The sequence below is a fragment of the Vibrio sp. R12-SG2-ISO1 genome (genome assembly GCF_059834045.1).
Genome location: NZ_JCBDGO010000024.1, coordinates 1 through 49160, shown reverse-complemented (window position 1 = coordinate 49160; position 49160 = coordinate 1). Strand labels below are relative to the sequence as shown.

The window sequence follows — 49160 nt, the reverse complement described above, 5'->3', positions numbered from 1 at the left end:
TGCCGGTAATCGTAATCGTCAGCGTAGTCGTATCCGTTGCACCTTGATCATCAGTTACAGTAATCGGAACTTCGATAGTCTCAACTTCGCCTTGGGCTAAACGGTCATAAGAACTGGCGTCGAAGGTATAACTACCATCAGGATTAAGCGTTAGCCCCTCGACTTCGGCCGTAGTTGTGAACACCAAAGATTCACCTTCTGGCAGATCAACGTCTGTCGCACTTAACGTTCCTGTAATGATTTGGTCTTCAAGTAGGCTGCGTGCTTCTGGTTCTGCCACCGGTGCGTCATTCACCGGAGTCACATCAATATTTACAACGAGTGTATCTGTACCGCCATTGCCATCATCAACAATAACAGTGAAGCTATCTGGGCCGTTGTAGTTTTCATTGGGCGTGTATGTCCAAGTGCCGTCTGGGTTGACGACAGCTGTACCATTAGTAGGCACAGTAGATTGAGAATAAGTTAGGGTATCTTGAGTATTCTGATCGGTAGCGGTTAGCGTGCCACTGATCGGTGTATCTTCGTCAGTAACAATCGTCGTACTTTCACCCAACGGGTCGTTGTTGATGTCAACGAAAATAGGAGAGAATTGAGGATTTAATAAAGCGAGACTCTGAGTAGTCGATAATCCAATTGACTCCAAACCTGATGTATCAAAGTTCGTACTCGCTAAGGCTTCTACCCCATCACGCTCAATCGTCCCCGTTGGGGTTAGCGATGAGCCGGAGGTTCCACCGGCGGCGGTGGCGAATTCATCGCCTAATTGGGTTGGGTCTACGCCTTCTTCTAACGCAGCGAAAATGGCATCGATTTCACCTGTGATGTCAGTGAGGTCACCACTGTCTTGAACCAGGTTTACGCTGACTTCTGGATTTGGTGCGGATTCAACGAGGCTGGCATCGCCGGAAATAACGACTTCGCCGGGAAGGAGTTGTTCTCCTTCGTTGACGACTCTAACATTGCCATTTTTATCAATAACAATGATTTGACCACCGGCTAGGTTACCGATCAATGCATGCGTGACAAAACTCATAACGCGCCTCTAATCCTTTCTAATGATCTCTGCTTTGTTGTGATGATGGTAAGCAAAGACTTATTAATCACAGCTATAAATTAACACTACGGGCCAATTCAACAAACCGATTTCTAACCCTGTCACTTTGCAACATTTTAGATACAAGCGGCAGGTCACAACTTTTATAAGTATGAACCAAGATCTCATTTTTATCGCACTTAAACTGAAACGTCGTATCGATAAATTAACAAAATTGACTAGGTCCAGGCTCCGAATTCTGTTGCAACTTTAAAGGTTATATAAATGTTAGCCTACGTTAGTCACAATCACCGTAAAGTGCTAGCTCATTGATGCCATAAATGGTTTAATCTCATTTATGAGACGTGGGTATTCGCTATCATGCCCGCTCGTTGTATCTCATGGAGAATGAAAGTTGAATTGGAACACGTTGAAAGTGGTGGGCTGCTTGGTAGCTCTTAGCTGTCCAGCTCAAAGTCAAACACTCGAACAAGCGGTCGCTTATACCTTAACGACCAATCCTGACATCAAAGCGTCGTTTAACGAATTCATGAGCAAAGTCTATGACGCCGAAGCCGCGTCTGGGGCCTATTTGCCGTCAATCGATCTCGATGCAGGTATTGGTTACGAAGCCGTTGATCTCGCAACTGGGGTTGAAAATGACCTCAACCGTAAAGAAGCGACTCTGTCTCTTACCCAGTTATTGTGGGATGGTTCATCAACCCTGAACGATATGGACCGCACGGCGGCAGACGCAGAGTCAGTGCGTTTTCAACTGTTAGCGGAAGCGCAAGACATGGCACTTGACGTTGCGGACATCTATTTAGATGCGGTCAAGGCGTTCGAAGTACTGCAACTTTCCGAGAGCAACCTCGCCATTCATAAAGAGATCTACCGTGATATTAAAAGGCGCGTCGAGTCCGGTATCGGTTCTACAGCCGATTTGACCCAAGTTGAAGCTCGTATAGCGAAAGCTCACGGAAACTTGCTGGCCGCTCAGAACAATTTATTCGATACCCACACTCAATTTCAGCGCGTGGTGGGCCAATCACCTCAAGGTTTGATTTTCCCTCGTGCCGATCAGACGGCTATTCCTTATACGTTAGACGAAGCGCTCAACAAAGCTTACGAGACTCATCCCGTCATCAAAGTCGCGCAAGCGGATGTCGATTCAGCACGCTTTCAATATGAGCAGACTAAAGGCGTCAACTTCCCTACGCTGTCCATTGAAGCCAATCAGACATGGCGCGACGACGCTGGCGGCTATGAAGGGTCAGCGGAGGAGTTCTCCGCCATGCTGCGTATGCGTTATAACCTATACAATGGCGGATCGGATGCTGATCGCACTGAAAGCGCAGCGTATCAGCTAAATAAAGCCAAAGATTTCCGTGACCGCACATTCCGCTCAGTTGAGGAGAGTTTACGTCTCTCATGGAGCGCGCTGGACCTTACCTTACAGCAGAAAGAGTTTCTGGCTGATCATGTTGACTCCGCCTCACAGACGGTTATTGCGTACAACAAACAATATCGACTGGGCAAACGTACGCTCCTCGACTTGCTCAACACGGAGAATGAGCTGTTTGAAGCCCGCAAAGACTATCTCGATGCGAAATACGATGAGCAGTACGCCAAATATCGAGTGATGAACGCCACTGGCAACTTGCTATCCGCCCTTAGAGTCAACACCCCAGAGCCTTGGAACCAAGCTGTAGAATACTAATATGAAAGTCTCAATTTTTGCCCTTATCCTATCGTGTGCCACTCTTTCAACGTCGGTATTATCTGACGATGAATTTGACTATATTCATACCCCAAAACCCATCCAAATCGCCGATCTCGAAGACGATGACAACGACGGCGTGGTCAACGCGCGCGATCTCTGCCCGGGTACGCCCGAAAAAGCGGACATCGATAATGATGGCTGTGGCACCTTTGTCAAAACCTCGCAGGCGTTAAGTTTGCATATTTTGTTCGATAACAACTCTACTGAAATCGCGACACCGTTTTACCCACAAATTGAATCGATGGCTGCGTTTCTTGACCAATACCCTGAAACCTCGATTGAGTTGCAGGGATTTGCCAGTAAAACTGGCAACTCTGAACACAACCTCGCGCTGTCGAAGCAGCGTGCAGAAGAGGTACGCCAGGCGCTGGTTGGCTATGGGGTAACACCGAGCCGAATTCGCGTTGTGGGTTTTGGTGACAACGTCTCTGACACGGGTGAAGACGAAGTCTCACATGCCATGAACAGAAAAGTCGTTGCCAGTGTGGTTGGGCATAAAGGTCACGTCAAAGAAGAGTGGACTATCTTTACCACGATTCCGAAATAACGCCTTGTGCGTCAGTTTTGCTGCAACTTGATGGCAGAAACCTCGCACAGGAGTTTCGCTTCTTGGTCCAGAGTGCTACCCTACAGCCGAACTACTTTAAGAGAGCTTTACAATGAGCAAATTAACATCAGATATCCAAGCTAACTTGGAACTATTCGTCGCAGAAACGCAACAGAGCAAACTGGTTTGGGGCATGCGTAACGAAGAAGGTTGGCTATCTTGCGACTCTTCAGAATTTGAGAACAGCGAAGTGATGCCGTTTTGGTCCTCAAAAGAGGATGCTCAAGCGCATAACGTTGAAGAGTGGGCAGACTTTGAAGTCCTAGAGATCCCTCTGGATATCTTTGTTGAAGATTGGCTATTGACGCTCGCAGAAGACGGCGTCCTCGTCGGCACCAACTGGAACGCACAATTGGAAGGCAAGGAAGTTGAGCCTTCTGATCTCGCTAAGCTTTACCTCGCGTAAGCGCTTTGCCATCAGGTGATCCTGTAAACACATTAACGCCCTGCACTTGCAGGGCGTTTTGTTTGCCACAAAAATCGGTTAACGCTGCTTCTCTACAAGCTCTGCCATAACCACCTCTTTGTTGTCGAGATAGGCGTCAAGGCCCGCTCTGCGCAAATCACACGAAGGACAGGTACCGCAACCATCCCCGATGATACCGTTGTAACACGTCAGGGTTTTCTCTTTAATCAGAGAGAGTGCTTGATATTGATCCGCCAGTGCCCACGTTTGCGCTTTATTGAGCCACATCAGTGGTGTCACAATCTCTAATGGTCGGTCCATCCCTTTCACCAAGGCGCTGTTCATTGCTTTAACAAACTCATCTCGGCAATCTGGATAACCTGAAAAGTCGGTTTCACAGACACCAGTGATGACCGCCTCTGCACCAATCTGATAGGCGTAAATGCCCGCAAGGGTGAGAAACAAGATATTGCGTCCAGGCACAAAGGAGTTCGGCAAACCGTTCTCTTGCAGTTCATGAGAAACAGGAATGTCATCGCGCGTAAGCGAGCTGATCGCTAGCTCATTGAGAAGACCCACGTCCATGACTTTGTGCGCTGCGACACCAAGCTCTTTCGCTAGGCTTTGTGCCACCTCAATTTCAAGTTTGTGGCGCTGGCCATAATCAAAGGTTATCGCGTGCACTTCATCGTACTCTTGCAGTGCTTGAACCAAACAGGTAGTGGAGTCTTGTCCACCACTAAATACGACGACCGCTTTCTTCATCTTCAATTCCTTTAAGCAATACTCAAATACTTGTGCGTCTGAATAGATAACCGCCAGTTGCGCGAGATGCAAGTATCAATACAGAGTTGTGTCGCACGCGGCTTTTGACTGATCGGTTGCAAAGCAATGGTGGTGCGACTCGGCACCTTCGCACGGCTTAGCAAAGCATCCAGCTGATCGATGTCTTTTTGTGTACCAACCGGATGCTTAATTTCGTTGGCGCGAAGTAGCGCGCTATCCAGCACCGGAAGTTTACCTTTCATGGCGATTTTTGGTGACACTGTCACCCATGTTGATTCTGTCGCAAGCACCTCATAAGTGCCGCTGGTCTCAATTTGGCACTGACAACCGATCGCTTCAAACGCTTGGGTCAAAGGCGTTAAGTCATAAAGACAAGGTTCGCCACCCGTGATCACAACATGTTTGGCTTGATAACCTTGAGCGACATATTGTTCAACGATGGCACTCGCGTCTGCGCGGCACCAAGTGGGTGAATCGCCTTGCTTGACCATGATCTGTTTAAACGAGGTTTCATCTTGTGGCGTCGCATCCCAGGTCTGTTTGGTGTCACACCAAGCGCATCCGACAGGACACTCTTGCAGTCGCACAAACACCGAAGGAACCCCTGTAAAGACCCCTTCACCCTGGATGGTTTCAAACATTTCATTCACTTTGTACAAAGTTAATCAGCCCAATTTGTCATCTAATCATTTTGCAAGGGCGAGACCTTAAAGGAGCTCGGCGTTTAGGTCAACTAAATCATAAATTGATCATTAAGCGATGAAGGATTATTCTGCGAGACTTTGTTGTTGCAAATTTAAGATGCCCGTTATGTACAAATTGATCGCACTGGATATGGATGGCACCCTGCTCACCAGTGATAAAACTATAAGCCCTCGCACCAAACAAGCCATTGCCAAGGCTCGTGAACAGGGCGTTAAGGTCGTGCTTGCCTCTGGCCGCCCAATTGATGGTATGCGTGGTGCGATTGAAGAACTTGGCCTCTATGCTGACGGCGAGTTTGTTGTCTACTTTAACGGCTCTATGGTGAAAGAGCTCGGCAGTGATACGGTCATTCACCAAGCGATCATTGATGGGGCGAGTGCAAAACGTGTTGCTGCGCTGGCAAAGCAGCTTGACCTATATTGTCACGCATTCAGCAGTGAGCTGGGCCTTATCACGCCAGAGATGAATGAGTTCACTGGTATTGAATCCACCATCAACAAAATTCCCGTCACCTTGATGGATTTTGACGAGTTGCATGACGACCATGAAATCATCAAAGCGATGATCGTGGGTGCGCCAGAGAAGCTCACCCAAGCTATCGGTGATATTCCCGCTGATTTTCACGGCGACTTCACCGTAGTGCAAAGTGCCCCCTTCTTCCTGGAATTTTTGAGCCAGCAGAGCAACAAAGGCGTCGGCGTGGGCGCGATTGCCCAGCACCTTGGTATTGAGGCAGACGCCGTGATCTGTATGGGCGATGCGGAGAATGATCACCACATGCTCGAATACGCTGGATTAGGCGTAGCGATGGAAAACGCGATGGAAGGCACCAAAGCCATCGCCAATCACATCACCGCGAGTAATAACGACGATGGCGTTGCCTTAGTGATTGAGCAGTTTGTGCTCAACGCCGATAAGTAAGCGGTAATCGCAATTCAATCAATGAGGCCGTGTGACGGCCTCATTGATTATTGTCATATGGCTACCACGGTTATTTCAGCTTCTTCTTCAACCAATGGATATGAGGCTCAAACCCCAATCGGTCATAGAGAGCTAAGGCACTTTGGTTGAACTGCCACACTTCAACAAACATCTCTTCGACACCGTATTGCTCAAATCGATGCGCCATCTCATCACACAACTGTTGCGCCACACCTTGTTGGCGATAGGTGGGCAACACGTACAGCTCATCGAGCGATCCCATTTGCAGCGGTTGGCTAACGGTAGAAATCAGCTCACAAAAGTGACCAGACACAAAGCCGACAATCTGTTGGCTTGACGCATCCAATGCCACCAAAACCAAGCATTCAGGGTTATCGAGATAACGCGCAATACTCTTCTCTTGCTCTATCTCTTCGGCAGGTTTGAAATAGTCCGGCGACTGTTGGTGATGCTCATCATGGAGCTGAAACATCAATTCGTTGAGGGTATCAAGGTCTTGTGCGATGGCGCTGCGAATCTTCATGCTGAGGCGGTTTTACGGTAAAGCGTTAGTTTGGGTCTCAAACTGTGCGATTGCAAGCGTTGCAAAGGGTTATTGACAATAACCTGCGCGCCGCCCCAATTACGAGAGAATGGCGCACAGAATAACGGGTTAAGAGTTCAGCGCTTTCATGATTTCATCTAGGCTGGTTGGGTCATCGATGGTCGATGGGACTGTATACTTTTCACCATCGGCGATTTGACGAATAGTGCGGCGCAAAATTTTACCAGAGCGCGTCTTGGGCAGGCGCTCCACGACCAGCGCGTGTTTAAAGCACGCCACCGCGCCAATCTCATCACGCACTTTGCCAATCAGTTCACCTTCGAGCTCTAGTGAATCAATCTTCACGCCATCTTTTAGCACCACAAAACCGAGGGGCAGTTGCCCTTTCAAATCATCATGAATTCCGACCACCGCGCACTCTGCAATCGCGGGATGCGCACCGACAATCTCCTCCATCTCTCCCGTGGAAAGGCGATGACCCGCCACGTTAATCACATCATCAATCCGCCCCATGATGAACAAGTAGCCCTCCTCATCAAGATAACCGCCGTCCCCTGAAACGTAGTAGCCTGGAAATTGACTCAAATAGCCGGACTCAAATCGGTCATGATTGCGCCACACCGTCGGTAGACAGCTTGGCGGCAGAGGCCGTTTAAGGGCCACAAAGCCTTGCTGACCAGGCGCTGCGATCTCCCCTAGCTCATCCAAGATGTCGACTTGATAGCCCGGGATGGGCTTGGTTGCCGAACCGGCTTTAACGGGCATCGCTTCAATCCCTATCGGATTACCTGCAATCGCCCAGCCCGTTTCGGTTTGCCACCAGTGATCGATCACAGCCTTGCCCGTTTGCTGTTCAACCCACTCTAGTGTGGGCGGGTCAAGCCGCTCGCCGGCCATAAAAATCGTCTGCAGTTTGGACAAATCGTACTGGCGTACCCACTCCCCTTGCGGATCCTCTTTCTTGATAGCGCGAAATGCCGTCGGCGCAGAAAAAAGCACATCCACTTGATACTCTTCACACACGCGCCAGAAAGCACCGGGATCGGGCGTTCTTACCGGCTTGCCCTCAAATAAAATGGTGGTGCAACCATGAATCAGCGGCGCATAGACAATATAAGAGTGACCGACCACCCAGCCAACATCCGATGCCGCCCAGTACACGCCTTCTTGCGGTACGTTGTAGATGGCGCTCATTGAATACTTCATCGCTACCGCGTGGCCGCCATTATCGCGCACCACCCCTTTGGGTTTGCCTGTCGTACCAGATGTGTACAAGATATAGAGTGGATCGGTTGCCAATACAGGCACACAGGCATGAGGCAGCGCCGCTTCAAACGCTTGGTGCCAATCGACATCTCGCTCATGTGTGAGCGACGCTTGACACTGTTCGCGCTGCAACACAAACACCGCTTCCGGTTTCCAGCGGCTATCCATGATCGCCTTATCGACCATCGGTTTGTACTCAATCACTTTATTGATTTCGATACCGCAGGAAGCCGTCATGACCACCTTCGGCTCGGCATCTTCGATGCGCACCGCGAGCTCGTTAGGAGCAAACCCGCCAAACACCACCGAGTGAATCGCACCCAGCCGAGCACACGCCAGCATCGTCATGGCGGCCTCTGGGATCATCGGCATGTAGATAACAACGCGATCGCCTTTGGTGACGCCTTGCGCGCTGATCATTCCTGCAATTTTAGCCACTTGATCACGCATGCCTTGATAGGTGTAGCGCTTTTTGGTTCCTGTCACAGGGGAGTCATAAATCAGCGCCGTTTTCGCGCCGCGTCCCTGCTCACAATGGTAATCGAGCGCGAGCCAGCAGGTATTCATCACACCGTCAGAAAACCAGCGTTCAATCCCGTTGTCATCCTCCGCTAATACCGTGGTTGGTTTTTCAAACCAATCAATCGCTTCGGCTTGTGCTTGCCAGAACTGCTCTGGCGATTCTTTTGCCCATTGATACTGCTTTTGATACTCAGACATGCTGCTTCCTCCAGACTGTCTTTAGCTATTGGCACTCTGGTTATTGAACAGAGTGAAAGACATCGGAGGGAACACGCACAACGCCCTCCATCAAAATTCTTGCGCTGCGGCCCATACTGACTTGCCGAGCGCACCATTGCCCACCTTGCGCATCGACTTTTGCGCCGACGGTTAAGGTGCCAGACGGATGACCAAAGGTGACTTGGTCACGCTCGCCGCCGCCCGCCGCTTGATTGACCAGCGTGCCCGGTACGCACGCCGCCGCAGCGATAGCCACCGCTGCGGTGCCCATCATGGCGTGGTGCAACTGTCCCATCGACATCGCCCTGACCAAAAGATCAACATCGCCCGCCTCGACCACACTTGCGCTTGACGCCTGATAAGTATTAGGCGGTGCCACAAACGCCAGCTTCGGCGTATGCTGGCGAGTCGCGGCCTCTGAGAGGTCCTCTATCAGACCCATCCTAAGCGCGCCGTGAGCGCGTATGGTCTCAAGCTTATCCAACAGTTCAGGATCGCCGTTAATCGCCGGCTGAAGTTCGCTGCCGGTTAAGCCCAATTCGTGCGCATTGAGAAACACGGTCGGAATCCCCGCACTAATAAAGGTCGCCGTGAGTGCCCCCACTCCGGGCACATCAAACACTTCCGCGACTTGCCCTGTTGGAAACAGCGAACTGTCACTGCCCGAGGGGTCGACAAAATCGACGCGGATTTCTGCGGCAGGAAACGTGACCCCATCGAGCATAAAACTGCCCATTTCTTGCACTTGTCCTTCAACGATCGGCACATGCACTACAATGGTTTTTTTGATATTGGCTTGCCACACCCGCACCTTGGCAACGCCATTGTGGGGAAGGCGCTCAGCAGGCAGATAACCCGCGTGAATGGCAAAAGGGCCGACCGCAGCAGAGAGGTTGCCGCAGTTTCCGCTCCAGTCGACAAACGCTTGCCCTATCGCCACCTGACCAAACAGATAGTCCACGTCGTGATCGTCACGCGTGCTCGGGCTCACTATCACGGTTTTGGAGGTACTGGATGTTGCTCCGCCCATACCATCAATCTGTTTCCCATAAGGATCAGGGCTGCCAATCACGCGCATCAATAGCGCATCACGCGCAGGACCGGGGGTTTGTGCCCGAGTAGGCAAATCTTCCAACCTGAAAAAGACCCCTTTACTGGTGCCGCCGCGCATGTAGGTCGCGGGAACGCGAATCACATCGTTCATTGTCAGCCTCCTACTGCGCTAAAAAGTCTTGAGCAAAGCGCTGCAAAACACCGCCCGCTTGATAAACAGAGACTTCATCGGCGGTATCTAAACGGCACATCACCGCGACATCAAGCGTTTCACCGTTGGCACGGGTAATGATCAGCGCCAAGTCGGCACCAGGCGCAATGTCACCCACTACGTCGTAGGTCTCTGAGCCATCTATCTCTAGCGTATGGCGCGTGACGCCCGTTTTAAATTCCAGCGGCAATACCCCCATCCCAACAAGGTTGGTGCGATGGATACGCTCAAAACCTTCCGCAACAATGGCTTCAACCCCGGCTAATCGAACGCCTTTTGCCGCCCAATCTCGAGAAGAGCCTTGGCCGTAATCGGCGCCTGCAATAATGATGAGGGGCTGTTTGCGCGCCATGTAGGTTTCGATCGCTTCCCACATTCGCACCACTTTACCTTCGGGTTCAATGCGTGCCAGTGAGCCTTGCACCACATCGCCGCCCTGTTTCACCATCTCGTTGAACAATTTGGGGTTCGCGAATGTGGCCCGTTGCGCCGTCAGGTGGTCGCCGCGGTGCGTGGCGTAGGAGTTAAAATCCTCTTCTGGTACGCCCATACTGGCTAAATACTCGCCCGCTGCGCTACTGGCCAAAATCGCATTGGAGGGCGATAAGTGATCGGTGGTAATGTTGTCACCCAATACCGCCAGAGGACGCATCCCTTTCAAGGTACGCTCACCCGCCAACGCCCCTTCCCAATAGGGTGGACGGCGAATATAGGTGCTCATCGGGCGCCAATCATAGAGTGGGTTGGATGCCTGTTGTTCCTCATCCAGTTTGAACATTTGAATGTAAATCTGCTTAAACTGCTCAGGTTTCACGTGCTGAGCCACCACTTGATCGATCTCTTCATCACTTGGCCAGAGATCTTTCAGATAGATAGGTTCACCGTTGGCATTGTGGCCGAGCACATCGCGCTCAATATCAAAGCGGATTGAACCCGCAAGCGCGTAGGCTACCACCAACGGAGGAGACGCAAGAAACGCTTGTTTGGCATACGGGTGGATACGACCGTCAAAGTTGCGATTGCCTGACAGCACCGCGGTCGCATACAGATCGCGTTCGATGATCTCTTGCTCAATAGTGGGATCGAGCGCGCCGCTCATTCCGTTACAGGTGGTACACGCGTAAGCGACAATGCCAAAGCCAAGCTGCTCCAGCTCTGACAATAGTCCCGCTTCTTGCAAATAGAGCTTGGCGACTTTCGAGCCGGGCGCAAATGAGGACTTCACCCAAGGTTTGCGCACCAGCCCTAGCTGATTGGCTTTTTTCGCCAACAACCCCGCCGCTACGACGTTTCTCGGGTTGCTAGTGTTGGTACAAGAGGTGATCGCTGCAATAATCACGGCGCCATCGGGCAACCCTTGCTCGCCGGTGTCTGTACCGCGGGGTTGCGCGATACCGCGATTGGCCAGCTCACTCGTTGGTAAACGGCGATGAGGATTAGACGGGCCTGCGAGGTTTCGTGTGACACTCGAGAGATCAAATTCCAACACACGCTCATACTGCGCCTCGCTGAGCGCATCCGCCCAAAGTCCGGTTTGCTTAGCGTAGGCTTCCACTAAAGCCACTTGCTTGTCATCGCGGCCGGTCAGTTTTAGATACTGAATGGTCTGCTCATCGATGTAGAACATCCCTGCCGTCGCCCCATATTCCGGCGTCATGTTGGAAATGGTGGCGCGATCGCCAATCGTCAAATCGCGCGCCCCTTCACCAAAGAACTCCAAATAGGCCGAGACGACACGCTGCTCGCGTAAAAACTCGGTGATCGCCAGTACGATATCTGTCGCGGTGATGCCACTTTGGCGTTTCCCGCTTAGCTTGACACCGACAATGTTGGGCAAACGCATCATCGACGGCCGTCCTAGCATGACGGTTTCCGCCTCTAGGCCGCCGACACCAATGGCAATCACGCCAAGTGCATCAACGTGCGGCGTGTGACTGTCGGTCCCGACACAAGTATCGGGATAGGCAATGCCTTGCTTGACTTGAACCACTGGCGACATTTTTTCCAAATTGATCTGGTGCATAATGCCGTTGCCCGCTGGGATCACGCTGACGTTTTCAAACGCGGTTTTACACCAATCAATGAAGTGGAAGCGATCTTCATTGCGCCTCTCTTCAATGGCGCGGTTTTTCTCAAACGCCTGTGGATCAAAGCCCGCGTGTTCCACCGCTAATGAGTGGTCGACAATCAGCTGCGTTTCGACCACTGGGTTCACTTTCGCAGGATCGCCACCTTGCAGAGCAATCGCATCACGCAGCCCTGCCAAATCCACCAAGGCGGTTTGTCCTAGAATATCGTGACACACGACGCGCGCCGGATACCAAGGAAAGTCCAAGTCACGCTTGCGCACAATCAATTGCAGCAGCGCTGCATCAAGACTCTCTGGCTCACAGCGGCGCACCAACTGCTCCGCCAGAACCCGTGACGTGTAAGGCAGCCCATCGTAAGCACCGGGCGACAGTGCATTCACCGCCGCGCGAGCATCGAAATAATCGACATCGAATCCGGGCAGTGACTTTCTGTATTTTGAATCGCTATTCATGTTTACATCCACTCTCTTAGGCATTAACGCTGCTCAATCGGAACCCACTGCTGATGCTCGGGACCTGTGTAGTCGGCGCTTGGGCGAATAATGCGATTGTTGGAGCGCTGCTCAAACACGTGCGCTGCCCAACCTGTGAGACGGCTCATCACAAAAATGGGAGTAAACAGTTTGGTGGGAATATCCATAAAGTGATACGCCGATGCGTGGAAGAAATCTGCGTTACAGAACAGCCCTTTTTCTCGCTTCATGACCGCTTCAACCCGTTCGGAAACCGCATAGAGATGGGTATCCCCCACCGCTTGAGAGAGCGCTTTTGACCAGCGCTTGATCAACGCATTGCGCGGGTCGCTTTCACGATAAATGGCGTGGCCAAAACCCATGATTTTGTCTTTGTTCGCCAACATGGTGAGGATGTTGGCTTCCGCTTCATCGGGTGTCATCCAGCCTTCAATCATCTCCATTGCGGCTTCATTAGCGCCGCCGTGCAGCGGTCCGCGTAGTGTACCGATCGCCGCTGTGATGCATGAGTGGATATCAGATAAGGTCGAGGCGCACACTCGGGCCGTAAAGGTAGAGGCATTAAACTCATGCTCTGCATACAAAATGAGCGAGCAGTGCATCACCTGCTTGTGAAGTTCACTCGGCGCTTTATCGGTGAGCAGTTTGAGGAAGTAGCCCCCAATGCAGGCTTCGCTTTGGTCTTGGGTATCAATTCTCACGCCATCATGGCTAAAGCGATACCAATAGCAGATAATGGCGGGAAAGAGCGCCAGCATTCGCTCGGTCGCATCGAGCTGCTGATCAAAACTCATCTCTTGCTCAAGATTTCCCAACATTGAGCAACCGGTGCGCATCACATCCATCGGATGGGCGCTGGCAGGAATCAGCTCTAACGCCGCCTTAAGCTCATTCGGAAGGCCGCGTAGGCCAATCAAACGCGTCTTGTAATTGTCTAGCTCTTGTTGATTGGGTAAATGGCCTCTTAGCAGCAAAAACGCCACCTCTTCAAATTGGGCGTTATTGGCCAAATCGGTGATGTCGTAACCACGGTAGGTTAGCCCTGTTCCTGTTTTACCAACGGTGCACAGTGCGGTGCTGCCGGCACTCTGACCACGCAATCCTGCGCCGCCAATCGGTTTTTTGCTCAGATCATTCTCAGTGTGAGACATGGTAGAACTCCTTTTCTTGCGAGCTTTGCCCAATACCCCTCGCCCTTAAGCGACTGTTGCTTCAGGCGCTTAAGGCAAGAGGTTTGGATCTCTTTAGCCCGCTGATTTCACGTTATTGTTTGCATTACTATTGTTATTCGTTACTCAAAAACTACTGTTATTCGTCACTCAAGATCTGTTGTTATTGGTCACTAAATAGTCTGTCGAGCTTGTCCTCGTAATCGTGATAATTGAGGTGTGCGTAGAGCTCTTTGCGAGTCTGCATCTCGCCAAGTAGCGCTTCTTGACTGCCCACTTCAAGCAGATGGCGATAGACCATTTCCGCCGCTTTGTTCATCGCGCGAAACGCACTCAGTGGATAGAGCACCATGTCGACATTCGATTGGCCGAGCTCTTCACAGCTGTAGAGCGGCGTTTGACCAAATTCGGTGATATTCGCCAGAATCGGCACTTTTTTCCCCGTCGCGCTTTCAAGCGCAGCGGAAAACTGTCGGTACTGCGCCAACTCTGTCATCGCTTCGGGGAAGATCATGTCCGCACCCGCTTCCACACACGCAATCGCCCGCTCAATCGCACGGTCAATGCCTTCGACGGCCAACGCATCGGTGCGTGCCATGATGACAAATTGATCGTCATTGCGCGCATCCACCGCCGCTTTGACTCGGTCGACCATCTCTTCTTGGCTAACGATCGCCTTGTTGGGTCTATGACCACAGCGTTTTTGCGCCACTTGATCTTCCATGTGCACCGCTGCCGCGCCGGCCTTCTCCATCGCTTTGATGGTGCGGCCAATATTAAATGCGCCGCCAAATCCGGTATCGATATCAACCAACAGCGGCAGGTCGCATGCATTAGTGATGCGATCAACATCCACCAACACATCATTCAATGTCGTGATGCCAAGGTCTGGTAACCCATATGAGGCGTTAGCAATGCCCCCACCAGATAGATAGATCGCTTGATGACCTAAGTTCTTCGCCATCATGGCGCAATAAGGGTTGATGGTTCCGACAATCTGGAGCGGATGATTTTGCTGTAGGGCGAGCCGAAACTTGGCTCCGGGCGTGAGACTCATAGTCACTTCCTCTAGTCCGTGAGTATTTGTTGTTCAATCAAAAGGCGACTGCCTGAAATGTGGCGACGCATCAGCATTTCCGCTAACTCTTCGTCACGGTTGGCAATCGCTTGGAGGATATGTCGATGCTCCGCCAGCGCTTCTTTTGGTCGCGATTGCGCGCGCGGAGACTGGTAGCGATACATGCGCAATAAGTGGTACAGCTCATTGCACAGCAAATTGATAAGGTGTCGATTGCGGCTCGCTTTAATGATGCGGTAGTGGAAATCAAAATCGCCGTGTTGGTGGAAGTAGGACGCGCCTTCCACTTCTTCAATATGATGAGAGTGAGCATTCAGCAGTTGCTCAAGACCGGCAATGTCTTGTGGTGTCATGTGGCGCGCGGCTAATCTGGCCGCCATTCCTTCGAGCGCCTCGCGTACTGCGTACAATTCAATCAGCTTTTCCGGTGAGAAGGTGATCACGCGCGCGCCGACGTGCGGGATACGCTCTATCAATCCCAACCCTTCAAGACGCATAATCGCCTCACGCAAAGGCCCGCGGCTGACGTTAAATCGTTTCGCCAGTTCTGGCTCCGATATTTTGCTGCCCGGGGCAATCGCACCACTGACAATGTCCTCGACAAGGCTCTCGGTGAGTGTCAGGGATTTGGTATTTTCAGTAGCTGGCTTCGTTTTGCTTGGGCTGTTGGCGAGTTCAAACTCTCTAGCGATGTTCATCGGTCTCTCAATCATTTCTGGGTGACGCCCTCCGCAGAGTGTTGGAGGTGTTCGTTGATGTTTTCACCATAACGCTCAAATTGTCGACAATCAATCACATTGTCGACAATTTAGACTAAGGTATAAGTAAAAGCCCATTTTTACTGCCACAAAATCACTCAGTGTCGACAATGTTGAATAATAAACACCCCCATCGACATCCGTGAACTTTATGAACTTAATTCGCTTTATGCCCAATATTATTTTTATACGCGCAACGCAGACAGATTTGTAACATCTCATTAACCTTAAGGCATCCAACAAGCAGGTACTGGTATCGCCTAGCAAGACCAGGCTCGATAACAGCGCTCGCTTTGGTGAGATAACCCATAACCATAACGAGACTTCCAAAGAGAAGTTCTGCCTATATAAGGAACGTGAATCATGTTTAAGGTACTCAAACCCACTCTTGCAGCGTCGATCATCGCTGCGTCTTTCTCATTCAGTGCATGGGCGGCGGATGTGGAAAAAATCCACTTTCTGATCCCAGGTGGCGCCGGTGGCGGCTGGGATATGACGGCGCGTGGCACTGGTGACGTGTTGGTCAAATCTGAGATTGTCGACAACGTCTCGTTCCAAAACCTCTCTGGTGGCGGCGGCGGTAAAGCCATTGCGCATTTGATTGAAACCGCTGAGCGTCAAGAAGACACTCTGATGGTCAATTCCACCCCTATCGTGGTGCGCTCTCTGACCGGTATTTTCCCGCAATCATTCCGTGATCTCACGCCCGTCGCGGCGACCATTGCCGATTACGGCGCCATCGTGACATCGGTCGATTCGGGCTACAACACTTGGGAAGATGTGGTTAAAGAGTTTGAGTCTAACCCACGTAAAGTCAAAATCGCTGGCGGCTCTGCACGCGGCAGCATGGACCACTTAGTGGTCGCAGCCGCCTTTAAAGGTGAAGGGTTTGACGCAAAAACCGTTCGCTACATCGCTTATGATGCAGGCGGCAAAGCCATGGCCGCGCTGCTTTCTGGTGAAACACAGCTCTTATCTACCGGCCTTGGCGAAGTGCTGGAGATGTCGAAATCTGGCCAAGTTAAAATCCTCGCGGTGACAGCGCCTAAACGTTTAGACGCAGCGCCGGATATTCCGACGCTCACTGAATATGGCAACGAAACAGTCTTTGCCAACTGGCGTGGCTTCTTCGCAGCCCCTGGCGCAAGCCAAGCGAAGATTGATGAATGGAATGCCGCCCTCAGCAAAATGTATCAAACCGATGAGTGGAAAGTCGTGCGTGACCGTAATGGTTGGATCGACAACTACAAAGCGGACAAAGAGTTCTACGCTTTCCTTGAAGACCAAGAGAAGCAGATGGGCGATTTGATGCGTGAGCTTGGCTTCCTCAAGTAATACGCCGCCATGTTTGGGTCGGTAGCGGGTCTACCACCTTTATTTTCGCCGTACTTGAGAACCTTAGACAATCTCCGCTGTTTGTGTTGAACAGTTGGCCTTTCACTCCAAATTCCACTTAGAGAGAAAGGCCATTGTTAGTGAATATGTTGCTCATTAACCCTCTAGTACGGCTTTTTTCTACTTCATCCAACGCACATCGTATCCAGCCTCTACTCAGTATGGCTCGATTGATGCAGCGTTTCGATGACTCAAATGGAGTTGGCTATGTCGGACTTACCAACGAACTCTTTCAACCAAGGCAGTTTCTTTAGCAAAGAGAACCTGCTATGTCGTGATCGTGTTGGTGCGATGATATTTCTGATTATCTGCCTATGCTACGGCTACCAAACCACCCAGATCCCGATGTTTCCGGGTGATGAATACGAACCCTTTACCGCGCGTACCCTACCCACACTGCTGACGTTTGCCGGTATTGGCTTGGCACTCTTGCTGCTAGTGATGGGCAAAAAAGACAGCCAAAGTGGCGCTGTACTGGATTTCAACTGGAAGTTACTGATTGGCTTTTTAGCCCTGATGGCGCTTTACGGCGTCGGCCTGACCTACCTTGGTTTTGTCTTGGCGACGGGCTTTTTCTTACTCGCCGGCTTTTACCTGCTTGGCGAAAGACGCAAAGCGGTCTTGTTTGGCGCGTCATTCCCGTTTGTGATTGCGTTTTATCTTCTTCTTACCCAAGGGCTGGATATCTATCTCGAGCCGGGCGTTATCTTCACTATGTGGTCGTAATCAGTAAGGAAATCCCATGTTAGACGGAATTTTACAAGGTCTTTCGACCGCAGTGATGCCGATGAACCTAATGATGGTCATCGTCGGCTGTTTTGTCGGTACGTTTATCGGTATGCTTCCTGGCCTTGGCCCGATTTCAGCCATCGCCCTCATGATCCCCATCACCTACGGACTCGATCCCTCATCAGGACTGATCTTGATGGCGGGCGTCTACTACGGCGCGGTGTTTGGCGGCTCCACCTCCTCGATTTTGATTAACGCACCGGGCTGCTCATCCACCGTCGTGACGGCGTTTGATGGCTATCCTATGGCACAAAAAGGTCAAGCAGGAAAAGCCCTAGCGCTTGCGGCCTACTCGTCATTTACGGGCGGTACGCTCTCGGCCATTATGCTGTTGGTTGCCGCGCCTGCGCTCGCGAGCGTCTCGCTGAGTTTCCAATCCTCCGACTATTTTGCCTTGATGCTGCTTGGCCTCTCCGCCGTTGCGGCGTTTGCTGGCAAAGGGCAAGTGATCAAAGCGTGGATGATGACGGTCCTCGGTTTGATGCTCTCTACCGTCGGAATTGATAAAGGCGTCGGCGTTGAACGCTTCACCTTTGGCCTAACTGATTTAATGGATGGCTTTAGCTTCCTTCTGCTTGCCATGGCCACTTTTGCACTCGGTGAAACTTTAATGGGTATTCTAAAACCGGAGCAAGATACCCGCGACGAAGAGCAGAGTAAGATGAGCGACATCGGCAGCATGAAAGTAACCAAGGAAGAGATCAAAGAAGTGGCGCCAGTCTCGATTCGCTCTTCCATTTTGGGCTTTTTCACCGGTGTATTGCCGGGTGCAGGGGCAACCATTGCCGCGTTCCTTAGCTATGGCATGGAGCGAAACTTAGCACCAAAAGAGAAGCGTGAAGAGTTCGGTAAAGGCAGCATTCGTGGTCTGGTGGCGCCGGAGTCGGCCAACAACGCCGCATCCAGTGGTTCGTTTGTGCCGTTGTTAACGCTGGGTATTCCGGGTTCGGGCACCACCGCCATCATGCTTGGTGCGCTGATCGCCTATGGTATTCAACCGGGGCCACGTTTGTTTGTCGAGCATCCAGATGTGTTTTGGTCGGTGATTATCTCAATGTACTTTGGCAACATCGTGTTAGTGATCTTGAACTTACCGCTTATCCCTTACATTTCACGCCTGCTGGCGGTGCCGCGCACCGTGCTGCTACCGATGATCTTATTCTTCTCGATAACCGGTGTGTATTTGGTCTCGTTTAACACCATGGACGTGTTCATCATGTTGCTGATTGCCGTTGGTGCCATCGCATTGCGTTTAGCCAACTTCCCACTCGCGCCGCTACTGCTTGGCTTTATCCTTGGTGGCTTAATGGAAGAGAATTTACGCCGCGCTTTGATGATTAGCGATGGTGAGCTGAGCTTCCTTTGGGAACGCCCTATCACCTTCACCTTTACCGTGCTCGCCGCGCTCGTGCTACTCAGCCCACTACTGGTCAAACTGGTACAAGCCTTGAAAGGTTCGCCAAAACAGATTGAGCAGTAGTCATTCGAATGTTGTGTTATCCCGAGGGCGTTATCGCCCTCGTTTTCTTTCCTTACGCATTAATTTCCTTACGCATCAAACCTCATAGATGGATTGCTTGAACAAAAATTAGAGTATAGACTCTAATTTATCACTATCATTTAAGCGAGGACCGCACACGTCATGCCTATTCGCCCTTTAGCTTTGATGCTCGCCTGTTGCGGCGCAGTGTCTAGCGTGGCGCACGCTGCCCCGATCAGTTTTGAACAAGCGTGGACGCTGCTCCAACAAGAGAACCACTCACTCGCGGCCTCGCGCGCGAATGTTGACCGCTATCAAGCGCTGCACTTAGCGACCGATAGCCTAAATTTGCCGTCTGTCACTCTAGGCGCCAACTACACACGCCTCGATACCGACGTGACCCTGTCTGGTGAGCAGCTCTTTGACAGCACAGGGGCAACGATGCCCAACCTTGGCCCCACCTTAGGTGGATTGGTCTCACAGCTCGGCAGCGTGACCTCTACCATCACCGAGCGCGACATATTCTCCTCCTCCATTCGCGCTGTTTGGCCAATCTTTACTGGCGGTCGCATCGATGCCGCGCAAAGCGCCGCGCAAGGGAAAAGCGAACAGGCAAAGAGTGAGCTAGCAATGGAAACCCAAGCGCGCTTTGAAGATCTCAGTAAATACTATTTTTCCGTTTTATTGACACAAGACGTACTGCACACCCGACAACTGGTCGAAGCTGGGTTAACCAAACACAGAGACAACGCACTCAAGCTTGAACAGCAAGGGCAAATCGCCCGCGTCGAAAGACTGCAAGCGGAATCCGCCCTGGACAAAGCCGTGATTGAGCGCAAGAAGGCGCAAAAGGATCTCGATATCTCCCAAGCGGCGCTGACGAAAATTCTCAACCAAACCGACGGTGTCGAGCCCTCGGACCACTTGTTTATAAATCCAAACCTGCCGCCACTGGATCTGTTTATCGACCGCACGTTAGCCACCTACCCAGGCCTCGCTCTGCTTGACGCCAAAGAGAAGCAAGCCAACAGCCTGATCAAAGCGGAAAAAGGCCGCTACTACCCAGAAGTGTACCTTTACGGCGACTACAGCTTGTATGAGGATGATTCCCTCGCAAGTCAGTTGAAACCCGAGTGGCTCGTGGGTGTTGGGGTCAATGTGCCACTGATTGACACCTCCGGCCGCTCAGAGCAGGTCAAAGCGGCGCACAGTGCGGTGTCTCAGGTTAAATATCTCAAAGCGCAGGCGAAACAAGATCTCTCCGTTCTGGTCCAGAAAACCTATCTGGAAGCGCAGCAAGCGCGAGAAGAGGTCCAGGGGCTCGATTCCAGCTTGTCACTGGCGCAGGAGAATCTCAAACTGCGCGAAAAAGCCTTTTCGCAAGGGCTTTCGACGTCAACGGATGTCGTCGATGCCCAGCTCTATGTTGCCAGTGTTGAAACACAAAAAGCAGCCGCCAGTTTTCAATACCTTGTGTCACTGTCCAAGTTGTTGGCTCTGTCGAGTGAAATGGACAGTTTTAAACAGTATCAATATAACGCCATCCCGTTGTCGAATCGTTAAGGATCAAAGATGAACCAAGCCAAACCTTACCTGCTTACCGCAGCTGCAATCGCTCTGACATCTTGGGTCGGCTACAGCGTTTACGACGCCTATCAGCCTCAGCCAGTTCGCTTGCAAGGCCAGATTGAAGCGCAGCAATACAGCATTTCGTCAAAAGTACCAGGGCGTATCGATCAAGTGCTGGTGCGCAAAGGTGACAATGTCACTAAAGGGCAGCTCATTTTCACCCTGCACAGCCCTGAAATCGCGGCAAAATTAGAGCAAGCTAAGGCCGGAGAAAAAGCCGCCGATGCACTGGCTCAAGAAGCGGAAAAAGGCGCGCGTGCACAACAAATCCAAGCCGCAAAAGATCAATGGCTCAAAGCGCAAGCCGCCGCCGATCTGATGGAAAAAACCTATCTTCGAGTCAATAACCTATTTAATGATGGCGTGGTGGCAGAGCAGAAACGCGACGAAGCCAAAACCCAATGGGACGCGGCAAAATACACGGAAAGTGCCGCTTACCAGATGTATCAAATGGCGCAAGAAGGTGCGCGTAGCGAGACCAAAGTCGCCGCCGCAGAGAAAGCGCGCATGGCCGCCGGTGCGGTTGCCGAAGTAGAAGCCTACGCGCAAGATACCCAAATTCACAGTTGGTTTGACGGCGAGGTTTCGCAGGTGCTGCTGCAAAGCGGCGAGTTAGCGCCGCAAGGCTTTCCCGTTGTCACTGTGCTTGATACCGAAGATATGTGGGCCGTGTTTAACGTTCGTGAAGATTACCTGCGCCACTTTGGCAAAGGCACACAATTTGACGCTTACGTTCCTGCGTTGGATAAAGAGATAACCTTCACCGTGAGCCATGTCGCCGTCATGGGTGATTTTGCCACTTGGCGCTCAACCGATGCCAGCCAAGGGTTTGATTTACGTACTTTTGAAGTCGAAGCCAGACCAAGCGAGCCCGTACAAGGCTTGAGGATGGGTATGAGTCTCGCTGTGGAAATTACCCCTTCAGCTGTCTCGCAAGGCGCGCAATGATGATACGCCAAGCCATAGCGCAGCAGTGGGCCACCATGACGCGTGATCGGTGGCTCCTCGCTAGCTTGACCTGGATTCCCCTCGCACTCGCTTGGTGTATCTGGTCGATATTTTCCCAAGGTATCGCGCGCGATCTGCCTATTGGTGTGGTCAATCTAGACAAGAGTGCGCTCTCTTACACACTCGAACGCGACTATGACGCCACCTCAACCATGCAAGTGACGCGTCATTTTCAAAGCCCCAGTGAGGCGAAAGCAGCACTGGTACAGGGGGAGATCTACGCCTACGCAATGATCCCGAGCCGTTTCGAACAAGACGCGATGAAACAGCTCGCCCCGCAAGTCAGTGTGTTTTACAACAGCCAAGCGATCTTGATTGGCAAACTGATGAACGCCGCGTTTGTCCAAGCGCATGGGACATTCAATGCGCAGTTAGCCACATTCGCGGGTCTCACCGATGGCAATACAACCCTACTCTCTGCGATGGGCAACGCCGTGCCCGTCTCGACTCAGGTCACCCCGCTGTTCAATAAGAATTCCAATTACGCCCAGTTTTTAGTCAGCGCCATCATCCCTGCGCTGTGGCAAATCGTCATTGTCGTCAGCACGCTGTTAGTGCTGGCCGCCAATCAACGCGATCATGGTCTGGTACGTTGGTTAGCGCCTTCGCCGGGCGTGGCGCTGTGTCGCACTTTACTGCCCTACTTTCCGTTATTTTGGCTGCAAGGCGTGGCGTTTTTAGTCTGGTTTTATTCGGGCTTACAGTGGCCAATGCAAGGCGACCTTAGGGTGTTGTTCGCCGCGCAAGTGCCGACCATACTCGCGTGTATGACCATGGGCAGTGTGTTCTTCTTTTTGACCTTAGATCCCGCGAGAGCGATGAGCTTTGCCGGCGCGTTTACTGCGCCAAGTTTTGCCTTTATGGGTATCACTTTCCCGGTCTCTGACATGTCGCCGCTCGCCCAAGCTTGGCGCTCACTCTTGCCCATCAGTCACTACATTGAAGCGCAGGTGAGCCAAGTCAGCTATGGCGCATCGGCGCTCACCACATTGATGCATCTGACGCCACTGCTTGGCTACCTACTGCCAGCGCTGCTGTGTCTTCTTCTCGCTCGCAAGCACCTCAACAGTGCTATTAACGCTGCAGATGACACCAACAGACACGCGCGCGCCGAACTTAAGGAGCACCAGTCATGACGTTTACCGCACTGCTGAAAGCGGAGCTAAAGGCGCTGCTGCATAATCCTGTGGTACTTCTCACCGTGTTTGGTGGCGTCGTGTTTTACTCGTTTCTCTACCCGATGCCCTACTCTTACCAAACCCCACGCGAGCAAATCATCAGCGTGGTGAACTTGGACAAAAGCCAAACCAGCTATCAGCTAGAGCGCATGGTAGATGCGACACCCCAAGTGCACATCTTACGGCGTGACTCAAGCATAGAAGCGGCCAAAGCAGCCTTTTTAAGTGGCGATATTAGCGGCATTTTGGTGATCCCAGAGCATTTCTATAAAGATCTGATGTTAGGTAAAAGCCCGACCTTGGCTTACGCGGGGGATGCCTCGTACTTTTTGGTCTACGGCACCATTGTCGAAGGCTTAGCGCAAGCGGGTGGCACACTAGCGGCGCAAACCACAGTGGCGAAATTGCTCGTTGATGGTGAGCCACTGAGCGCAGCGGCCAATCACTTTGCGCCAACTAAGCTCAACCTCAAACCCACTTTTAACCCGCAAATGGGCTATGTCGATTACGTGGTGCCTGCGGTGTTTGTGCTGATTTTGCAGCAAACGCTGGCGATGGCGGCCGGGTTGATGCAAGGCACACAGAAACATGGTCGTGGCTATTGGTCTAACGTCAGCCCTCTCGCCTTGATGGGGGGGCGAATGGTACTGCTGACGAGTATTTACTTGGTACTAAGCGGTTATTACTTCGGGCCGAGTTTTCGCTTGCACGGCGTCGCGCAGTTAGCAAACCTTGCCGATCTTGTCACTCTATTGCTGCCTTTCTTGTTGGCATCCTGCGCGATAGGCATCTGGCTAGGTACGGTAGTACCAAGACGAGAGTTGGTGACATTAGTGGTACTAATCAGCTCAATGCCGCTGATTTTTAGTGCGGGGTTTATCTGGCCGCTCGAAGCGATTCCCGATGGCATCGTTTGGTTATCGCAGCTTTTTCCTAGTACGCCCGCCATCCAAGCATTCTTGCGTTTAAACCAGATGGGCGGAGAATGGCATCAAGTCGCGGAGCAATACGCACTGCTGTGGGTGCAAGCACTGGGTTGGAGCCTCATGGCTTGGCGTGCATTGCGTGAACATCGCCGTGATATCTAACCCGCGATAACGTTTGAGCGCCGCGTTTAAAAACCTCGGCGGCGCCAAAACTCGTTTTCATCCCGGCCATACACATCGAAGGTCTTTTGCGCAATCACGCGTCCGTCCATCTCGATGCTCATGTGCCAACGCCCCAAATTCGACTCCAAACCGCCGTCTGGATGAAGCAGTTGAATCGTATCGCCCAAGTAGAAATCCCAATCGTTGCTGCCCACGTGCAACTCGCCGGTGAAAGGCGCTAGCGTCTGGCCTTTTTTGCCTAAGATACCGGGATGATCGATACAAAACTCAATCAACGCACCTTTGGCTTTTTTGATGTTGACGATAAAGCCAAACTCAACGTCCTCGTCAGCCGGAACCTTAGTGGTAAACGCTTGTATTTTAGGAAGATGTTTTGATTTGGAGTCCCATTGGTCGTAAATACCGTAAGAGGTCATTTCAACAACGGGCGATCGCTTTGCCATGTCTGCCACCGTTTTTTCATTTGTTCGATTGTACTGCGCTCAACGCCGTGGATATTTTGAAATTGCCCAGAGCACTCCATCACCACAAACTCAGCGCCAAATTGCTTGGCGAGGCGGTAGTACGGCGCGATTTCCCAGCGCTGGACAAAAGTATTGGAGACAACCACGTCCTGCTTGTTGGTCAGCGCACGTTTGACCTCAGCTCGGCACCACTCGTGCGCATCGGAAATTTTCGCTTTGTCATAGCGGTAAACGCCATCGTCAGCGATAAAATACATATCCGCTTCAAGGTGCACCGCTGGCAGTGTTTTCGCTAGAGTGCTTTTGCCAGAACCTGGCAGACCACGAATTAAGGTCAATTTCACCGCTCTATTACTCCCTTGCGGCCGATGTCCGCTGATTTGTCTGTGGCTGCACCGACATAGTCTCACCAAGTTCGAGGCGCAGATAGTAAACCAATTTGGCCTAAAAATGCTATCGACATCTCATACTGATTCGGGTAAGTTTAGATGTATAGACGTCCATAATAGAGCTTAGGGAGAAAGCTGTGCCGATTAAGATCCCCGATCAATTGCCTGCCACTGATGTACTGCGTCAGGAAAATATCTTCATCATGAGCGAATCGCGTGCCTCTACGCAGGAGATTCGTCCACTTAAGGTGTTGATCCTCAATCTTATGCCAAAAAAAATTGAGACAGAGACGCAATTTTTACGCCTCTTGTCCAATAGCCCATTGCAGGTCGATATTGAACTGCTGCGCATTGATGATCGCCCGAGTAAAAATACGCCAACCGAGCACCTAGACAACTTTTACCGACAATTTGAGATGATCAAAAAACGCAATTTCGATGGTTTGATCATCACCGGTGCGCCGCTCGGTCTGGTCCAGTTTGAAGACGTGATTTACTGGGACCACCTCAAAACCATCATGAACTGGGCGAAAGAGCACGTCACCTCGACCTTATACGTCTGCTGGGCCGCACAGGCAGGATTAAAGCTGCTCTACAATTTGCCTAAGCGCACTCGCAAAGAGAAGCTCTCCGGTGTGTATCAACATCAAATTCATCATGAGTTTCACCCCATTCTGCGTGGTTTTGACGACACCTTTTTAGCACCGCATTCTCGCTACGCTGATTTCTCACCGGAGTATCTCGCCGAGCATACGGATCTCGACATCTTGGCCACCTCAGACGTGGCTGGCGTTTACTTGGCGGCCACCAAAGATAAGCGCAATGTGTTTGTGACGGGCCATCCAGAGTATGACTCACACACCCTGCACAATGAGTACATCCGCGATCTGAGTGAGGGAATGGAACCGGCGATTCCGGTCAACTACTACCCCAACAACAATCCTGACAACAAACCGTGCGCAAGTTGGCGCAGTCATGGACACCTGCTATTTGCCAACTGGTTGAACTACTGCGTCTACCAGCAAACGCCATACGATTTGGATCACTTCAGCGAAGCCAACTTCACCAAAGACGATTAACGCGTCTAGGGCAACACCCTGTCACCGAATACGAGGGCGCAAGCGCGCCCTCACTCGCATTCTTTTTCCGCCCACACTCAGAAACTGATAAACCCCTCGCAGAGTCTCACTCATCGGCGCAAACACCAGATGGGATCAGGTATAAAAAAGCACAAGCTTGTTATCTGTTACTGAACCACAAAAGTTGAACGAATATGCGTACCCTTCTCCTTCCTTTGGTGTTACTTCTCTCTGCCTGTGTCACGGTGGACAATAACGCTGAACCTGAGCTCAATGCCAACCCACGAGAAAAAGCCGATGCGCGCTTAGCCCTTGGCATGGGTTACTTACAGCAGGGTGATATGGTGAAAGCCCGCGAAAATCTGGAAAAAGCCCTTCAGCACGATAAGAGTTATTACCGAGCACAATTGGCGATGGCGCACTATTTCGAGCAAGTTGGTGAAGAAGCGGACGCTGAAAAACTGTATAAAACGGCGCTGAGACAGCACCCGAGAAACGGTAATGTAATGAACAACTACGGCACGTTTTTATGCAAACAAGAGCGCTATCCTCAGGCTGATCAACTGTTTAATCGCGCCATTGAGCAGCCCTACTACTACCTGATTTCCGCCAGCTATGAAAATGCGGCACTCTGTGCATTGAAAGCGGGCAAACCCGAACAAGCCATGGGTTATTTCAAACGCACATTGGATCACGACCCGCGCCGTGTCACCTCGCTGCTGCGCCTGACTAAACTTGAAATAGAGCAAGGTGAATACACATCGGCGCGAATACGCTTGATGAACTTCCACCAGCAGTTTGGCGTGCAACAAGCCTCATTGGCCCTACTGGTCGAGTTGGAAGAGCGCGCCGGGAACAGCGCATTAGAAGAGAAGTATCGTAAGCAGTTAGAAGCGCTCTCGAACGGATAAACTGATCATTTTCGTTTGTGAATTTTTTTGTATTCTCGATACAAAATCAGCACAAAATAACCCAGTCCCCACAACAGCAGCACCGCGAACAGCGCAAGAAAGCTATCGCAAATCCAACTGGGCTCACAGGGCATATAAATCTCAAACTCCATATGCCCTCCTCATCTATTGGTATCAGTGGTTAACGGGGTTTGGTATCAAACCAAGTGGCGCGCTTAGCTTTATCATGAAACGTCCAAGCCATAAAACGGCTCACTTTCTGCCCTTGGCTCATCTCAACCACGCGCACTTCCAGCGCTCCGGCTTTTTCAAGATTTTTACGCAGCCAACGGACATTCTCTTTCTTTGAGATCAAGGTGGAGAACCAAAGGACTTGCGATGCCACATCTCGACTTTCAAACGCCATCTTTTTCACAAACGCGGCTTCACCACCCGGACACCACAGTTCCGCTTTCTGCCCACCAAAATTAAGTATAGGCGAACCTTTCTGCGTTTTGTGTCGTGGTGCATTGGCGGCGGCGACCGCGGCCTTATTGCTACCTTTTTTGGTCCTATTGCGACTTAAATTAGCCAGTTTTTTCTCGCTGCCTTGCTGCGCCTCTTCAAGGGATTTATGAAACGGCGGATTGCAGGTCGTCAGCGCATAATGCTCGCCTTTGGCGATAATGTGTTTAAACACAAACCGAGAGTCACGCTGCAATCGGCTTTCAATTTTGCCTTTCAACACCGCATTGGCGCTCGCGATCTGGTTGGCATTGTCCACCGACACCTCGTCCACATCACTACCAACGTAGTACCAGCCATAATCCACCGCGCCAATGATCGGATAGATGCAGTTAGCGCCAACGCCGATGTCTAACGCATGCACACTCGCGTGTTTCGCCTCAGGCACATCCGCCTCAAGCAGCTCAGCAAGACGATGGATGTAGTCAGCACGCCCTGGAATAGGCGGGCAGAGATACCCTTTAGGAATATCCCACTCACTGACTTGGTAGTGATGCGCCAACAAGGCTTTATTGAGCAGCTTCACTGCGATAGGGTCAGAAAATGGAATGCTCTTGTCACCAGCTGGGGTGGTGATGACATACGCTTTCAGCGCAGGCAGCGCGTTGACCAACGCGGCAAAATCATAGCGTCCTTGGTGTTTATTGCGAGGATGTAATCCCGGCTTACTTGGCTGCTTGATAAACGTCATCTCACGATTCGAGCGATGCTTTGGCTCAGACTGAGAAGCGCTATTTATTGTTTTCGGCGCACGTTTGGTCGAAGGGTGCGAATCTTTACGGTGTGTAGCCATGATCTGTAATGCGTAACGTGTAGTGAGTGATCAACAACAAGGCATTTATGCCTAGTTCGTTGGCTCGTCTCGGGTCTCGAGGTAAATCATAAACAATCGAGCGTCGAGTTCCAGTTGATGGTAGTCGGGCTCCATGTGGCAGCACAACGAATAGAAGGCTTTGTTGTGCTCCTTCTCTTTCAAGTGCGCCAGTTCGTGCACCACCAACATGCGCAATAGCGGCTCAGGTGCCTCTCGAAATACGCGAGCGATGCGAATTTCATTCTTTGATTTGATTTTTCCGCCATGCACTTTCGACACATAGGTATGAAGGCCAAGCGCATTGTTGATGATGTGGATTTTATTGTCGTACACCACTTTGCTCAGCGGCGCGGTTTTCTTCATATAGCGGTTTTTCAACGCCATGGTGTAATCGAACAGCGCCTTTTCACTCTTAATGGTGTGATTGTTAGGGTAACGCTGGTGAAACCAGGTCGCCAGTCTGCCGGAATCTACCAGTTGCGCCACTTGATCAACGATATGTGGCGGATAACCTTGCACATACCTTAATGCGGGATTGATACTCATCGCTCTACCGAGTTGACGAAAAGGCGCTAGTCTAGCCTATTCGCCCTTGTCATTCACTGACTTTTCATTACACTCATCGCGATCAACCTCACTGGAGAAACCCCATGAAACGCCTCGTGCTTTACGTCAAAGATAAGTGCCCGCACTGCAAAGATGCTCAACGCTACTTGGAAGAGAAAGGTTACCCATATCGTTTGACCAACGCGAAAATGCAGCGCGGTCGCAAAGAGCTCGACGCCATTGGCGCTCGCTCCTTACCGGTACTGAAAATCGGCGATCGTTACATGATCGGTTGGAATGTGAAAAACTTCGAGCGCATGTACAGCGGAAAATAGTACCGCTGTTTCTACTTGGGCATCACCTGAGCAAGCACTCGATTAAGCTGCTGAGAATTGATCGGTTTCGTGATCACCTCTTGGCAACCGGCGGCAATCATATTTTCTCGCGTCTCTTCAAACGCGTCGGCGGTGCAACCAATCAGCACTGGCGGGGTTTGCAGATTAAGCTGAGTAATAATTTGAGAGGCTTGAATGCCGTCCATTTCTGGCATGTGGTTGTCCATGAAAATCACCTCAAAGTGCTCAGACTTGACCTTTTCTACTGCCTTAACCCCATTGACCGCCACCTCGCATTCAAACCCGAGCTTAGAAAGAAACCGAGACAGCACCAAGGCATTCATGCGCGTGTCTTCGACAATCAAGGCGCGCATTCCATCGCCCAAGTAATCACTGACGACGGCCTCAGTAGACACCGACTCTTGCTGCGCGGCGGCGCGTGTTATCGGTAAGGTGACAATGAACTCGCTGCCACGGCCGAGCTCGCTCTCTACTCGTATTTCACCGCCCATTGCGCCCACCAGTTCAGAGACAATAGACAAACCAAGCCCAGTACCGCCAAAGCGGCGCGTAGTATCCGACTCGGCCTGACTGAACGGCGCAAAAATCACCCGTTGCTTGCCTTGGCTGATGCCAATACCACTGTCTTTGACGCGGATCTGCATCGTTTCGGATGAGTCAGAGAGTGACAAAGACAAAGCAATACCGCCCTCTGCGGTAAATTTGAGGGCATTGCCGAGCAAGTTTTGCAATATCTGGGTTAATCGGGTCTCGTCTACCCGAATGACTAAATCCGCAGGTAGGGTGCTATCGACACGAAAACTCAGCCCTTTCTCCTCGCATAACGGCTGATAAAGCTGACTGAACTTGGCAACAAAAGGCACGAGCTCTACGTCCGTTGCCACCAATTTCAGCTTACCCGCCTCAATTTTAGAAAAATCGAGGATGTCATTGAGTACCGCCAGCATATGTTGACCGGAATCGAGCAAAGTGGCCATGTACTCGTGCTGCTCGTCAGTAAGGTCTCCTTGTTGCAGCAGCTCACCCACCCCTAAAATCCCGTTCATTGGAGTGCGCAATTCGTGGCTCATCGCGGCAAGGAATTTCGATTTGGCGACGCTGGCCGCGTTGGCTTCCTGCGCTTTTTGCTTGAGTGACTTTTGCAGCTCAACGCGTTCAGTAATGTCACGTTCGACCGCCATAAAGCCCTCAATCTTGTCATCTTTGTCATACAGTGGCGTCAAGGCAAGTTCAATCCAGTACGCCTGCCCCGCTTTGTTGTAATTGACCAACTCGAAAAAGCCCTGCTCTCGGTTATGAATTGCAGTGCGAATCTGGCTGATCACCTCTCGGTCACTAAGCGGCCCTTGCAAGACATCACCGGGTTTCTTACCGATCAACTCTTGCTGCTGATAGCCTGTTAAACGCTCGAAAGCACTGTTGACCCATAACACATTGACATTCAGATCAGTAAATACCACCGCATCACGCATGTACTTCGCGACCCGAGCTAAGCGTGCAGACTCTGCCTCTCTTCTTTTGAGCTCTTCCGATTGGCGCAGTAGCTGCTGCTCCGAGCGATATAACGCTTGAAATGGCGAGACCAGCACCTTACGCCCCAAAAAATAGAGCACAAAGAGCGCCACACCGGTCGCGGTAATCATCCCGGTCAATAGGCTTTGCACAAACTCTCGTTTGACATCTTCAACCAAACTCGGTGAATAACTGTAGAGCAAGGTAAAGGTGGTATCAGGAATCGGGCGCTCGGCGATGGCCCAAGGGAAAGGCGAGGCCATACGCCAATCAAACTGCGCTTGGCGGATGCCAAACCATCGCGCGTCATCATGGCCAAAACCGCTGAAAAACTCCGTGCCCTCTAGAGGCGTGACGTAGGCGGCGATGCCCTCTGAGTAACCGTTGTATTTGACAGGTAGGGTTACGAGCAGAAAATCCGCGTCATGATGAGAAAAAATTGAATAGGAGACCGACTCGAGCAACTGACCACTCGCCACTTCCTGAGCGATAAACGTGCTCACCGCCTGCGGTAACACAATTTCGGAGTAAACTTTATCACCCACAAAGTCATACACGTTGACGAAAGATTGTGAATCAACCGGTTTGAAGCGCGCCAACTTATCCGAGAAGGACGCGGAGTCCGCAACGCCCTCCAACACAGCGCCTAGTAGAATCGGCTGCTCAACGATGTTGGCTAAGCGATCTCGTCTCGACTCTAAATAGGTCTTGAGATAACTGTCTAACGTGGAAAATTTGCTTTTTAAACTCTCGTTAATCACCACTTGCGCCGTTTGCTGTGCTTGATGCTGAACAAACAAAAAACTGGTGAGAAAAAAGACACTCGCTCCCAACAAGATAAACAGGGTGAAGAGTTGCATGCCATTTTTTTTGTCAAACTTTAGCATTGAGCGTGCCCTAACCAAACTGGATTCACTATATTGCTCCTCGGGAACTGCTTTGATGCATCCCTCGTTGTTATTGTTATTTGTTGCCTGCTACTCAGAGTCGGTCAAACGCAATTTGACGCCATCGTGCTCGTCATACATCGCCATACACAAATTCTGTGCCGATAAGGCTTCATGTGCATCCATATTCTCCCTAGAGATAGGGCTAAACGGGTGTTGGTAGCGTTTGACCAAGCCTTGCACTGGCGTCTCTAGTGACTCTAGGGCGACTTTCAACGCTCGTCGATTGTCGGGCATCTCCTGTTGCCACTCGATGTGGTTTGCTGCAGCAATGAGAACGCGTGTCAGGTCATAACCATGGACAAAACCCGCCGGCGCTTGAATATTGGTTGATGTAAACTGCTCCGGAAACAAGCGGCTTGCACGCTCAAACACCCCTGCTTGGAATGGCGTGAGCGCGTTGCTGTAAAAATTAAAACAAGACTGAACAAAGGTCAGTTGCGCTTTTTCTCGCACCTCAAACGGCACATTTTGCGCGAACTGTCCGCCGGTTATTCCCCAGTGACTGTACACGGGCAGGGAGGCATTAAGCTCGGCCACCGCATCAACAATATTTTTGCCTTCACGAGCGTTACCCACCAAAAGCAAACATTGCGCTTTGTCCTGCTGCGCTTGGCGAACGATGTTTCGCGCGTCTGACGCTTGTATGCCCCAGTCAAACCAAGAAACCTTGACCTCAGCATCCACATCACTGGGCAACGCGCGCATCATCGCTTTGTAGTTTGATTTGCCCCAGCCGGTGTTTTCCAGCACTAGATGGGGCACAGAGCAGCCCTGCTCAAAGGCGACGTTGAGAAGAAATCCGCCCACTTTGGAATCATCGACAGAGAGTCGAAAAATAAAGTTCTGATCGCTTTCGAGCGAACGCGTGATTGGCGTTCCTGCAGCCCAAGGCACTAACGTCAATATGCCTTGCTGGTTAATAAAATCACGGTATTTGATCAACGGCGGAGAGTGCATCCCAGCGACAAACACTAAGGCATTGGCATCGCGCAAAAACTCATCTATATGGCGTTTACTGCGTTTGACGTTGCCTCTGTGATCACGCACAACAAAGCGCACAGGTACGCCGTTGAGTTGGTTATCGACTTCCGCCAGTGCCACTTTCACACCTTGTTCAATCGACTGCGCCGATTCAAGGTGCCCTGTCCTATCCGCATCCAAATAAAGAGTCACGAACTCCGGCTTCGCCGCCCAGGTTACACAACTTAACACCGTGGCCATCATGGCCGCAGAAAACCGCATCATATCGACGCTACTCCCTGAATAATAAGACTATCTTAAGCGTAGATGAGCCGAGCCCGTTTGTCAGGGTGACACACCCCGTTTATGCGCCACTTGATTCACCCATGACAACCCGAGGGACATAACAGCCCATCGACTCGTCAAACTCAAAGCTGAGCTCATTGCGGATAGCCTCCAGCTTGTCGGCCTCATAGTGCGAGACATACAAGAGTTGGCTAAGATTTTCACGCGCGATCATCTCTAAACTGTTTTTCACTAACCGACGCCCTAAGTAGTCAAGTCCTTGATAGGGCTCATCTAAAATCAACAGGGCGGGTTGTTTCACCAACGCGCGAGCGATTAACACCAATCGCTGCTGGCCGTAATCCAGCTCACGGAACGAGCGCTTGGCGCAGTCGGTCATGTGCAGCATGGCGAGCCATTCGTGCGCGGTTTGCAGCTCACACTTACTTGGCTGCTGATAAAGGCCGATGGAGTCATAAAAGCCCGAGAGAATCACGTCCAGTACGCTGCAACTGACTCGATACTGCAGATGCAATGAAGAGGAGACCATGCCGATGTTCTGCTTGATTTGCCAGATGGTTTCACCGCTGCCGCGCTGGTGGCCGAAAATGGTAATATCGTTGGAGTAGCATTGGGGGTGATCGCCAAAAATCAGCCCGAGCAGTGTGCTTTTACCACAACCGTTCGGGCCTTTAATCTGCCAATGTTGACCTTTATCGATTTGCCAATTGAGCTGGGTGAAGATGGTTTTGTCGGTGTACGCGACCTCCCCATCCTTGATGGCAAACACTGGACTGGGCAGATCATTACTGTGCTGATGTTTGCGCACCAACGCCAACATGTGTTCGCTTTGTTGCTCTGATTGCGATTGCAACTGAGCAATCACTGGGTGCGCATGCCAAGCGGCGGAGGCCATCGTGCTCTCCAATTGTCCGTGATGAAACAGCGCGACTTGGTCAATCCAAGGGGGCAAATCTTCTTCACGATTGAAGGTGACGATCATCTGCACCTGTTGCGCCATTTCTGCCAGCGTTGTCGACAGCGACTCACGATGGGCAACATCCAGACCGGAGAACGGATTATCGAGCACCAACAGATCAGGCTTGCTAGCCAGTGCGCGCGCCAACATCACGCGGCGGGTTTCTCCCGTCGACAACTGTCGAAAACCACTGTTGGCCAAATGGCACAAATCGAGCTGACTCATCAATTGATTGGCATACTCAAGATCATCACACTGCTGTTTAACCAAGATTTCAACGCTCGTCCCACTATCGATTCTGTCGAGAAAATCGGTGTCATCATTAGCAATTTCTTCTTCGAGTAATTGCTGCTGGCTCGCTAGCGAGACTTGTGCAACGCGGCCTTCACTCCTGTCAACCGCATCCTGAACGCCTTCAAAGGGGGCATCGCCGCAAAGCAGTGCGCCCAGTTGCGATCCGATATCGCCTTCAGAGCTGAATACGCCCCATGAGTGGCCGTCTTCAATCTCCCATCGTTCAATCTTTAGCGGTGTTAAGTGTTCTGTTGTGTTGAGCTGATGAATGGCAATACGCATACACGTCCTTTGTTGAGTGTGTTGTTATCCTTATTCGCCCATCATACATAACGCTTTACGAAGTCGATAAAGGTTCGATCCGCAATTGAGAGGTAGCCATCCTTGCGCCAGGCGAGCGCCAAACTGACAGTAACCGGTTGTGTAAACGGCACACCTACGACCGCTTTTTCATGCTCAGGCACCAACTCCAGTAAAGCGGTAATGGCAAATTCCTGTTTGACGATACTAAGAATCATCGGCAACAAGTTGGTCTCAAACGAGAATTTGAGCGGCTTTTGACACGCCTTGGCTTTTTGCTCCAGATACCCACGGTGAAAATAGCCGGGCTTAAACAGCACCAGTTCGTGCTCAAAAAACTCATCAAAATCGATCGCTTGGCGCTGGGCAAACGGGTGCGTTGGGCTGACCACCGCCACCATTTCCGAATCCAGCAAATGATCGGTGGCTAAGTCCTCGGGCACATTTTCACTGTCAATCACACCAATATCCAGCTCACCATCGAGTAACATTTGCCGCACCGAGCGCGCCCCCGCATCCACCAGCGTCAATTTAAGATTGGGATAGTGGCTTTTGAACGCCATCATAATGCGCGGAAAAAAATAGGACCCCATCATACTGGGAGCGCCAAGCCTGACTTCGCCTTTTTCCAGCCCCTTCATCTCATCAATAGCCAATTTGGCGTCATCTAGTTGCTGGATGATGCGTTTGGCATGCTCGTAGAGCACCTCTCCCTCTGGGGTTAAGGAGATGCGACGGTCTTCGCGGCGAAAAAGCTCGACACCCAGCGTCTGCTCAAATTTTCGAATCGCAATACTCAGAGCAGGCTGCGCAATGTGCAAGGCTTTGGCGGCTTGAGTAAAGTGACCATGCTCAGCCACCGCGACAAAATAACGCAAAGGTTTACTCTCCAAAATGGCACTCCTCTGGCCGCCTTAATGAGATCAAAAATATATGACAATGATATTTTTAATATATTTTATAAATCAAGATGAGACTGATAATGTGATCACACTCTCCTGACTGATCACACCCAAACGAGTAACCATGATTGAACTGTCTAGCCCTGCGTACAAACGAGTGACTTTCAGCCTAGCGCTGGGCTCCTTTCTGGTGTTTTGTAATCTCTACCTTTTTCAGCCCATGCTGCCTTTTATGGCCGGTCATTTCAGCGTGTCAGAAACCCAAGTGAACTGGATTTTTGCAGCCAGCACCCTAGCGCTGTCCTTTTTCCTTGTGCCTTGGGCGGTCGCATCCGAGTCCACCGGCAGACGCAGCGTTATGTTGCTTGGCCTGTTTGCGATGCCCGTGATTGGTCTCGCCATGTTCTATACTGAGTCTCTGCTGGGCTTGGTTTTACTGCGCGCGATGATGGGCATCGCCTTGGCGGCCTTTGCCTCTGTCGCCGTCGCTTATATGGTTGAAGAGCTGAGCAGCGCTGCGTTTGGTCAAGCGATTGGTGGCTACATTGCCGCGAACTCACTTGGCGGTATCACAGGGCGTATTGTTGGCGGTACCCTCACCGACCAACTGGGCTGGGAGTACGCTGTACTGGTCATGGCGCTGTTCACCTTAGTTGGCGCTATCGCGGTCGCGTTACTGCTCCCCAAGCAGCAACATTTCCAGCCCGCCAAAGGGATGCTTCGCTACCACAATCGCGCACTAGTCGAGCACCTCAAAAACCGCACTATTTGGCTCGCAATGTTGATTGGTGGTGTCAACTTTGCGCTGTTTGTGAATCTCTATTCGGTGATGGGGTTTCGTCTCGTGGCCGAACCGCATTCTCTTCCAGTCGGAGTGGCCGCGCTGATCTTCCTGTGTTATCTGCCCGGCACATTGAGCTCCAAGCTCACCTCGGTTTGGAATAAGCGTTACCCGCCGCTACTTGGCATCAAAGTGGGCGCGCTAATCAGTATGCTTGGAATGTGGAGTGCCTACGTCGATACCCTACCTTTCATGCTTCTGGGGTTGATGCTGATTAGCTTCGGCGCCTTTTTCACACACACACTGGCCTACGCGTGGGTGAGCCAAAAAGCGACGCAAGCCAAGGCGACGGCAACTGCACTCTATCTCGTGCACTATTACGTCGGGGGCAGTATCGGAGGCTTTTTCTTGATTTACTGTTGGCAACACGGTGGTTGGGCAACCGTCATCGCTGGTGGCATGCTGCTCTATGTCATGATTTTCTTTCTTTGTGCGGCGCTGTCGCGGCAGACTACTCACATAAGAGTGCCGCCTGTGAAGGCAAATTCTGATATGCTTGGCTCAAATCAGAATTTGGAAGCAAAATGACTCTCTCAGCCAACCCTTCTCCTATCATCAGCGCCGTTGAGCAATGGCTTAATCAGGTCGTGATCAGTCTTAACCTTTGTCCGTTTGCCGCAAAACCGCAGCGCAATGGACAAATTCATATCGTGACCAGTGACGCCACCGACGAAGCGTCTCTTCTTGAAGACCTATTGAGTGAGCTTATCGCTCTAGAGGCGCTTTCAGCCGAGGAGCGGGAAACCACCTTAGTGGTAGTGCCAGAGATGCTGCAATCTTTTGATGATTACAATCTGTTTATTGATTGGGTGGAAGCCTTGATTAAACAGCAAGGCTATGAGGGCATTTTCCAACTGGCCACATTCCACCCCGACTATTGCTTTGGCGGCACTGAGCCAGACGATGATGAGAACTTAACCAATCGCTCACCCTACCCCGTGTTTCATCTGATTCGGGAAGAGAGCATGGAGAAAGTCCTGCGTCACTACCCCAACCCAGAAGCTATACCTGACACCAATATCGACCGAGTCGAATCACTGACTGTTCAAGAAAAGCGTCAACTATTTCCTTACCTGTTCTCCTAAAGCTCTTGAACGCAGTCACCGATCACGCCGCGGCGTGGTCGGTATGGTACTCGCGCCACTCGATGCGGTTGCGACCACTGGCTTTGGCGCTGTAGAGCCCCTCATCGGCAATGGCGAGAATCTCATCAAGCGTGGATTTCTGGCAGTCTGTCACCCGAGCATTCGCAAAATCGAAGTGGGTCGCGCCAACGGAAACCGTAATGGGTTTACCGTCGAGCAGCGTACTGTTGACCGCACGGTGCATCGCCTCAATCACGGTTTTACGTGCGGTCGGATCTCTATCGGGTAGCCAGACGACAAACTCCTCCCCGCCAAAACGGGCGATAAAATCACTGTCGGTTAACTGCGCTTTTAGCGCGTCGGCGGTTTTACGTATCACGTCATCACCAATTTGATGACCAAAGGTGTCATTCACCTTTTTGAAGTGATCAATATCGATGATCGCCAAGCTGCCCTGACCGCCCGCCAATTTCATGCGTTCCAAATCCACATGAATGGTTTTAAACATCGCGCGGCGATTGGCTAATTTGGTTAAAGGATCGTGGAATGCTTGAAACTCGAGAGAGGCATTGAGCTCTTGCAGGCGCGTCTCCTGCTTGCGACGAATCAACTCGACCTCAATCCATGACGCCATCAACTTAAGCGCGTCGATATCAATATCTTTGAATTTGCGTGGGTAAGGAATCGGTGAAGAAAAGTTCAAGGTGCCAAAAATTTCATCATCGACAAAAATAGGCACACCAATGTAGGACTCCAAACCAAACGCGTTGTAGGCAGGGTGAATCGCGTGGGCATCATCTTCCCCCATGTGCTCAATCGCTACAGGGCCAAACGATGAGCAGGTGATTTCGCAATAGGTGCAATCGTATTCAAAGGTGTCACCCGCTTTAAGATCCGCGCCTTCAGGAACGACGCAGTGCAACACCGTGTATGTGCCGCCATCGATGCGTGACAAAATGCCGATATCTAAATTAAAGCGCTCTAACCCCATCATGATGAGCTGACTCACCTGAATATCAAAGCCTTTACTGTAATCATTGGTGATTTGATACAGACGTCTGATCACTTTTTCACTTTCGCTTTCTATTACCATGATGTTGCCCTATCAGCGTGAAGTCCTTAATAGAATTATAAGCATCAACTCCCATATAGAAAGAGGGGTTCTCTTGCTTTTCATTCAAAATGGAAGCGTGGTAGCCATTTTATCAGCGGTCAATGGACGAGCTCGAACGTATCACAGGGTACGAATATCAAATGAGTCGTACGATTACAGAGTTGCTCTGGCGGGACATAGGGCGGTTTGTTACTATTGCCGCACGTCTTAACCTTTGCTTACTCTCTTCACGTTTGGCAATACTTCGTAACCCTAGGCTTAGCTGATATGCAATTGACCCAACTCACCACTGAACTTTTCAATCACCTGTACCAAGACATCACTGAATTTCGTAGCACTTTCGATTTACCTGTCGCCTCACCTGAAAGCTTAGACGACAAAGCGGATACTCTCCATACGTCTTTAATCATTGAAGAAATGACCGAACTGGCTGAAGCGGATTGCAAAACCGAACAAGCCGATGCGATTGTCGATAGCGTCTATGTTTTGATGGGTCGATTGGTGCACCTAGGCCAGCAACGTATTGAAGATAATCTTGCGATTAACTATTTGATTGATGTGTTACTCAATGTGGCCGTTAACCGTGGTATCGACTTTGTGCCGTGTTGGGATGAAGTGCACTCGAGCAACATGAGTAAAGTGTGTCGTAATGAGCAAGAATTCGCTGACACCGAAGCGCACTACGCCAGGCAAGGTATCGAACTGACCGCAGTGAAAAAAGGCGATTACCTGATCGCGAAATGTGCCAAAGATTTTGTGTCAGACGCAAAAACCATCCGTCAAGGAAAGGTGTTGAAATCGGTCTATTACCGTCCAGCGGATTTAGCGCCGCTGACTCAGTAACCCGTTTTACAGCGCTCGTTTTTCCTGAACAAAACGCTTTCTCTACAAAAAGCGCTTATTAAGAATAGCTTGCGCTAGAAAAAAAGCCGCCACCTACGGACGGGAATCCTTAGGTGGCGGAAGCTGCCATAGTCATAATTTGACGACGTTCAATTTTTCTGGGGTACTGAAAAATTGAATCAGCCTAACAAGAACGAGAATGTATCCCTTTCACTAATGCCAACAGCGTGCCAACTTTTCAAAAATAGTTAAGTTATTGTTTTTAATTAAATTTGTGTGAGAGCTATTAATTTACCGACGCTACTGCTTTGGCACGCGAACCGATTCAGTGCAACGCTGCACTAGTTCAGTTCGACTATTTGCTCTAAAGGCGAGTTCGTGAGGGATAGTGTGGATGATAATGAAATAGATAAAGAGCGCTAAAGCACAGCGAAGTGCGATAAGCGTTAGAACAGCAGAACCCGCTTGCCGCGAATCGATTCGCAGCGAACCTCAGTATTAAACACGCGCGACAGCTGCGCCTCATTCAATACCTCTTCAGGCAGACCAAATTGTTGCAACACGCCGCGATCAAGCAGCGCCACCTTGTGCGCATGAGTCAAGGTTCGGTTCAGGTCGTGGTTGGACATCACCACTGTAATGCCTAATTGGGCGATTTTATCGATCAAACGGTATAGCAGCGTTTCTTGACCAATATCGAGCGGCGCCGCCGGTTCATCAAGAATCAATACCTTCGCCAGCGGATTCAGTGTTGGCCAGACTTGCAGACAAATCCCACATAGGCGCACTCGCTGCCACTCCCCACCAGACAACTGATGAATCGAACGATGCAGCTTATCCTCTAACTGTAACCACTGAGCGAGGGTGAGGACCGCTGCATCTACCTCATCAAGCACGCTTTTCGCTTGGCTTGGCAGTGACAACGCCAAGTACTGCACGACTTCAATGTTAAACGCTGGGCGATCGCTTTGGCTTAAAAAAGCCCGGCAGGAGGCTAAAGAAGGCATCGACGCCTTGGCCACATCAAGCTCACCAATTCTCACCTCCCCTTTCGCCGTTAATAGCCCTGCGATAGCGGTCAACAAGGTACTTTTTCCACTGCCATTTGGGCCAATGACATGGACAATTTCTCCCTGATTGACCTCAAAAGAGAGTGGAAGCAAACGCGAGCCAGCCGAGAGATTATTAATGTGAATCATGATTTTTCAGCAACATCCAAATGAACACTGGCGCGCCTATTGAGGTTGTCACAACGCCAAGCGGCAGCTCCGCCGAATGCAGCGCGGTTCGCGCGATAAGATCCGCCACCAGCACTAATAGTGCCCCGCACAGCGCAGAGAGTGGCAACAGAAAGCGGTTTTCGCTGCCCAGCGATAAACGCAGCAAATGCGGGACAACCAAGCCGACAAAGCCAATCACTCCACCGAGTGCGACCGCGCCGCCGACCAAAATCGATACCGCTAAAATGAGTTTCCAGCGTACGGCGTCAGTATCGATACCCAGCTGCCTAGCATAAACGTCACCGAGCATCAGGCGATCCAGCAGCGCTCCCTTAGTACATAGCCAAACCACAACCGGGATGAGGGCTAACGTCAACCAGTGATGAGACCAACTTGCGCCGCCAATGCTGCCCATCAGCCAATACATCAACTGCCTGAGGCTTAAATCATCACTGAAATAGAAAGCCCAAGTGACCACTGCCCCCGACAAAATGCCCAGCGCGACCCCCACCAAGAGAAGACGTGTTGTCGTCAGCTTCATCATTTTGGCAATCGAGACCAACAGTAAGGTAAAGCAGAGCGCACCGATGATCGCCGCTAGCATATAACCTAACGGCGTTGCAAATGCAGGGAAACAAAACAGCACCAGCACCATCATAATGCTCGCGCCACCGGAAATGCCGAGCACACCGGGCTCTGCGAGCACATTGCCAAGCAAGACTTGCAGCACTGCCCCCGACAACGCCAGCGCCGCGCCGATCGCCACGGCAGAGATCAATCTAGGCAAACGCAGATGAACAAGCAGCTGGGTTTGAATGTGGCTGAGCTCGCCAAGCGGATTAATGAACACTTCCCCGACCATGACGTAAAACAGACTCACTAGAAGAAACAATCCGGCACCTAACCATGCGGCGCGTGTCCAACGGTGCTGTTTACGATGTAGAAGTTGGCTAAATTCCATGCAAGGTAGGTCAATTCGGCGGGCTAGAAAGAACAGTGGCCTAACGATAACGCTAAGCCACTAAAATGAAAAGTGTTAGAAGACGATTAATCGTAAACGACCTGATCCTCTTCGTAGCGGACTTTTACCGGACAGACCATCAGTGCCGCGCGCTGTCCAACCGGGACATGACGATTTGGAAAGACGACAGCTTCTCCTTCGTTTTTCGCCAGCAGCGGTTTGTCTCCATCATGGCCAAACACTTCGCCATGTTTGAACGCAGTAAAGTTCTCAACGTCATCGGCAAACAAAAAGTCGAAATCGTCATGCAGGCGAACGATAGTACGACTGACGCGATACATAGTCGGCTTACGCGGTAAGTGCTCTGCTTTACTGCGTGAAATCAAATCGCGCATCGCCAAATCAAACGCAACCAGCTTGCCCAGTTCGTTCTCACCGATTTTGGCCACTTGCCCCAGTTCGACCGTCAGAGCTTGCGCCGCAAAATTCTCTGCACTGAACCAACTAAAGGTGCTAGAGGGAGCGTTTGAAAACATCACGGCTTCTAAGTGGCCACTGGCGACAAAATCCATGAGGGCTTTACTGCGCACCGGATGTCGCACTTTCGGGCTGACGGCAAAGGTATAGTGCTTCGATAAACGAATCGCACAATGCAGATCTAAGTGCCAACGGGCGGCAGGGTCAGTGCCGTGGTAAAAGCGCCCTACGACGTCTTTCAATTCATTAGCAATCGATAGCTCAATGCTCGGCTCGTAGGCTTTATCGTCAAACAAACGATTCAGATTCACGTCAATAAATCGAGTATGAGCATTGGTGGCTTGCGGATGGGCAACGATCAGCAGCAAACGCTCCCTGACCGGCTGGAAACCTGTTTGAATGTCATCGACAATCTTGTCAATGAGCTCCATTGGTGCAGTCTCATCACCATGAATGCCGGTAGACAAAATAATATGCTTGGTGGTCTCATCAAAGTCGGCAGGAATCACTTCCAAAACGCCACGTTGATGAAGCCGGAAAACGACGCCATTGGCGACCGTCATTTCACCCACAGGCATCTCTTGATCGACATTGAGGCTGTCAAAAAGAAAAGATTGGCGAAAGAGGGATTTCGTCATGCGCTACTCCTTTATTGCACAGCGATGTATGTTAATGAATTGAACCGACAATTTATGTAGAAGCGATCAAACTTATCGACACCGATTGTGTGCTTCATCGAAAATTATCCATCAACTGGGCATCACCCTACCCACAAGACTCACTGTGCAGGCAACCGAACGGCGCCCCGTTCAGCTACGTAAAAACTTCAATCATTTAAAGAGGTTGTTCATGACGCGCCGTCGTCCCATTCTGACAACGCGCCAAGCTTTAGGCAGTGTAATCGAATCACAATAAAACGCATCCTCTTTTGCATCTTTCGATGCGCTTTTGTGTGCTTAAATGCAGCCCATTGCGTATCGATTTATGTCACTTAATACCTGCTCGCCATTTTTAAGTCGCTATCCGTTACAAGAGAGCCTTAAGCGATTAGGAGATAACCTCAAAACGGTACTCATCTTGCCCCTAGCGGTGCGCCAATCATTCGGACCCGTGCGTGCTGAGCTTGTACCTGACCGCTCTCATCAGTGTAAAACTCAAGCTGCGTGATCGATTGGTTCTCAATATGTAAGGTTGAAAACAGCGCCGGATTTTGCCAATCGAGCCCCAGCACATAAGCCAAAATCATCCGAATCGTGCCGCCATGCATCACCACCAAGGTATCGCGTGAAAGCTCAGCAACAAACGCTTGCCAAGCGTTGACGACGCGATGATAAAAACGCTCTAACGTTTCTGCGCCGGGTAACGGGTGCTGAGCCGGATGTTGCCAAAACGCCTCCAGTGCAGACCACTGCTCGCCCACCTCATCAAAAGGAATACCATCGAGTTGACCAAACGAAATCTCGCGCCATTGAGGCTCTATCGTCACAGGGACCGTAACTGGGGTTGAGACCGAATGGGTGAGTGGACTAACGCCGCGTGATTGCTCCTCACCCAACGCCTGCAGGGCTTTAGCAAGATCTGCGCAGCGACGCAGCGGTGAGCTAACGATCGGCAGCGTGGCATATCCATTTTCCGCCAACGCACGCGCGAACGCCTGTTGGCGCTCCGCCGCCACCGCCACATCCGTATGACCATACAAAGCAGGCTTGCCATCCACTTTGGCGTGACGAACAAGCGAGACTCGGATAGAAGACATCCGCACTCCTACGATTTCAATGAAACAGGCAGACCAGCGGCCACCAGCGTCACCTTGTCCGCCACTTGAGCAATGGCTTGATTCATCCAACCGGCGTGATCGACAAAGCGACGCGAGATTTCGCCCAATGGCACCACACCCAACCCTACTTCGTTGCTGACTAAGACAATGTCCGCGCGGCAGCGCTGAATGCTCGTTACTAAATGCGCCACGCGTTGCTGGGTGTTTTCATCACTGAGCGTCTCACCGCCGTTGTAGATGACATTGTTCAGCCACAGCGTCAAACAATCGATCAGCACCACATCGTACTGAGAAAAGTGGACCAGTTGCTCACTCAACTCAGTGGGGCACTCATGCAGGTGCCACCCTTCACCGACGCGCTGCGCTTGATGGTGCGCAATCCGACTGGCCATTTCTTGATCGAGATGAGTCGCCGTGGCGATGTAGTGTTTTTTGACTACCTCGCTCCCCTGCGCGGCGTCGCGTGCTTCATATAGAGAGCGAATTTGCGCTTCGGCAAAGCGCGATTTGCCTGAGCGAGCGCCGCCAAGCACCAAATGAATCGTCACCCTGCACCTCCAGTGAGAATGGGACCACCGAGCGCAAGCAACGTGAGATAACAGAGCAACTCCATGATCTGCTGCGCCGCGCCCAAGCAGTCACCGGTGAAGCCGCCGAGGCGCGCCTGCAACCAGCGTTTAAAGCCAAAGCGAAACACCACAGCGACAATCACTAGCGCTAGCACCGCGCCCGCGGATAAAAACAGGCAAGACACTGCGGCTGTCATAAGGAGAATGGCTAATTCAAGCCGAGTTTGACGCTGTGCCAAGGGCTTACTTTTGCTGCCACTGAGATCGCTGACGTAAGGCATATCGAAAATTAACGAGGCGGCTACCGAACGACTCAAGGTAAAGCCGACAATAAGGATCACACCGATGGCAGTAATACTTTGATTGACTTGCTCGATGAGTTCACTCAGCAAAACAAACTTACCCAGTAGCGCCATGATAAGTGCACTGGCGCCATAGGTGCCGATTCGGCTGTCTTTCATGATCTCAAGGCGGCGCTCGGTGGTCATGCCGCCGCCAATACCATCCGCCATGTCCGTTAGGCCATCTTCATGAAAGGCGCCGGTGAGCATTAAGCTAAACACCATCATGACAAACAGCGCCGCACTGCTGGGCAGCCACCACTGCGCTGCGCCATACACCAAGGCGCACAACGCGCCCAAAATCGCGCCGACCAACGCAAAATAACGCCCGGCCTGGTTCATGCGCGCCTCACTATAAGGCGTCGAAGACGGGATAGGGAGACGCGAGAAAAAGCCCAACGCCAAACAAAACAGTTGCCATTGATATTTGCTCGCGTGCCACATTAGACCGTCACTCCGGCTTCTTCAAAGCTCGCCATCGTGTTGTAGAACTCGGCGGCGCTTCGCAGCAAAGGCACGGCCAATACCGCGCCGGTGCCCTCACCTAGGCGCAGCTGCAAGTCAAGCAGCGGCAAAGCTTCCAGTCTTTGCAGCAACAATTGATGACCCGATTCATGCGAGCGGTGGGCAAAAATCATCATCTCTCGGCTTGAAGGTTCAAGTTCGCTTGCCACCAACGCTGCCACACTGACAATGAAACCATCAACCAGCACCGGCACTTGCGCTTTAGCCGCCGCCAAGAAAGCGCCAACCATCTGCACAATCTCAAACCCGCCGACCTCGGCCAATACCTCTTTCACCTCTAAACCGTCACTGCGCGCAACACCTTGAGCAACCAGCGCCACTTTGCGCTCGTACTGCTCATCGGTGATGCCCGTTCCGCGGCCGACGCAGCGCTCAACCGGCTCCTTGGTCAAGGCACTCAGCAGGGCCGCCGCGCTACTGGTGTTACCAATGCCCATTTCACCAAACATCACCAGCTCAGAACCAGATGCGATCACCTTGTCGACCACCTGTGCCCCCAGACGCAAGCCGTTCTCGACCTGCTCAGCACTCATCGCAGCTTGTTTAGCAAAATTGTGGGTTCTCTCGCCAAGACGCTGAGAGATAAAGTGCGCCGAGTCAGACTCCACAGGCAGTAAGATTCCGCAATCAACGACAGTAAGCGCAACATCGTTGGCGCGGCAGAAACAGTTCACCGCAGCGCCACCCGCTAAAAAGTTAAGCACCATTTGCTGCGTCACAGCGCTAGGCGCAATGCTGACGCCCTCATCGGCAATCCCGTGATCGCCGGCAAAGACGATAGCAGCAGGTTGGTTGAGCGTGATGCGCTGCGCGAGTTTTCCCGCTTTGCTGCTTTGGATCAGCGCCAATTGATGGGCGGCTGACTCAAGCAAGCCAAGCGAGCCAAGAGGTTTGGTTTTTTGGTTGATACGGTGCCAAATGGCGTCAGAAAAAGCGTGGTTTAACATGTTATTTGGGCCTAGCTACAGAAAAAACGTCACGGGTCAGAGCGTATTGGCTGCCCCCGAGACGGGAAAGTGGGTTGAGCGACAGAGCATCAATCGTCAGGCGTTCGCCCTCCTCTGTCACGATATTAGGATCAAGGTAGATCTGCTCAACCTTGGCGAAAATAAGGCTTTGCGGGGTATCACCGATCTCTTTGACTTCAAAAAGCGAACAACCAAACGCCACCGGGCAACCTTGCACACGAGGCAGATCAAAACCGTCAAAGCTGACCAACTCAAGACCGGTGGCTGCCACTTCTGACTCACCATGCTCTAGGGTTGCGGCGGTCTGCGTCACCGACTCGGCTTGCGCCTGATGAGCGATATGCACCACCATTTTTCGGTTTGCTAGTACATTTCGCGTCGTGTCTTTGATCTCGCCACTGGGCTTTTTGCCCACCGAAAACATCAACAGCGGTGGATTACTAGAAATCGGCGTAAAGTACGAAAACGGCGCCAAATTATAGTTTTGCGTGCCTGATTGCGTCAGTACCCAAGCGATGGGTCTGGGAATCACCGTTTGCGTCATCAAATGATAAATGTCCGCAGGCGGCATGGTCGTCAAGTCAATGTTCATCACGTATCCCTATGGTGAGATTGAATTTTTGTCAGTGTACCGCGAAATACCGTTTTGAACACCCGCCGCCCCTGTTGTGATTGACCATTTGCTGGTCAATTCATCGGTTATATTGACCTCAACTGGTATTTTTCTCCATTTGTACTATATTTTGATCAATAACGTAGAACGCTTTTGATCAGTAACGTAGAGCGCAAGGAGGTCTGTATGATTGCAAATCGACGTTCAAGTAAACCCAAAAACGGCTCGTCCTCACCCAAGAAAAGCACTCGTCGCTTACCTTTCTCACTCACCTAACCCCGGTTCTTGCACACAAGGACACAAATACCCATTAGATCGCGAAAGATAGGATGAGATCATAGACTTTTCACTGATCCTGTAGGATTCTTCGTTCACCTTCCTCGAATTCATGCAAGGCTGACGGTGAACCAGACTGAACACAACCCCAACGAACGTGCACCGCTTGTCGTCATCACGGCAGGCGCCACGGGTCTAATTGGCAACGAGCTAATGAAGCAGATGCTCGAGGCCGACCCCATCGAGGCTATTTACGCGTTATCTCGAAAAGCCTTGCCCTATTTTCATCCCAAATTAGAGACGCTGATTCACCCTGAACTGGAAGTACAGACGTGGACAGACGACAAACCGACCCCCACCTATGGCTTCATTTGTTTAGGCACCACACGCAAGCAGGCAGGCTCTAAAGAGGCGCTAGAACACGTCGACGTCAAATTGGTGTGTGAGGTCGCGAGCGAAATGAAACTGCTGGGCGTGACGCGTCTCGCGGTTGTCTCGAGTTATGGCGCGTCATCGCGCTCACTGTCTCATTACCTACGCTGTAAAGGGAAAATGGAACTGACCATTGAGCGTATGGGGTTTGAGCAAGTGGTATTCGTTCGCCCTGGTCCATTAGTGGGGCTAAGAGACACCCCAAGAAATGATGAATTGGTTTTGCAAGCGGTGCTAAAAGTGGCGCGCCCACTTATGATAGGCCCATTGCGCAAGCTGATTCCCATTCATGCCAGTGACGTCGCGCGAGCCATGCAGTACGCACTGTTTGCAAAAGAAAAAGGCCATAGCAGAATCCGCGTCCTCGAAAGCCCAGATATGTTGGCGCTGATTGAGCGCTATCGTTAACCAGTCGATGACTCGTAGCACCTGTACGTTGGCCTTCGAGTCCTTGATTTGTTCTAACGCGCAGAAAATCGTCACCCATAGACCTGGCTTGAAAGTTTTTCGCCATTTCCCTTGCTTGCGCGCCCTTTCTTGACGGATACTTCACGTCAATCGCACGCAATTTCTGGAGAACCCATGCAATCTGATAATCAACCGACGTTTTTCTTCTTTGATTATGAGACTTGGGGAACCAGCCCAGCCAAAGACAGGCCGAGCCAGTTTGCAGGCGTGCGCACCGATATGGATTTCAACATCATCGGTGAGCCGCTGGTGATTTACTGTCAGCCACCTGCCGATTACTTACCCGCGCCAGAAGCGGCGCTCATCACGGGTATCACTCCGCAAACGGCGGTCAGTAAAGGGCTGCCAGAACCTGAATTTATCGCCCAGATTCACGCGCAATTGGCGACGCCCAATACCATAAGCTTGGGCTACAACAGCATTCGTTTTGATGATGAAGTGACGCGCTATACCTGTTATCGCAACTTCATTGACCCCTATGCATGGAGCTGGCAAAACGGCAACTCTCGCTGGGATCTATTGGATGTGCTACGCGCGTGTCATGCGTTGCGACCTAAAGGCATCGAGTGGCCAGAAAACGAAGAAGGCTTTATTAGCTTTAAGTTGGAACATTTATCGGTCGCTAATGGCATTGAACACGCCAACGCGCACGACGCGATGGCGGATGTGATTGCCACCATTGAGATGGCAAAAAAAATCAAAGCCGCACAGCCCAAATTGTTTGATTACTTTTTGTCGATGCGCCATAAACGCAAACTCAATGAGCTGATCGATATTGTCAATATGACCCCCTTGATGCACGTCTCCGGCATGTTAGGCCGAGAGTGCCAATACACCAGTTGGATGGTTCCAGTGGCGTGGCACCCGACCAACCAAAACGCAGTTATCATGGTCGACTTAGCCAAAGATCCTCAGCCACTGTTGGATCTTGATGTCGACGCACTCAACACGCGTTTGTACACCAAGCGAGACGACCTAGGGCCAGATGAACTGCCCGTGCCGGTCAAACTGGTACATCTCAATAAGTGCCCAATTCTCGCCCCTGCGAAAACCCTCACGGCGGACAATGCCGCTCATATTGGCATCGACCGCGAGCAGTGCTTACAAAACCTAGCCACGCTGCGCCAACACCCAGAAATCCGCGAAAAGTTGATTGGCTTGTACAGTAT

The 49160-nt window shown here is 51.3% G+C and carries 47 protein-coding genes; 19 read left to right on the top strand and 28 right to left on the bottom strand.

Going from position 1 to position 49160, the window contains the following annotated elements; translation table 11 throughout:
- On the bottom strand, window positions 1-1036 hold a 1036-nt coding region (locus AC6R10_RS17005), incomplete at its 3' end, for an Ig-like domain-containing protein (RefSeq protein ID WP_500673008.1).
- Window positions 1037-1451: 415 nt separating this feature from the next.
- Between AC6R10_RS17005 and AC6R10_RS17000 the strand changes: the two genes are divergently transcribed.
- From AC6R10_RS17000 to AC6R10_RS16990, 3 genes are all read left to right on the top strand, one after another.
- Window positions 1452-2756, top strand: a complete 1305-nt coding sequence (locus AC6R10_RS17000; RefSeq protein ID WP_500673007.1) for a TolC family outer membrane protein — start codon at window positions 1452-1454, stop codon at window positions 2754-2756.
- Window position 2757: 1 nt separating this feature from the next.
- Window positions 2758-3366, top strand: coding sequence for an OmpA family protein (locus AC6R10_RS16995; RefSeq protein ID WP_500673006.1), 609 nt, complete (start codon window positions 2758-2760; stop codon window positions 3364-3366).
- 112 nt (window positions 3367-3478) lie between these two features.
- Window positions 3479-3832, top strand: a complete 354-nt coding sequence (locus AC6R10_RS16990; protein WP_334550457.1) for a DUF2750 domain-containing protein — start codon at window positions 3479-3481, stop codon at window positions 3830-3832.
- A gap of 78 nt (window positions 3833-3910) precedes the next feature.
- Here AC6R10_RS16990 and queC read toward each other — a convergent pair whose 3' ends face one another.
- Entirely contained in the window at window positions 3911-4597 is a 687-nt protein-coding gene (gene queC, locus AC6R10_RS16985) for a 7-cyano-7-deazaguanine synthase QueC (RefSeq protein WP_334550458.1), read from the bottom strand.
- Between the two features lie 11 nt (window positions 4598-4608).
- Complete coding sequence (queE, locus tag AC6R10_RS16980; protein ID WP_500673005.1) at window positions 4609-5259, bottom strand: 7-carboxy-7-deazaguanine synthase QueE; 651 nt, start codon at window positions 5257-5259, stop codon at window positions 4609-4611.
- A gap of 169 nt (window positions 5260-5428) precedes the next feature.
- Between queE and AC6R10_RS16975 the strand changes: the two genes are divergently transcribed.
- Window positions 5429-6244, top strand: coding sequence for a Cof-type HAD-IIB family hydrolase (locus AC6R10_RS16975; RefSeq protein WP_500673004.1), 816 nt, complete (start codon window positions 5429-5431; stop codon window positions 6242-6244).
- 70 nt (window positions 6245-6314) lie between these two features.
- Here the strand turns inward: AC6R10_RS16975 and AC6R10_RS16970 are convergent, their stop codons facing one another.
- The 7 genes from AC6R10_RS16970 to AC6R10_RS16940 form a co-directional block, all read right to left on the bottom strand.
- Window positions 6315-6788, bottom strand: coding sequence for a GNAT family N-acetyltransferase (locus tag AC6R10_RS16970; RefSeq protein ID WP_500673003.1), 474 nt, complete (start codon window positions 6786-6788; stop codon window positions 6315-6317).
- A gap of 129 nt (window positions 6789-6917) precedes the next feature.
- Complete coding sequence (locus AC6R10_RS16965; RefSeq protein WP_500673002.1) at window positions 6918-8795, bottom strand: propionyl-CoA synthetase; 1878 nt, start codon at window positions 8793-8795, stop codon at window positions 6918-6920.
- A gap of 40 nt (window positions 8796-8835) precedes the next feature.
- Window positions 8836-10020 carry a 2-methylaconitate cis-trans isomerase PrpF gene (prpF, locus tag AC6R10_RS16960; RefSeq protein ID WP_500673001.1) on the bottom strand — a complete coding sequence of 395 codons (1185 nt, stop codon included), beginning with the start codon at window positions 10018-10020 and terminating at the stop codon, window positions 8836-8838.
- Between the two features lie 10 nt (window positions 10021-10030).
- Entirely contained in the window at window positions 10031-12622 is a 2592-nt protein-coding gene (acnD, locus tag AC6R10_RS16955) for a Fe/S-dependent 2-methylisocitrate dehydratase AcnD (protein WP_500673000.1), read from the bottom strand.
- A 23-nt stretch (window positions 12623-12645) separates the two neighbouring features.
- Window positions 12646-13794, bottom strand: coding sequence for a bifunctional 2-methylcitrate synthase/citrate synthase (gene prpC / locus AC6R10_RS16950; RefSeq protein ID WP_500672999.1), 1149 nt, complete (start codon window positions 13792-13794; stop codon window positions 12646-12648).
- Window positions 13795-13975: 181 nt separating this feature from the next.
- Complete coding sequence (prpB, locus tag AC6R10_RS16945; protein WP_500672998.1) at window positions 13976-14869, bottom strand: methylisocitrate lyase; 894 nt, start codon at window positions 14867-14869, stop codon at window positions 13976-13978.
- Between the two features lie 11 nt (window positions 14870-14880).
- Window positions 14881-15588: a GntR family transcriptional regulator gene (locus AC6R10_RS16940; protein WP_500672997.1), complete on the bottom strand. Its 708-nt coding sequence runs from the start codon at window positions 15586-15588 to the stop codon at window positions 14881-14883.
- A gap of 423 nt (window positions 15589-16011) precedes the next feature.
- On the opposite strand from AC6R10_RS16940, the gene AC6R10_RS16935 reads away from it, so the two are divergent.
- From AC6R10_RS16935 to AC6R10_RS16905, 7 genes are all read left to right on the top strand, one after another.
- Complete coding sequence (locus tag AC6R10_RS16935) at window positions 16012-16983, top strand: tripartite tricarboxylate transporter substrate binding protein (protein WP_334550472.1); 972 nt, start codon at window positions 16012-16014, stop codon at window positions 16981-16983.
- A 267-nt stretch (window positions 16984-17250) separates the two neighbouring features.
- Entirely contained in the window at window positions 17251-17769 is a 519-nt protein-coding gene (locus AC6R10_RS16930; protein WP_500672996.1) for a tripartite tricarboxylate transporter TctB family protein, read from the top strand.
- 16 nt (window positions 17770-17785) lie between these two features.
- Window positions 17786-19312: a tripartite tricarboxylate transporter permease gene (locus AC6R10_RS16925; protein WP_334550474.1), complete on the top strand. Its 1527-nt coding sequence runs from the start codon at window positions 17786-17788 to the stop codon at window positions 19310-19312.
- A 162-nt stretch (window positions 19313-19474) separates the two neighbouring features.
- Window positions 19475-20875 carry a TolC family protein gene (locus AC6R10_RS16920; protein WP_500672995.1) on the top strand — a complete coding sequence of 467 codons (1401 nt, stop codon included), beginning with the start codon at window positions 19475-19477 and terminating at the stop codon, window positions 20873-20875.
- 9 nt (window positions 20876-20884) lie between these two features.
- Entirely contained in the window at window positions 20885-21889 is a 1005-nt protein-coding gene (locus AC6R10_RS16915; protein ID WP_500672994.1) for an HlyD family secretion protein, read from the top strand.
- Window positions 21886-23085, top strand: a complete 1200-nt coding sequence (locus tag AC6R10_RS16910) for an ABC transporter permease (protein ID WP_500672993.1) — start codon at window positions 21886-21888, stop codon at window positions 23083-23085. The genes AC6R10_RS16915 and AC6R10_RS16910 overlap by 4 nt, the downstream gene beginning before the upstream one ends.
- Window positions 23082-24215 carry an ABC transporter permease gene (locus AC6R10_RS16905; RefSeq protein ID WP_500672992.1) on the top strand — a complete coding sequence of 378 codons (1134 nt, stop codon included), beginning with the start codon at window positions 23082-23084 and terminating at the stop codon, window positions 24213-24215. Before AC6R10_RS16910 ends, AC6R10_RS16905 begins: the two co-directional genes overlap by 4 nt.
- A 26-nt stretch (window positions 24216-24241) precedes the next feature.
- Here the strand turns inward: AC6R10_RS16905 and AC6R10_RS16900 are convergent, their stop codons facing one another.
- Window positions 24242-24679, bottom strand: coding sequence for a DUF3859 domain-containing protein (locus tag AC6R10_RS16900; protein WP_334550483.1), 438 nt, complete (start codon window positions 24677-24679; stop codon window positions 24242-24244).
- Window positions 24649-25044 (bottom strand): ATP-binding protein, encoded by a 396-nt coding sequence (locus AC6R10_RS16895; RefSeq protein WP_500672991.1) that lies wholly within the window; start codon window positions 25042-25044, stop codon window positions 24649-24651. Before AC6R10_RS16895 ends, AC6R10_RS16900 begins: the two co-directional genes overlap by 31 nt.
- A gap of 182 nt (window positions 25045-25226) precedes the next feature.
- Between AC6R10_RS16895 and metA the strand changes: the two genes are divergently transcribed.
- Window positions 25227-26168 (top strand): homoserine O-acetyltransferase MetA, encoded by a 942-nt coding sequence (metA, locus tag AC6R10_RS16890; RefSeq protein WP_334550485.1) that lies wholly within the window; start codon window positions 25227-25229, stop codon window positions 26166-26168.
- A gap of 194 nt (window positions 26169-26362) precedes the next feature.
- Window positions 26363-27079, top strand: coding sequence for a type IV pilus biogenesis/stability protein PilW (gene pilW, locus AC6R10_RS16885; RefSeq protein WP_500627127.1), 717 nt, complete (start codon window positions 26363-26365; stop codon window positions 27077-27079).
- 5 nt (window positions 27080-27084) lie between these two features.
- On the opposite strand, the gene AC6R10_RS16880 is transcribed toward pilW, so the two are convergent.
- The 3 genes from AC6R10_RS16880 to AC6R10_RS16870 form a co-directional block, all read right to left on the bottom strand.
- Window positions 27085-27231 (bottom strand): hypothetical protein, encoded by a 147-nt coding sequence (locus AC6R10_RS16880; RefSeq protein WP_334550487.1) that lies wholly within the window; start codon window positions 27229-27231, stop codon window positions 27085-27087.
- Between the two features lie 29 nt (window positions 27232-27260).
- A complete protein-coding gene (rlmF, locus tag AC6R10_RS16875) occupies window positions 27261-28274 on the bottom strand; it encodes a 23S rRNA (adenine(1618)-N(6))-methyltransferase RlmF (RefSeq protein ID WP_500673010.1) in 1014 nt (337 codons plus the stop codon).
- 153 nt (window positions 28275-28427) lie between these two features.
- Entirely contained in the window at window positions 28428-28937 is a 510-nt protein-coding gene (locus AC6R10_RS16870; RefSeq protein WP_487903131.1) for a M48 metallopeptidase family protein, read from the bottom strand.
- Window positions 28938-29047: 110 nt separating this feature from the next.
- On the opposite strand from AC6R10_RS16870, the gene AC6R10_RS16865 reads away from it, so the two are divergent.
- Window positions 29048-29278: a glutaredoxin family protein gene (locus AC6R10_RS16865; protein WP_500627129.1), complete on the top strand. Its 231-nt coding sequence runs from the start codon at window positions 29048-29050 to the stop codon at window positions 29276-29278.
- Between the two features lie 11 nt (window positions 29279-29289).
- On the opposite strand, the gene AC6R10_RS16860 is transcribed toward AC6R10_RS16865, so the two are convergent.
- The 4 genes from AC6R10_RS16860 to AC6R10_RS16845 all read right to left on the bottom strand — a co-directional run bounded on the left by AC6R10_RS16860 (window position 29290) and on the right by AC6R10_RS16845 (window position 35472).
- On the bottom strand, window positions 29290-31698 hold the full coding sequence (locus AC6R10_RS16860; protein ID WP_500672990.1) for an ATP-binding protein: 2409 nt from the start codon (window positions 31696-31698) through the stop codon (window positions 29290-29292).
- Between the two features lie 90 nt (window positions 31699-31788).
- Window positions 31789-33006, bottom strand: a complete 1218-nt coding sequence (locus AC6R10_RS16855) for an ABC transporter substrate-binding protein (protein WP_500672989.1) — start codon at window positions 33004-33006, stop codon at window positions 31789-31791.
- A gap of 79 nt (window positions 33007-33085) precedes the next feature.
- Window positions 33086-34561 (bottom strand): molybdate ABC transporter ATP-binding protein ModF, encoded by a 1476-nt coding sequence (gene modF / locus AC6R10_RS16850; RefSeq protein ID WP_500672988.1) that lies wholly within the window; start codon window positions 34559-34561, stop codon window positions 33086-33088.
- Window positions 34562-34602: 41 nt separating this feature from the next.
- Complete coding sequence (locus tag AC6R10_RS16845) at window positions 34603-35472, bottom strand: LysR family transcriptional regulator (RefSeq protein ID WP_487903114.1); 870 nt, start codon at window positions 35470-35472, stop codon at window positions 34603-34605.
- Window positions 35473-35605: 133 nt separating this feature from the next.
- Between AC6R10_RS16845 and AC6R10_RS16840 the strand changes: the two genes are divergently transcribed.
- Together AC6R10_RS16840 and AC6R10_RS16835 are read left to right on the top strand one after the other, a co-directional pair.
- A complete protein-coding gene (locus AC6R10_RS16840; RefSeq protein WP_500672987.1) occupies window positions 35606-36850 on the top strand; it encodes an MFS transporter in 1245 nt (414 codons plus the stop codon).
- Entirely contained in the window at window positions 36847-37407 is a 561-nt protein-coding gene (locus AC6R10_RS16835; RefSeq protein WP_500672986.1) for a DUF1415 domain-containing protein, read from the top strand. Before AC6R10_RS16840 ends, AC6R10_RS16835 begins: the two co-directional genes overlap by 4 nt.
- 22 nt (window positions 37408-37429) lie before the next feature.
- On the opposite strand, the gene AC6R10_RS16830 is transcribed toward AC6R10_RS16835, so the two are convergent.
- Window positions 37430-38500, bottom strand: a complete 1071-nt coding sequence (locus AC6R10_RS16830) for a sensor domain-containing diguanylate cyclase (protein ID WP_500672985.1) — start codon at window positions 38498-38500, stop codon at window positions 37430-37432.
- A 288-nt stretch (window positions 38501-38788) separates the two neighbouring features.
- On the opposite strand from AC6R10_RS16830, the gene AC6R10_RS16825 reads away from it, so the two are divergent.
- Entirely contained in the window at window positions 38789-39364 is a 576-nt protein-coding gene (locus tag AC6R10_RS16825) for a nucleoside triphosphate pyrophosphohydrolase family protein (protein WP_500672984.1), read from the top strand.
- 446 nt (window positions 39365-39810) lie between these two features.
- Here AC6R10_RS16825 and btuD read toward each other — a convergent pair whose 3' ends face one another.
- From btuD to AC6R10_RS16785, 8 genes are all read right to left on the bottom strand, one after another.
- Entirely contained in the window at window positions 39811-40563 is a 753-nt protein-coding gene (btuD, locus tag AC6R10_RS16820; protein ID WP_500672983.1) for a vitamin B12 ABC transporter ATP-binding protein BtuD, read from the bottom strand.
- Window positions 40550-41545 carry a vitamin B12 ABC transporter permease BtuC gene (gene btuC, locus AC6R10_RS16815; protein ID WP_334550505.1) on the bottom strand — a complete coding sequence of 332 codons (996 nt, stop codon included), beginning with the start codon at window positions 41543-41545 and terminating at the stop codon, window positions 40550-40552. Before btuC ends, btuD begins: the two co-directional genes overlap by 14 nt.
- 86 nt (window positions 41546-41631) lie before the next feature.
- Window positions 41632-42660 (bottom strand): succinylglutamate desuccinylase, encoded by a 1029-nt coding sequence (locus tag AC6R10_RS16810; protein ID WP_500672982.1) that lies wholly within the window; start codon window positions 42658-42660, stop codon window positions 41632-41634.
- 434 nt (window positions 42661-43094) lie between these two features.
- Window positions 43095-43778: a histidine phosphatase family protein gene (locus tag AC6R10_RS16805; protein ID WP_500672981.1), complete on the bottom strand. Its 684-nt coding sequence runs from the start codon at window positions 43776-43778 to the stop codon at window positions 43095-43097.
- Between the two features lie 8 nt (window positions 43779-43786).
- Window positions 43787-44347, bottom strand: a complete 561-nt coding sequence (gene cobU / locus AC6R10_RS16800; protein WP_500672980.1) for a bifunctional adenosylcobinamide kinase/adenosylcobinamide-phosphate guanylyltransferase — start codon at window positions 44345-44347, stop codon at window positions 43787-43789.
- The gene (locus AC6R10_RS16795; protein ID WP_500672979.1) at window positions 44344-45153 is read right to left on the bottom strand and encodes an adenosylcobinamide-GDP ribazoletransferase; all 810 of its coding nucleotides are present in this window, start codon (window positions 45151-45153) and stop codon (window positions 44344-44346) included. Before AC6R10_RS16795 ends, cobU begins: the two co-directional genes overlap by 4 nt.
- The gene (cobT, locus tag AC6R10_RS16790; protein WP_500672978.1) at window positions 45153-46181 is read right to left on the bottom strand and encodes a nicotinate-nucleotide--dimethylbenzimidazole phosphoribosyltransferase; all 1029 of its coding nucleotides are present in this window, start codon (window positions 46179-46181) and stop codon (window positions 45153-45155) included. The genes AC6R10_RS16795 and cobT overlap by 1 nt, the downstream gene beginning before the upstream one ends.
- A 1-nt stretch (window position 46182) precedes the next feature.
- Window positions 46183-46794, bottom strand: a complete 612-nt coding sequence (locus AC6R10_RS16785) for a flavin reductase family protein (protein WP_500672977.1) — start codon at window positions 46792-46794, stop codon at window positions 46183-46185.
- 510 nt (window positions 46795-47304) lie between these two features.
- Between AC6R10_RS16785 and AC6R10_RS16780 the strand changes: the two genes are divergently transcribed.
- Together AC6R10_RS16780 and sbcB are read left to right on the top strand one after the other, a co-directional pair.
- On the top strand, window positions 47305-47931 hold the full coding sequence (locus AC6R10_RS16780) for a Rossmann-fold NAD(P)-binding domain-containing protein (protein ID WP_500673009.1): 627 nt from the start codon (window positions 47305-47307) through the stop codon (window positions 47929-47931).
- A 174-nt stretch (window positions 47932-48105) separates the two neighbouring features.
- The coding region (gene sbcB, locus AC6R10_RS16775) for an exodeoxyribonuclease I (protein WP_500672976.1) at window positions 48106-49160 on the top strand (1055 nt) is incomplete at its 3' end.

Excerpts from the sequence above, each read along its gene's own strand:
- btuD (WP_500672983.1), bottom strand. The coding sequence starts at position 40,563 with ATGATTCACATTAATAATCTCTCGGCTGGCTCGCGTTTGCTTCCACTC.
- AC6R10_RS16795 (WP_500672979.1), bottom strand. The coding sequence starts at position 45,153 with ATGTGGCACGCGAGCAAATATCAATGGCAACTGTTTTGTTTGGCGTTG.
- prpB (WP_500672998.1), bottom strand. The coding sequence starts at position 14,869 with ATGAGTCTCACGCCCGGAGCCAAGTTTCGGCTCGCCCTACAGCAAAAT.
- AC6R10_RS16990 (WP_334550457.1), top strand. The coding sequence starts at position 3,479 with ATGAGCAAATTAACATCAGATATCCAAGCTAACTTGGAACTATTCGTC.
- AC6R10_RS16865 (WP_500627129.1), top strand. The coding sequence starts at position 29,048 with ATGAAACGCCTCGTGCTTTACGTCAAAGATAAGTGCCCGCACTGCAAA.
- AC6R10_RS16785 (WP_500672977.1), bottom strand. The coding sequence starts at position 46,794 with ATGAACATTGACTTGACGACCATGCCGCCTGCGGACATTTATCATTTG.
- prpF (WP_500673001.1), bottom strand. The coding sequence starts at position 10,020 with ATGAACGATGTGATTCGCGTTCCCGCGACCTACATGCGCGGCGGCACC.
- AC6R10_RS16905 (WP_500672992.1), top strand. The coding sequence starts at position 23,082 with ATGACGTTTACCGCACTGCTGAAAGCGGAGCTAAAGGCGCTGCTGCAT.
- AC6R10_RS16920 (WP_500672995.1), top strand. The coding sequence starts at position 19,475 with ATGCCTATTCGCCCTTTAGCTTTGATGCTCGCCTGTTGCGGCGCAGTG.
- queC (WP_334550458.1), bottom strand. The coding sequence starts at position 4,597 with ATGAAGAAAGCGGTCGTCGTATTTAGTGGTGGACAAGACTCCACTACC.
- prpC (WP_500672999.1), bottom strand. The coding sequence starts at position 13,794 with ATGTCTCACACTGAGAATGATCTGAGCAAAAAACCGATTGGCGGCGCA.
- AC6R10_RS16855 (WP_500672989.1), bottom strand. The coding sequence starts at position 33,006 with ATGATGCGGTTTTCTGCGGCCATGATGGCCACGGTGTTAAGTTGTGTA.
- AC6R10_RS16805 (WP_500672981.1), bottom strand. The coding sequence starts at position 43,778 with ATGTCTTCTATCCGAGTCTCGCTTGTTCGTCACGCCAAAGTGGATGGC.
- AC6R10_RS16910 (WP_500672993.1), top strand. The coding sequence starts at position 21,886 with ATGATGATACGCCAAGCCATAGCGCAGCAGTGGGCCACCATGACGCGT.
- btuC (WP_334550505.1), bottom strand. The coding sequence starts at position 41,545 with ATGGAATTTAGCCAACTTCTACATCGTAAACAGCACCGTTGGACACGC.
- AC6R10_RS16860 (WP_500672990.1), bottom strand. The coding sequence starts at position 31,698 with ATGCTAAAGTTTGACAAAAAAAATGGCATGCAACTCTTCACCCTGTTT.
- AC6R10_RS16935 (WP_334550472.1), top strand. The coding sequence starts at position 16,012 with ATGTTTAAGGTACTCAAACCCACTCTTGCAGCGTCGATCATCGCTGCG.
- AC6R10_RS16900 (WP_334550483.1), bottom strand. The coding sequence starts at position 24,679 with ATGGCAAAGCGATCGCCCGTTGTTGAAATGACCTCTTACGGTATTTAC.
- AC6R10_RS16825 (WP_500672984.1), top strand. The coding sequence starts at position 38,789 with ATGCAATTGACCCAACTCACCACTGAACTTTTCAATCACCTGTACCAA.
- AC6R10_RS16975 (WP_500673004.1), top strand. The coding sequence starts at position 5,429 with ATGTACAAATTGATCGCACTGGATATGGATGGCACCCTGCTCACCAGT.
- AC6R10_RS16780 (WP_500673009.1), top strand. The coding sequence starts at position 47,305 with ATGAAGCAGATGCTCGAGGCCGACCCCATCGAGGCTATTTACGCGTTA.
- AC6R10_RS16925 (WP_334550474.1), top strand. The coding sequence starts at position 17,786 with ATGTTAGACGGAATTTTACAAGGTCTTTCGACCGCAGTGATGCCGATG.
- pilW (WP_500627127.1), top strand. The coding sequence starts at position 26,363 with ATGCGTACCCTTCTCCTTCCTTTGGTGTTACTTCTCTCTGCCTGTGTC.
- AC6R10_RS16915 (WP_500672994.1), top strand. The coding sequence starts at position 20,885 with ATGAACCAAGCCAAACCTTACCTGCTTACCGCAGCTGCAATCGCTCTG.
- AC6R10_RS16840 (WP_500672987.1), top strand. The coding sequence starts at position 35,606 with ATGATTGAACTGTCTAGCCCTGCGTACAAACGAGTGACTTTCAGCCTA.
- AC6R10_RS16835 (WP_500672986.1), top strand. The coding sequence starts at position 36,847 with ATGACTCTCTCAGCCAACCCTTCTCCTATCATCAGCGCCGTTGAGCAA.
- AC6R10_RS16970 (WP_500673003.1), bottom strand. The coding sequence starts at position 6,788 with ATGAAGATTCGCAGCGCCATCGCACAAGACCTTGATACCCTCAACGAA.
- AC6R10_RS16810 (WP_500672982.1), bottom strand. The coding sequence starts at position 42,660 with ATGACGAAATCCCTCTTTCGCCAATCTTTTCTTTTTGACAGCCTCAAT.
- rlmF (WP_500673010.1), bottom strand. The coding sequence starts at position 28,274 with ATGACGTTTATCAAGCAGCCAAGTAAGCCGGGATTACATCCTCGCAAT.
- modF (WP_500672988.1), bottom strand. The coding sequence starts at position 34,561 with ATGCGTATTGCCATTCATCAGCTCAACACAACAGAACACTTAACACCG.
- AC6R10_RS16995 (WP_500673006.1), top strand. The coding sequence starts at position 2,758 with ATGAAAGTCTCAATTTTTGCCCTTATCCTATCGTGTGCCACTCTTTCA.
- AC6R10_RS16940 (WP_500672997.1), bottom strand. The coding sequence starts at position 15,588 with ATGAACATCGCTAGAGAGTTTGAACTCGCCAACAGCCCAAGCAAAACG.
- queE (WP_500673005.1), bottom strand. The coding sequence starts at position 5,259 with ATGTTTGAAACCATCCAGGGTGAAGGGGTCTTTACAGGGGTTCCTTCG.
- AC6R10_RS16830 (WP_500672985.1), bottom strand. The coding sequence starts at position 38,500 with ATGGTAATAGAAAGCGAAAGTGAAAAAGTGATCAGACGTCTGTATCAA.
- AC6R10_RS16880 (WP_334550487.1), bottom strand. The coding sequence starts at position 27,231 with ATGGAGTTTGAGATTTATATGCCCTGTGAGCCCAGTTGGATTTGCGAT.
- AC6R10_RS16930 (WP_500672996.1), top strand. The coding sequence starts at position 17,251 with ATGTCGGACTTACCAACGAACTCTTTCAACCAAGGCAGTTTCTTTAGC.
- cobT (WP_500672978.1), bottom strand. The coding sequence starts at position 46,181 with ATGTTAAACCACGCTTTTTCTGACGCCATTTGGCACCGTATCAACCAA.
- AC6R10_RS16965 (WP_500673002.1), bottom strand. The coding sequence starts at position 8,795 with ATGTCTGAGTATCAAAAGCAGTATCAATGGGCAAAAGAATCGCCAGAG.
- acnD (WP_500673000.1), bottom strand. The coding sequence starts at position 12,622 with ATGAATAGCGATTCAAAATACAGAAAGTCACTGCCCGGATTCGATGTC.